This window comes from Arthrobacter sp. NPDC080073 (genome assembly GCF_040686575.1).
GTDB lineage: Bacteria > Actinomycetota > Actinomycetes > Actinomycetales > Micrococcaceae > Arthrobacter.
The window spans coordinates 57,672-107,082 of record NZ_JBFBKR010000016.1; the positions used below are offsets into that span (position 1 = coordinate 57,672).

Sequence of the window (49,411 nt, forward strand, 5' to 3'; positions counted from 1 at the left end):
GGAGTCCCGGTGCAACCGCACGCAAAACCCTCGCATTCAGACAATCCTTCGGACTCAAGGAGTCCATCGCCGGACGCAGCAGCCACCAAGACTCCCCCGTCGTCGGACATCAAGCGCTGGCGTCAGTATTTGGCGGACGAGCGGGCCGAGGCCGCCGTGTACCGCCAACTGGCGCAGCGCCGCGACGGCGAGGAACGCGAAATCCTTTTGGCCCTGGCCGAGGCCGAGGGTCGCCATGAGGCACATTGGCTCAGACTCCTCGGCGAACATGCCGGTATGCCGAAGGCGGCCTCTGTCCGAAGCCGAATGCTCGGCTTCCTGGCCCGGAACTTCGGATCAGTGTTCGTCCTCGCCCTCGCCCAACGGGCTGAAGGCCGCTCGCCTTACGCGAAGGATCCGGCAGCGACCCGCGCCATGGCGGCCGACGAACAGATCCACGAAGAAGTGGTCCGCGGCCTGGCGACGCGCGGCCGCAACAGGTTGTCCGGGACCTTCCGCGCAGCTGTATTCGGCGCCAACGATGGCCTAGTCAGCAACCTTTCCCTCGTGATGGGCATGGCCGCCACCGGCGTTCCCGCCACCGTGGTCCTGTTCAGCGGCATCGCCGGCCTGCTCGCGGGCGCGCTCTCCATGGGTGCCGGCGAGTATGTCTCGGTCCGCTCCCAGCTCGAGCTCCTCAAGGCCACGCGCCCCACCCAGGCAACGCTGACCGCGGCACCGGCCCTGGACATCGAGCACAATGAGCTCGTCCTCGTGTATCTGGCCCGGGGTATGTCCCGCGAAGCCGCCGAACACCGGGCCGCGGAGCGCATAGGCCTCTACGCCTGCGATTGCGATCCCAGCCTTTCGCTCCACCCCGAAGTGGAAGAAACCGTCAACGAGCACGAGGCCGTGGGCTCCGCCTGGGGCGCCGCGATCTCGAGCTTCTGCTTCTTCGCTTCGGGCGCCATCGTGCCCATCCTGCCGTTCATCTTCGGCATGACGGGCTTCGCGGCGCTTGCCGTGGCCGGTACGCTGGTGGGCATCGCGCTTCTGTCGACGGGCGCCGTCGTCGGCTTGCTGTCCGGAACCTCGCCGCTGACCCGCGGCCTCCGGCAACTCGCGATCGGTCTCGGTGCGGCTGCGGCCACGTATGGACTCGGACTCGTCTTCGGCGCTGTCATCGGTTAGTAGCGCCGGCGCAACGGGGCGCCGGTGAGGGACTTGGGGGAAGACTTGCATTCAAACTACGGGTACGACGGCGGCCCGCCGCCCAAGCGCGTCGGTACCGTTCTTGCCCTGTTCCGAAACCTGATGGTGGTGGCGGCTGTCGCTGCCGTAGCCGTATTTGTCAGTGGATTCCTCCGGGGCGACCCCGGCATCACCGGTTTGCTTCCGAACCTGGCTCCTTCCGCCCACGCCACGGCAAGCAGCCCCGGGCAGGACGCGGCTTCCGGTCAAGGTCAACGAAAGGCGGCCCGTGCGCCGGATACCCCGCCGCCTGGCCTGGAAGAAGCCGGACACCCGCTCGGCTCCCCCGCCAAGCCTGCCGTAGCCAGCAACTCCTATAAGTTCCTGGCCACCAACGCCGACGGGACGCCGGTGGGCTATTCTCCGTGCCGGCCATTGCACTATGTGGTCAACGCAGCCCTCGCCCCGGCCGGATCCGAAGGGCTCATCGCCGACGCCATCGCCAAGATCGCCGCCGCCACAGGCCTCAAATTCGTCGACGACGGCACCACCACGGAAAACCCCTCCGAGAAGCGCAAGCCATACCAGCCCGCGCTCTACGGCGATCGTTGGGCACCCCTCCTGATTTCCTGGACCACTCCCGAAGCCGCTCCGGCGTTGAGCGGAACCGTCATCGGCACCGGCGGCAGCACCATGTACAGCTTCGGCACCGGAGCTAAGAGCTATGTCTCGGGAAGCCTGGACCTGGACGCCCCGCAAATCACGGAGCTGCTGGGCGTCTCCGGCGGCGCCCATTACGTCTCCGCGGTGATTCAACACGAACTTGGCCACGTGGTGGGCCTTGACCACGTGGAAGATCCAATCCAGCTCATGTACCCGGAGATCGGTGCCCCCGATGGTTTGGCGGCCGGAGACCTGAACGGACTCTTCAAACTCCACACCGCCCCGTGCCGGAGCGACCTGTAGCCCAGTTCAGGCCCTCCCCTCCCCGTGGCCCACGCTTGACCCCGCCCACCCACCACTGGACATGCCCACCCTTCAGCCTGCCCACCCCCGCGGGACATGCCCACCCTTGACCCTTCCCACCCCCACGGGACATGCCCACCCTTCAGCCCCAGCAGTGGACATATGAGTGCTATGTCCACTGCTCCTGGCCAAGGCTGAGCATGCTCAACGGGCTATGAGTGTTATGTCCACTCCTCCTGGCCAAGGCGGGGCATGCTCAAGGGGAATCGGCGCGGAGCGCTGGACATGTCCCTACCTTGCAGTGGTTTCCAGCAGACGGGCGGGCTTGAAACTGGCTCCTGCGCCCGGGTAGGACGGGACGTCGATCCGGGCGTGGCTGTGGATTTCGTTGACGGTGGCCTTGGTGTGTTCGGCGATCCGTTCCAAGGTGGTCACCCACATTCCGTCCATGGCTTTGACGCGTTCGATCAGCTGTTCCAAGGCGACGGCCTTGGATGGACGGCCGGAGATGAACGGGTGGTTGGTCAAGACGAAGCAACTGCCTTGGGCGTGATGCGCCTCGGCTTCCAATGTCCACATCTCCAAGACCTTGGAAGGACTCTCGATGACGCCACTTCCTGTTACTCCCGGGTAGAACGCGTATTGCTCCCAATCGTCCAGCGCCCAATCCACGGGGATCTCCACGATGTCCCGTGAATCGCTGTCCCTTGAATCGATGTCCCGTGAATCGATCTCCAGTGAATCGTCTGGGGCAACCGCCATGCGGTAGGGGGCATCGCCGTCGAGCAGGCTTGAATCGTAGAGGAAACCACGGTCCGCGAGCAGCGCCGGCGAATGCCAGTTCAGCTCCCACCACGGTGCCCTGTAGCCGACCGGCCTGGCCCCGGCTACCTTCGCGAGGGCTTCGAGCCCGCGGTCCAGGTAGCTGGCCTCGGTGGCGGCGTCGATTCCCTGCATGGGTTCGTGCAGGTAACCGTGGTGGGCCACTTCATGTCCGCCGTCGACGATCCGCCGCACCACGTCCGGGTAGCTTTCCGCTGTGAAACCCGGGATAAAGAAGGTCCCCTGGATCTCTTGGCGCTCGAGGATCTTCAGGAGCCGCGGAACAGCGACCCTCGGGCCGTAGGACTGGTGGCTCATGAGTGACATGCGCCGGGTACTGGTGGGATCGTGCGCGATGGTGCAGGATTCGGCGTCGACGTCGAACGTGAAGGATGCCGCGGCCTTGAAATTTTCCGGCCACGTGACCGAGTGTGCCTCGTCAGGAAAAGCGTTGGTGGTCATCGGGGTTCCTCTCAGTCGTTGACCAGATTGGCGGCGGCGTCTCCCGCAAGGGGCTGCGCCCGCCCGTCGGCGGAAGGCACTGCATCGGCGGAAGGCACTGCGACGGCGGAAGGCACTGCGGCTGCGGAAGCCAGCGGAAGGTATCGGGCATGAACCCGCGGGCCGAGTGCGCCGTAAACTGCCGCGGCAACAAGTCCGCCTGCCAGCCAGGACAAGTCGATCCCGCCCATGGCCGTGGCGAGGGGGCCTTGCATGATCGGCAGGACGCCGTACATGAACAGCCACGTGGCAAAGATGCCCACCAGGAGCGCGGTGATCCCGGCCCAGTTGAACGCCGGTAGCCGGCGGGTGCCCACGCGGTCGAAGAGCCGGTCCACTGCCGCGGGGCTACGCTTGTCCACCCAGAAGTAATGCACCAGCATAATGCCGCCCCACGCGGCGACCCACGCCACGAGGCCGCCGAGCCAAGTGCTCAGGGTCGAGGCGAAGTCCGACTGCAGGATGAAGAACACGACGCCGACCAGCGCCAGGATCCCGACGAAGAGGTTCAAGGAACGGCGCTTGGCCTTGATGTCCAAAGCCTGGGCAGCCACCGAGAAGGTGTAGATGTTCAGGATGTTCGTCGCGATGGGACCGTGCAGGACCAGGAAGAGCACCGGGACCGCAAGGACGCCGAAGTTGTCGACGATGAGGTGGCCGGGGTCGGCCGTGCCGCTCTTCGTTGCAAGGCTGGCGCCGAGGATGCCGAGCCACACCACGGGGAGGAACTGGCCGAAAACCGAGGCGAGGTAAACCTTATGCCTGGGGACGGACTTGCTGACGAAGCGTGAATAGTCCGCCGCGTAGGTGAACCAGGTGATCCCCCAGCCGATGCCGATGACTGTCATCACGGTGGTCATGGCAGCGATTCGTGCGCCGCCTTCAAGGACAGCACCGGGAGGGCCCGCGTAGCCCCAATCGATGTTCATGCCGAACCAGGCCACGGCGGACATGGCGATCAGCACCACGATGGTGGGCGGGACGGTCCACTTCTCGAAAGCCGCGATGGCCTTGTAGCCGAACCAGGCGATGGTGACCTGGGTGGACATGATCAGGAAGGCCACGAGGATCTTGGGGCCTACGTTGGGCTGCTCCGGATCGACCATGCCGAGCTTGCCGAGGAGTGCCATCACCAGGTCCAGGATGATCCAGGTGTTGACTGCGCACCAACCGATTCCGAGGAGTGCCTGGATGGCGCTCGGGAGATAGTTGCCGCGGCGGCCGAAGACGGCCCGGGCAAGGACCATGCCGGTGGCACCGGTCCGTTGCCCCAGGAGGACAAACAGTCCAAAGAGTGCCATGCCGATGAGGTTTCCCACTACCAGGACGGTGACGGTATCGGCAAAGCCCAGTCCAAGCTGGACGCCGAGGGCACCGAGGACCCAGTTGATGGGGGCAAGGTTTGCGCCTGCCCAGATCCAGAATTGGCCCGCTACGCTGCGGGTACGCGCCGATTCGGGAATGGACTGCAGGTTCTGTTCGACGTCGGTCTGCGCCGTTGCAGCCCCAGGCGTCGCAGTGGATAAGTTCTCGTGCATTTGGGGGATCCTCCGTGTAGGAAAGGGACTCCTTCAATGTATGTGCCCCAGATCACAGCAACAAGATACGATGTGTATGATAGATCCTAGAAATTAGTTACGGAGTGTCATGCCTCTGCTTCTTTCCGACGTTTTCGAACACGAAAGCCTGAAGGCCGCTGAACCAGTCCTGCGGACCGATGTGCCCGAGGCCCTCTCACGGCAGCTCCGCTGGGTCCACTCGAGCGAAGTGCTGGACATCGCGCCGCTGCTGCGGGGCGGCGAGCTGCTTCTAAGCGGCGGTCAGGCTCTCGCCACCGCTTCGGACGAGCGGCGCGTTGATTACGTCCGCCAACTCGTTGCCCGCGGCATCACAGCTTTGGCCATCGAAACGGGCCCCGAGCTGCCCGCGATACCGGAGTCCATGCTCGACGCCGGCCAAGCGGCAGGGCTGCCCATCATCGAGTTGTGCAAAGTGGCCCCCTTCGTCGGCATCATGCAGGCGATTAACTCGCTGCTGGTCAGCGAATCGGTGGCGCAATTGCAGTTCGGCGACGAAACGAGCCATGCCATGGCGGCGGAGCTCGCGCACGGAGGCGGACTGGATCAGCTCCTCGCCGTTCTGGCCAGCCGGACGGGTGCCGGCGCAAGGCTCGTCTCGCCGTCGGGCATCACTTTGGGAAGCGCAACGGCCGCTGCCCAGCCCGGTCCCAGCACCGCCACAACAGTCGATGTGCCCGTTCGCGGCGTTCTGGCGGCCCGCCTGGAGTTGGAAGTGCCCGACGACGGCGACGCCAACCTTGCGCGGGTGGCCGGCGAGCGGTGCGTCGATATCCTCGGCTTGGCGTTGCTGCAACGCATGCCACCTGGCCTGAAGGAACTTGCCGGCATCGAGCTCATGCGGGCCGTCAGTTCGGGAACCCAGTCATGGCGACTCCAGCAATTGGGACCAGCCTCAGGGTTCCCGGCCAGCGGTCCGGTAGCCGCCGTCGTGGTGCGTTCCCCGGCGGCGGGACAGCTCCGGACGCAACTCGACGGCATCCTGCATGACGAGGTTCCGCAAAGCGCGAGTTATGCGGACAACGCCGAATTGATCGCCTTGGCCGCGCTCCCCCACCCCACGGCAGTGGCTTCGCGCATCGCGCTCATCCAAGCGCTTCAGGCTTTGGAGGTCCCCGACGGATCGGTCATGGCCGTGGGTCCGCTGGCGCAGGGAATCGGCGAGGCGCCTTGGTCGCTGGCAGAGGCGCGCCGGACGCTTGAGCTCCTCCCAGGGTCGGGAACCGGCCCGGGCGTGGCGGACGCCGAGGACTTCGCGGTCGAGCGTTTAGCGGAAGGAAGCCTCGACGCGGCAACCCGCGAGGGATTTGTGCGGCGGCAGCTCGGCGCCGTAGTCGAGCATGACGAGCAGCGGCGCTCGGAACTGATGCGGACCCTGGCCGTATGGCTGGATATGGGATGCAACACGGCCCAAGCGGCGCGGGAACTGCACCTGGAAAGGCAGTCGATGCACCACCGGCTCCAGCGGATTTTTGAGCTGTGCGGCGGCGACCCGCGGGGAACGGGCCGGCTGGCCGCGCTTCACTTGGCAACCCGCCTGGCCCGGCTCTAGTCCGCTTACTTCTACTGGGTGCCCAGGTACCACGCTGTCTGCCAGCGGTAAAGGAACGCGCCCATGGCGTCACGGTTGACCGCACTCAAGGGCCGGAACGTCCCGTCGCCGTAACCCGTGCTGACCTTGGCCGCGGCGAGCCAGGTGATCTCGTTGTAGAAAGGCGAGTTCGGGGTGATGTCGTTGAACGGTGACGCTCCCGGGGCGGTCCAACTGGGTGATCCGCTGAAGCGGTAGAGGAAGGCTGCCATGGCATCCCGGTTGATGTTGTCACCCGGGCGGAAGCTTCGGTGCCCGTTGTTGGGGTCCACCCAGCCCGTGGTGATGCCGTAGTACGCCAGCCACGTGACTTCCTTGTAGAACGCGGAATTGGGCGCCATGTCCACGAATGGTGAGTTTGCGGGCGGCGTCCAGGAGGGCGAGCCGGCCTGGCGATAGAGGAAGGCGGCCATGGCGTCCCGGTGCACGGCGAGAGTCGCCCCGTAGCTTCCGTCCGGATAGCCTGTGGTGATGCCCTGGTTCGCGAGCCACTGGATCTCGCGGTAGAACGCGCTGTTCGTGGGGACGTCGGAGAAACGCTGAGTACACTGCGGGGATCCGAGAGCGACCTTGGCGAGGGCATATCGCGCCGCGTCGATCGCGCCATCTGCGACACCCATGACGAAATATTCCGGGTGCGTGGAACACACTTGGGGAATGGAGCCAGTAGGCACCGTCGCGATCGCCTTGCTTCCGTCGGCGCTGTAGTTCACCTGGGCATTAATACTGGTCCCGGGAGAGCCTGACTTCCAGAAGTAACCGTAGGGGAAGGCGTTCGTCCAGGTCTTGTCCGGGCCGGAGGTGAAATACCCCGGTACGCTGCGGAAGATCAGCTTGTCCGTGTAGGAAGCCAGCGAGGTGGTGGAGTCCTTCTGGATGAAGAAGGTCAGCGGCAGGGCCTGCGGAAGGCCAAGGTCCATCGAAACGGTCGATGAGCCGGCCGGCCCTCCGGCCGTCAACCCGCTCTGGACGAAGATCCCGCCGTTTCCCGGCGCGATGGGCGTCCCCAGGACCGCTACGACAAACCCGGAATAGGCCTGGGCCGGGACGGAGGTGTTGGCACAGTTCCACGTGGCGTCGTGACAGTACTGCATGGATCCCGGTGTCAGGCCCGCCAAGCCCTGCGGGATCGGGATAGACACGTGGAGGGTTGAGGAATCGGCCACGGCGGTGCCGGACAGAAGCGGCGTTGCCGTGTTGTCCTCAGTGTTGTAAACCCGGTACTGGAGCGTGCTGTTCACGCTCTTGCCGAGCACAGCGGAAGCGTCCGACGGGAGTTTCACGTCAAGGCTCGTCGCCGACGACGGAATCTGCACCGGCGGGTTATTGGCATAGATCTGCGCCCACGCAGGCGTTGGATCGATGGTGATTACTGGATCAACGGCATGGGCAGGGACAGCTACTCCTGCGACTGCTGTGACGGCAAAAAAGCAAGCGGCTATTATGCCGCCTTGTCGACGGACCACGAATGTACGCGCCTTTCAAAATGGCGAGTACCTCGCCCCCCAATGTTTTGCCGGCTGACCGGCAAGTGCAACCATATGCGAGGACGGCCCGGCCCGCAATGGGTCGGGCCGCCACGCCTTACTTCAGCACCACGGTCCTGCTGCCTTGCAGGATCACGCGCCCTTCGCAGTGCCAGCGGACAGCGTTGCTGAGTGCTTTGCACTCGGTATCGCGCCCGGCTGCCACCAGGTCGTCCGGACCGAAGGTGTGGTCCACTTCCACCACTTGCTGGGCGATGATCGGCCCCTCGTCCAACTCGCCGTTGACGTAGTGCGCAGTGGCACCCACGGTCTTGACGCCCCGCGCGTAGGCCTGGTGGTACGGCTTGGCACCTTTGAAGCTGGGGAGGAACGAGTGGTGGATGTTGATTGCCCGGCCATCGAGCTTGCGGGCAAGATCGTCGCTGAGGACCTGCATGTAGCGGGCCAGGACCACGAGCTCGACGTCCAGGCGATCGATGAGATCGAGGAGCTGTCCTTCGGCCGCCGCCTTGGTGTCCGGCGTGACGGGCACGTGGAAGAACGGAATGCCGTGCCATTCGACCGTCCGCCTGTGGTCAGGGTGGTTGGAGACGACCCCCACAATGTCGATGGGCAGTTCCCCGATGCGGGCCCGGAACAGGAGGTCGTTGAGGCAGTGCTCGAACTTGGAGACCATGATCAGGACCCTCCGCTTGGCACCGTGGCGCTGGAGCTGCCAGCGCATGCCGAACTTTTCGGCAACGGGCGCGAAGGATTCCCGCAGCGAGTCGATGGTCGACTGATCCCCATCCGATGCGAAGTGGATCCGCATGAAGAAATGGTGATCCAGTTGGGAGTCGAATTGCTTGTTGTCGATGATGTCGCAGCCGTGTTCCAGGAGGAATCCGGAAACGGCGTGCACAATCCCCCGCGTTTCCGGGCAATCGAGCGTCAAGACATGCTCAACGGTGGTAGCCGGCGCGGCCGACTCGGCGGTTTCATTTTGTGTGACAGTCATGGCTAGCACTCCACTACGTTGACGGCGAGGCCTCCGCGGGAGGTCTCCTTGTACTTGCTTTTCATGTCCGCTCCTGTCTCTCGCATGGTTTTGATGGCTTTATCAAGGGACACTTTGTGGCTGCCGTCGCCGTGCAGGGCAAGGCGGGCGGCGTTGATGGCCTTCACGCTGGCGATGGCGTTGCGTTCGATGCACGGAATCTGCACCAGCCCGCCTACGGGATCGCACGTGAGGCCGAGATTGTGCTCGATACCCACTTCTGCGGCATTTTCCACTTGCTCGGGAGTGCCGCCGAGGACCTCGCACAGACCGGCGGCGGCCATCGAACACGCGGAGCCCACCTCACCCTGGCAGCCCACTTCGGCACCGGAAATGGACGCGTTGATCTTGAACAGGATCCCGACGGCGGCCGCCGCGAGCAGGAAGCGGACCACGCCGTCGTCATCTGCTCCCTGCACGAATTTCGTGTAATAGTGCAGCACCGCCGGCACAATGCCGGCCGCACCGTTGGTGGGTGCCGTGACGATGCGGCCGCCCGCGGCGTTTTCCTCGTTCACGGCGAGCGCGAACAGGTTCACCCATTCCATGGCGAGCAGCGGGTCTGCCGAGCTTGAACCCTGCAGACCGGCGTCGGTGGCGGCGAGGGTCTTGAACAACGACGGCGCCCGTCGCCTCACGTTCAAGCCTCCCGGCAGGATTCCTTCCGCAGCGCAGCCGTTGTCCACGCATTCGCGCATGACCGCCCAGATCTGCAGGAGCCGCTCGCGAAGTTCGGTCTCGCTGCGCCACACAAGCTCGTTGGCGAGCATGACATCGGAGATGGACATGTCCTCCCGTGCGCAGATCGCCAGGAGCTCGTCCGCGGTACTGAAGGGATAAGGCAGAACGGTGTCGTCAGCAACGACTTTGTCGCTGCCGGACGCATCACCGTCCACCACGAAACCGCCGCCTATCGAGTAGTAGCTGCGCTCCCGCAGCACTTTCCCGGCGTGGTCCAGGGCCCGGAAGGTCATCCCGTTAGGGTGGGCAGGCAGGGATTTGCGCCGGTGCAGGACCACGTCTTCGTCCCAGTTGAAGTCCACACGGTGGTGTCCGGCTATCCGCAATTCAGCGTCCAGGGCAGCCGCGGCGACCTGGTCGTCGGCGGTGGAAGTGTCCACCGTTTCCGGCGATTGGCCTTGGAGTCCCAGCACCACGGCTTTGTCCGAGCCGTGGCCGCGGCCGGTGGCGCCCAGCGAGCCGAAAAGCTCTGCCTGGACGCGCACCGTTGCCGCGAGTTGCCCGGAGGATTCCAGGCCGTCGGTGAACTGTTTTGCCGCCCGCATCGGGCCGACCGTGTGCGAGGACGACGGCCCGATGCCAATGGAAAACAGGTCAAGCACGCTCAGTGCCATCAGGGCACCTCAGGAGAGGCGTATTCCCTCATGCCGTCAAGCAGCCAGCGGCCCAGGAAGTCGGCGAACGAAGCCCGTGGGAAGATCCGGAAGCTGTCCTCGCCGGTCTTCAACAGCAGCGCCGGGATGTTGCCGATTTCCGTGGCCAGGGCGGTTCCCGTGCGGAAGGCGCGGGGGTGCAGGTCCAGGGAGCAGCCCTTTTCCAGGACGTCGCGGGCCCGGATGCCGGACAGCTCGAAAGTGGTTCGGTTGGCGGACAAGTCCACCACCTGGCCCGGGTCCTCGCCCAGGGCCTCCACCAGTGCGCGGACCAGGTCTCCGCCCAGGGAATCGTGCGCCTCTTCGGGTGCGACCACCAGGAATTCGTCCGGGCCCAACCACAAGGTGGTGGCCCTTTCACTCCCGGTGATCTCACCGCATGCGGCCGGCAGGCCGCCGGTCACGGACGCGAGGCGGGCTCCGGCGTCGGACGTCCGGTCAACCCGGATCCCCATCATCGTCTGGAACGGGATTTCCTTCAACGCGACGGTTCCGGCCACGGAGCCGGACTCGAAGGTCGGTGCCAGGTGCGATGCCGGGCTGCGGCGTGCCGCACGCAGCGTCTCGGGGTTTGCGGGGGTTGCTGTTTCAGCCATCTTTACGGGTCCCTTCAGCGTCGAAAAGTACGGTTTCTCCCACAACGACGTCCAGCAACTGGTCGCCGACCGAGGCCACCAGGGTCTCGCCGATCCGGTTGCGGCCGTTGGTGATCAGTGCCAGGCCGAAGGACCGGCCCAAAGCGGCACTGTGGTAGCTCGAGGTCACGAAGCCCTGCATCGGCACGGGGCCGTAAGCCGGGTTGACCGGGATCCCCTTTTCCACGAGCTGGGTGCCTTCCGGAAGGCGGAACGAACCGTCAGCCGGGAGGACGCTGACCAAGTGCTTGCGGTCCGTGCGGACCGCGTCCTCGCGGCTGTAAGAACGTTTGCCAATGAAGTCCTTTGCCTTGGAAACGATCCATTCCATCCCGGCGTCCTGCGGGGTGACGGTGCCGTCCGTGTCCTGCCCGACGATCGGGTAGCCCTTCTCGGCACGCAGCACGTGCATGGTCTCGGTGCCGTACGGAGTGATGTTGAACTCGGCCCCTGCCGCAGCAACGGCTTCCCAGGTGTTGAGCCCGTACCAGGACGGAACATTGATTTCGTAGGCAAGCTCACCCGAGAACGAAATCCGGCAAACCCGTGCCTGGACTCCGGAGGCCAGCGTGGTCTCGCGGAACGTCATGAACGGGAACGCTTCGGCGTCCAGCCCGCCGTCGGCCGCCAGTTGCGGAGCGACTTTGGCGATCACCGCACGGGATTTGGGCCCGACGACGGCAATCGTCGTCCACTGTTCAGTCACCGACGTGCACACCACGTCGAGTTCCGGCCACTCGGTCTGGTGCCACTCCTCGAGCCAGTCAAGGACCTTGGCGGCGCCGCCGGTGGTGGTGGTCATGAAGTAGCGGCCCTCGTCGAGGCGCAGGGTCACGCCGTCGTCGAAGATCATGCCGTCCGGGGTGCACATGACCCCGTAGCGGGCAGAGCCTGGGGCGAGCTTCTTGAACGCGTTGGTGTAGATGCGGTTCAGGAATTCACCGGCATCCTTGCCACGGATCTCGATCTTGCCGAGGGTGGTGGCGTCCATGAAGCCCACCGTTTCGCGGACTGCGGCACATTCTCGGAGCACTGCGGCGTCCATGTCCTCGCCCGCTTGCGGGTAGTACCACGGGCGCTTCCACTGGCCGACGTCCTCGAAGAGCGCTCCCTGGGCAACATGCCAGGGGTGGATGGAGGTGACGCGGGCGGGATCGAACAGCTCGCCGCGCTGGCGTCCCGCCAAGGCCGCGAAGGCCACCGGCGTGAACGGCGCCCGGTAGGTCGTGGTTCCGATGTCACCGATACTGCAACTGCCTGCGGCGCCCGCCTCGCCGGCCTGCTTGAGGGCCGCGGCGATCACGCCGATGGCGTTGACGCCGGACGTCTTGCCCTGGTCGTTGGCGGTGCTGATGGAGGTGTACCGCTTGATGTGTTCCACCGAGCGCATGCCGGCCCCGGTGGAACGGAGCACGTCGGCCACGGACTGGTCGCGCTGGAAGTCAACGAAGTGGTGGTGCCACTCCCCCGCGTTTCCGCTCTGTCCGGGCACGAGCCACAACTGGCGTGTGGGGGCGGAGGCTACCGGCGCCTTGATCTCGGCGGGCACCGTCTCGGAGCTGAACCCGGCGGCGATGGCAGCCGCGGCACCGGCGGATACGCCTTCGCCCAGGCAGTCCGCGAGCCCGTAACTTCCGCGTCCGGCGCCGACCACGTGCTGGTCCTTGACGACGGAACTCGGCACGAAGCCGGCCAGGTCATCGTCCCAACGCAACTTACCCTGGCGCTGGCTGTGGAGGTGGACCACGGGACTCCAGCCACCGGAGACCGCCAGCAGATCGCAAGCGAGCCGTTCGACGCCCGAGGTGACTTCGCCGTCGTCGTTAAGGCTGCGGATGGTGACGCCGTCGATCCGGCCGTTCTCCCCCGCGCCGGAGGTATCGGCGACGGCGCTGCCGACGAGGACGCGGATGCCGCTTTCGACGGCGGCTGCCGCTGTGTCGCTGAGCTTCGGGCGGGCATCGACGACAGCGGCGACCTTGACACCAGCGGCCAGCAGATCCGCGGCCAGCAGGTAGGCCGAATCGTTCGTGGTGCCGATGACTACCCGGCGCCCGGCAGCGACGGCGTACCGGTTGAGGTAGCTCCGGACAGCGGAGGCCAACATGATGCCGGGCCGGTCGTTGTTCTCGAAGACGAGCGGACGCTCATGGGCGCCGGGCGCCAGGACCACCTGCTTGGCACGGATGTGCCAAATACGCTGGCGGGAGACGCCGTCCGCCGCCGGGCTGCCGAGGTGGTCCGTACGGTTCTGGGCCGCGATCACATAGTTCGCGTCGTAGGAGCCGAACGCCGTAGTGCGGTTGAGAACAGTACATTCGGGCGCGGAAACGAGCTCGGCCTCCACGTCGGCGATCCATTCCAGTGCCGGCTTGCCCTCGATGACTTCGGCGAGATCCGGTGCAGTGGAACCGGAAAGCAGCGAGCCGCCGAGCTCGGGCTGGTCATCGATCAGGATGACCCGGGCGCCGGTGCGGACCGCCTCACGGGCTGCCGCGAGGCCGGAAACGCCGCCGCCAACCACCAGGACGTCGGTGTGGACGTATTTCTTGTCGTACTCGGCGCGGTCCTCGTTGGGGTCCAGCTTGCCGAGGCCGTTCAGGAACTCGACGCTGAGCCCGTCCACAAGGGACACGGTGGTCGCGGGAAGCATCGACTCGGCAACGTGGCCCGGGAAACGGGCGGCCACCTTGACCAGGGCGTTGGATTCTTCCACGCCGGCGGACATGATGCCGCGGGCCCGATCCTCATAGAGCGAGTTGCCGACGCTGATGCGGCCGTTGGCCAGCAGTGCCGAGGCAACAGTGTCTCCGGGGTGCCCGGTGTATTCCTGGCCGTCCACGGTGAACCGCCAGGAGATGCTGCGGTCGATGCGGCCGCCGGTGGCGAGGCGGGCGTTCTGCGGGGTCACTTCGTGGCTCCTTCCTGGGAGATAGCGTCTTGCTGTGCGCTTGTCAGCTCAGGGCGCGGTTCGCCCATTTTGTAGATGGCCTGGATGTCGTAGCTGACGGTGTCACGGAGCATGTTGAACCATTGGCGGCAACCCGTGCTGTGGACCCAGCGTTCGGCGAAGGCGCCTTTGGTGTTGTCGCGGTAGAACAAGTACTCGGCCCACTGCCGGTCCGTCAGCGCGTCCGGATTTTCCGGATAGGGCACGTGGGCCTGGCCGCCGTAGTGGAATTCTGTTTCGTCTCGTGGCCCGCAATTGGGGCAGCTGATGAGCAGCATGGTTGGTCTCCTAAAGGGCTGCGGCTAGTGGGCGACGGCGGCGGCGCCGTGTTCGTCGATCAGGGCACCGGTCTCGAAGCGTTCCAGCGAAAAAGGCTTGTTGAGCTCGTGCGGCGTACCCGTGGCGATGGTGTGGGCGAAGGTCAGGCCGGCAGCGGGCGTGCCCTTGAAGCCACCCGTTCCCCAACCACAGTTGACGAACATGTTCTCCACCGGGGTGGTGCCGATGATCGGCGAGGCATCCATGGTGGTGTCCACGATTCCGCCCCAGGTCCGGAGCACGTGGGCCCTGGCGAAGATCGGGAAAAGTTCGACGGCGGCGGCCATCTGGTGCTCGATCACGTGGAACGAGCCGCGCTGGCCATAGCCGTTGTAGGAGTCGACCCCGGCGCCCATGACCAGTTCGCCCTTGTGGGCCTGGGAAACGTAGACGTGCACGTGGTTGGACATGACCACCGTGGGGTGGACGGGCTCATGCAGTTCGGACACCAACGCCTGGAGGGGGTGGGACTGGATCGGGAGGCGGAAGCCGGCCATTTCGGCGAGGACGGAGCTGTGGCCGGCCGCCGCGAGGCCGACCTTTTCGGTGTGGATGGTTCCTTGGTTGGTCTTGACGCCCACCACGCGGTTGCCGTCCTTGAGGAAGCCCGTCACTTCGCAGTTCTGGATGATGTCCACGCCGAGTTCATCGCACTTCCGGGCGAAGGCCCAGGCGACGTGGTCGTGCTTCGCGATGCCGGCACGGGGCTGGTACGTGGCGCCCATGACCGGGTAGCGGATGTTGTCGCTGATGTTCAGGATGGGGCAGAGTTCCTTGACTTGCTGCGGGTCCAGCCATTCGGCGTCGACCCCGTTGAGCTTGTTCGCCCCGACGCGGCGGACGCTTTCGCGGACGTCGCCCAGGGTGTGGGCGAGGTTCATGACGCCGCGCTGGCTGAAGAGGAAATCGTATTCGAGTTCCTCGGGCAGGATCTCCCAGAGCTTGAGGGCGTGCTCGTAGATGGCAGCGCTCTCGTCCCAAAGGTAGTTGGAGCGAATGATGGTGGTGTTCCTGGCCATGTTGCCGCCGGCCAGCCAGCCCTTTTCCAGGACGGCGATGTTGGTCATTCCGTGATTCTTTGCCAGGAAGTATGCGGTGGCGAGGCCGTGGCCGCCACCGCCCACGATCACTGCGTCGTAGGAAGCTTTGGGCTCCGGGTTACGCCACAGGAAGTCCGGGTGCTCGGGGAGTTGGTCTGCGCTCACTGGGCTGCTCCAATCATTTCTGCTTCAAGTTCGGTGGCCGCGGCGTCGTTGCCGCTGGCGGCCTGGGAAAGATGCGGGTAAAGCGGGAATTGTTCGGCGAGCGCGGTGACCCTGGCACGGAGTTCGACGGCGGCGTGGTCGCCCAGGGTGCCGCTGCTTGCCGCGGCGATGAGCGCCGTCGCGATGATGTCCGCGACTTCCGCGAATTCCTGGGCGCCGAAGCCGCGGGCGGCGAGTGCCGGGGTACCGATCCGGAGGCCTGAGGAAACCATCGGAGGCCGGGGGTCGAACGGGACGGCGTTGCGGTTCACGGTGATGCCGACGCGGTGCAGGGTGTCTTCGGCCTGCTGTCCGTCGAGGTCCGAGTGGCGCAGGTCGACGAGGACCAGGTGGACGTCGGTGCCACCGTTGACCACCGAGATCCCTGCTGCGGCCACGTCTTCCTTCAGGAGCCGTTCGGCAAGGAGCTTGGCCCCTTCCAGCACCCGCACTTGGCGTTCCTGGAATTCGGGTTCTGCCGCCATTTTGAAGGCCACGGCCTTGGCGGCTATCACGTGCTCCAGCGGGCCGCCTTGCTGGCCGGGGAACACCGCGCTGTTGATCTTGCGTGCGTATTGTTCCTTCGAGAGGATCACCCCGCCGCGCGGACCGCCGAGGGTCTTGTGGGTGGTGGTGGTCACGACGTCGGCATACGGCACGGGGTTGGGGTGCAGTCCCGCTGCGACGAGGCCGGCGAAGTGGGCCATGTCCACCATGAGGTAGGCTCCCACGAGGTCGGCGATGCGGCGGAATTCGGCGAAATCCAAGTGGCGCGAGTACGCGGACCAGCCGGCAACGATCAGCTTCGGGCGGTGTTCCAGGGCCAGGGCTTCGACTTCCGCCATGTCCACCCGGAGGTCGGATTGGCTGACGTGGTACGGGATGACGTTGTACAGCTTGCCGGAGAAGTTGATGCGCATGCCGTGGGTCAAGTGGCCACCGTGTGCGAGGTCGAGGCCCATGATGGTGTCCCCCGGCTCGAGGAGCGCGAACATGGCTGCCGCGTTGGCCTGGGCTCCGGAGTGCGGCTGGACATTTGCGGCTTCGGCGCCGAAGAGAGCCTTGACCCGGTCGATGGCCAGCTGCTCGATGACGTCCACGTGCTCGCAGCCGCCGTAGTAGCGCTTGCCCGGGTAGCCTTCCGCGTACTTGTTGGTCAGGACCGAGCCCTGTGCCTGCATGACGGCTGCAGGGGCGAAGTTTTCGGAGGCGATCATTTCCAGCGTTGACTGCTGGCGGATGAGTTCCTGGGCGATCGCCTGTTCAACCTCCGGGTCCGCCTGGGCGAGCGGGCGGATCAGCGGTTCAACCATCATGTTCTCCTTTTGAGATACTTATATTTACTGACTAATCAGCAACTGATATATTAGAACTGTTGCCATAGTATGTTGGAGATCACACAACCGTCAACAGCCCGGCAGCAACTGATCCGCCAGACTTGGAATTGTGGCAAACGGGAGAGGGCACATGAGCACTGCATTGGAAGCACTGGACACGGGCACGCAGGGAACTTCCTTGGCGGAAAACGCCTACCTGCTCCTGCGCGACCGGCTCATCATGCTGGACATCAAACCCGGAGACCCCATCAACGACGGGCAGATTGCCACGGAACTCGGCATCGGCCGGACTCCCGTGCGCGAGGCCATCAAGCGGCTCGAAAGCGACCACCTCGTCGTGTCGTATCCCCGCCGCGGAACCTTCGCCACCGGCGTCGACATCACCCAATTGGCGGACGTCTCCGAAATCCGGGAGCTGCTTGAGCCCTTGGCGTCACGGCGGGCTGCCCGCATGGCCAGCCCCAGGCTCCGGGAAGAACTCCGTGAGGTGGCCGCAGCCATCAGCGGCCTGGAAGCACACGACGCCGGCCAACAGGAACTCATGCGGTACGACATCCAGGTGCACCGGCTCATCTACAAGGCCGCGGCCAATCCGCACCTCGAGGACGTACTGATCCGTTACGACAACCTGGCAACCCGCATCTGGTGCCACATGCTGGACAAGATGCCTTCCGTGACAGGCCACGTCGCAGAGCACGCTGAACTGCTCACCGCTATCGCCGACGGCGATGAGGACCGCGCGGCAGCGCTCGCCCTGCACCACGTGGTGAGTTTCGAAGAGACGATCCGCAAGGTGCTCTAGGTTCGGCGCATGCTTCGCGGGATACCGCTGCCCTAGCCGTTTCTCTTCCAGTGCTTCGGCCACTTCACGTTCAAAAGCAGCAGTCCCAACAGAAGTCCGTCAACCGTCATTACTCCGGCCATGAAGTAAGCCCAACCGATGATCATGGTTCGCTCACTACCAGTCGGCAGCCCGAGCTGTGGGGGTGCATCAGAACACACATACCAATCTCCTGACCCGGATCCCCCCAGTCACTCGATAGTCCATCAAGTGTGGCACGACGGCGCCCAAGAAGGAACGGCTTAGGCGATCGACGGCGGGAGCTACACTTTCGAGACCTCGCCACTGTGGGGGCCAACGGTTCCTGCCTCGAAGCGGTGTCAGCCCGGCGCGAGGACGCAGAACTCGTTGCCCTCCGTGTCGGCGAGGCATACCCATGGCACATCGCCTTGGCCGACGTCGGCGTCCGTGGCACCCAGCGCCCGCAGCCTCGCCACCTCCGCCGCTTGATCATCGCCGGGGTATGGCCGCAGATCGAGATGGACACGGCCGGACACGGCATTCGGGACGGGTGCGCGGACGAATTCCAGATACGGCCCCACGCCCTTGGCCGAGCGCAGCCTCGCAAGATCGTCGGTCACCTCGTGCAGGGTCCAGTCCATCGCCCCGCTCCAGAACCGGGCCATGGCCCGCGGATCCGCACAGTCGACCACCACCGCGGCGATGGGCCCGGTGTCCCGGTAGATCGGCCGAGGCTCCAGCACGCAGAACAGGTTGCCTTCGGGGTCGGCCAGGACCGTCCATGGCACATCGCCTTGGCCAATGTCGGCTGGCGTCGCGCCGAGCTTCACCGCGCGCGCCACAAGCTCCGCTTGATGGGCCGCGGAGGTGGTGGCGAGATCGAGATGGGCGCGGTACCTGACCGTCTCGGGGTCCGGGACCGTGACGACATCCACGCACACGGCGGCAGGGTCCGGCCCGGTGAGGCCCACGGGTTCGACATTGGTCACACCGGGTCCTTCGCTGGAAACACCCCACCCGAGCACTTCCGCCCAAAACCGGCCGAGAGCCGAGTCGTCCCGGGCCTTGAAATTCACTTGAACGAGTCGCAGTGCCATACCGCCCGATCCTATCTCCGCCAAGAACGGACGGTCGGCAGCATCCCAGGACACGGAGCCCAGAGAGGCTGCGCATTTGACCCGGTTTGAGACGATGAACCACATGGACGCTGATGCAAGCCTTGCCAACGACGCCGATACCGATCCCGCCAGCGCGCACCACGCCGGTGTGCAGTCCGTGGACCGGGCCATCACTGTGCTCGAAATCATCGCCCGCAACGGGGACGCCGGCGTGAGTGAGATCGCGGAGGAAATGGGCGTCCACAAGTCCACGGCGTCGCGGCTGCTGAGCGCCTTGGACGCCCGTGGCATGGTGCAGCAGAATCACGAGCGCGGAAAATACCAACTCGGGTTCAACATCCTGCGCTTGGCCAGTGCCATTCCAGCCCGTCTCAGCTTGGTCAGGGAGGCCCGGGAAGATCTCGAAGCCTTGGCCGAGAAGTTCGCTGAGACTGCCAACCTGGCCGTGCTGCGGTCAAATTTCGCGGTCAATGTGGACCAGGCCATCGGCCCCAACACGCTTGGCACGCAGGACTGGATCGGTGGGCTCACTCCGCTCCACGCCACGTCCAGCGGAAAGGTCATGCTTGCCGCCCTGGCGCCTGAGACTCGTGACCGCGTTCTCAGGGAAGCCGGCCAGGCGCGCTACACGCCACGGACCATCACTGACCGCGACGAGTTGGAGCGGCAAATGCCGGTCATTGCGGAGGCCGGGTACGCCGCCACGTATGAAGAACTCGAACGCGGACTCAACGCCATCGCCGTTCCGATCCGCAACCACAGCGGCACTGTGATCGGAGCCATCAGCCTTTCCGGCCCTGCCTTCCGTTTCGAGCCGGAAAAAATACCCGGCCTGCTCGATGCGCTCAAGCAGGCCGGGTATTCAATCAGCGTCAAGATGGGTTACACCGCTGCCAGCGGCGCCTAGGGTCCGTCAAACCTCGCGATCGCGCGCTGCCTAAGCGATGTTTTCCTCTTCGGCTTTGATCGTGGTGTCCCCGCCATGGCCAGTCCGGACCACGGTTTCCGGCGGAAGCGTCAGAAGTCGTTCGCGGATCGAGGCCAGGATGGTCGGGTGGTCGCTGAACGATCGGCCCGTCGCGCCCGGACCGCCGTTGAAGAGGGTGTCGCCCGTGAAGACCGTTCCTTCGCTTTCCAGGTAGAAGCACGTGGAACCCGGTGAGTGGCCCGGCGTGTGGATGGCCTGCAGGGCCGTGCCCGCCACGTCGAAGATGTCGCCGTCTGCAATGTGACGGTCCGGCCGGGCATCCGGATACACCTGCTCCCACAGAACCATGTCCGCGGAGTGCAGATGGATCGGCGCGTTCACGGACTTCGCCACGTCGAGCGCTGCCCCGATGTGGTCGTTGTGCGCATGGGTGAGCAGGATGGCGCGCACCTTCCGCCCGCGGACCTGCTCGATGATCGCCGTTGCATCGTGCGGCGAATCGATGATCACGCACTCGTCGTCGTTGCCGACAATCCAGACGTTGTTCTCAACGTCCCATGTGCCGCCGTCGAGCGAAAACGTGCCCGAGGTGACGAGGTTTTCGATGGTGACGCTCATGCGATCTCCACTACCGAACGGAGCACTTTGCCTTCGTGCATCTTCGCGAACGCCTCTTCCACTTGGTCGATGGTGATCCGTTCGGACACGAACGCGTCCAGGTCAAGGTTGCCTTGCTTGTAGTGCGCCACCAGCATCGGGAAGTCGCGGGAGGGCAGGCAGTCCCCGTACCAGGAGGACTTCAGGGAACCGCCGCGGCCGAAGACGTCCAGCAGGGGCAGTTCGAGCAGCATGCCCGGCGTCGGTACGCCGACCAGTACCACGCGGCCGGCGAGGTCGCGCGCGTAGAAGGCCTGCTTGTAGGTCTCCGGGCGTCCGACGGCGTCGATCACCACATCGGCACCGTTGCCGCCGGTCAGCGCCCGGATGGCCTCGATGGGGTCTTCCTTGCTGGAGTTGACACCGTGCGTGGCGCCCAGGGACATGGCCATCTCGACTTTGTTGGCGTCGATGTCCACGGCGATGATCGTCGTGGCGCCGGCAAGCTTTGCCCCGGCGATGGCAGCGATGCCGACGCCGCCGCAGCCAATGACGGCCACGGACTCGCCCCGCTTGACCTCACCGGTGTTGATGGCGGCGCCGATTCCTGCCATCACACCGCAACCGAGCAGCCCGACGGCGGCGGGATCGACGTCGTCGTCCACTTTGGTGCATTGCCCGGCGGCCACGAGGGTCTTCTCGGCGAAGGCGCCGATCCCGAGGGCCGGTGCAAGTTCCGTGCCGTCCTCCAGGGTCATCTTCTGGGTGGCATTGTGCGTGTTGAAGCAGTACTGCGGCTGGCCCTTGGCGCATGCCCGGCATTCCCCGCACACGGCACGCCAGTTCAGGATCACACGGTCCCCTGGCGCCACTTCGGTAACGTCCGGCCCTACGGCACTGACCACTCCTGTGGCCTCGTGGCCGAGCAGGATGGGGAAATCATCGGTGATGCCGCCCTGCTTGTAGTGCAGGTCGGTGTGGCAGACGCCGCAGGTGAGGATGTCCACCAGCGCCTCGCCCGGACCGGGGTCCGGCACCAGGATGGTCTCCACCGAGACCGGAGCGTTCTTTTCCTTGGCGATGACCGCCCTTACTTTGTAAACCATTGGCTGGGTTCCTTTTCCTGAGTTCCCGGTTGCTCGTTACATCGACGGACGTTCCTCAGGCTAGCTGTCGGCGGGAACGTCAGCGATCTTGCTGGTGACCCAGCTGTGGAACGCCTCAATGTGGTGCTCGCTCGGTACCAGCACGCCGCCCTTGGCATAGATCTTGGAACCCATTGCTGGCTGGCAGCGTTCGCAGGCATCGAAGTCCTGCTCGTTGACCCGGTGGAAGAGCTCCACCGAAGCGCTCACGTCCTTGCCGGATTCCACCACGCTGGGCAGGTACAGCCAATCGCATTCAACGATCGTGTGGTCCGCCGCCAGCGGGAACATGCGGTGGATGATGACATGGTCCGGAACCAGATTGACGAAGACATTCGGCTTGATGGTCACCGCGTAGTACCGGCGGTCCTGGTCATCGCCCACTCCCGGAATTCGATCGAGGCCCTCGGAACCGTCGATCGTGAAGCCCTTGATGTCCTCACCGAACTCGGCGCCGTGGCCCACAAAATACTGCGCCGCCAGGCCGTCGGCGAACTCGGGCAGGACTTCGGTGAGTTCGGGGTGGATCGTGGCGCAGTGGTAGCACTCCATGAAGTTTTCGATGATGAGCTTCCAGTTGGCCTTGACGTCGTACTTGATGCGCCGGCCAAGGCTCAGGTTCGCGATGTCGTAGTCGTCAACCGCCCGCAGGTCTCCGAGGCGCTCCTCGATCGCACCCATGACGTCTTCCTCGAACGACGGTGGCTCATCGGCCAGGCAGACCCACACGTAGCCCATGTATTCGCGGACGTGGACCTTGACCAGTCCATATTCGTTGCGGTCGATATCCGGCATCTTGGTGAGGTTGGGGGCCGCGATGAGCTTTCCCTCGAGGTCGTAGGTCCAGGCGTGGTACGGGCACTGGAACGAGCGGTTGGCTTCGCCGGACTCCTCCATGCACAGCTTCACGCCGCGGTGCCGGCAGATGTTGTAGAACGCGCGGATTTCCCCCTTGCGGGTGCGGTTGATGAGTACGCTCTCGCGGCCGATCTGCACCGTCTTGAACGAACCGGCCTTTTCCAGGTCTGCGGTCCGCACTGCACAGAACCACATTTGTTCAAAGATGTGCTCTTGCTCGGCGCGGAAGATGTCTTCACTGACATACGTGTGGCCGGGGAGAGTGGGGATCAGGCTGGGGGAAACAACTTCAGTGGTCATGCTGACTCCTATTCAGTGATGAACGTGGTTGAGGCTTGGGAATGTTCAAGGGGTTGCCAGGACCGGCGGGGCATTGCGGGCGTTGAGTTGCCGGCGCCAACGGGTGAACAGGCGCGGCTGGTTCACACCGAGGACGCCCACCGGTTCCTCGCCCCGGTAGTACACGGCCAGGAAGCTGTGGTTCTCGAGCTGCCCTGCCTCGATCTCGACGCGCTCTGCGTCCCTCGCATGGCCGGCGAACTGGAGCGTCACTCCGTACTGGTCGGACCAGAAGTAAGGCAAGTTGAGAGGTTGGGGTGCGGCGGAGTGATCCAAGAGTCCGGCCACGGCGAGGGCGGCACGTTCCTGGGCGCCGCTCCAATGCTCCACGCGATGGTGCCGCCCGCTGCGTGCGTCGAACCAGGCCGCGCAGTCCCCCACGGCAACGACGCCGGGAACGTTGGTCCGTCCCATCGCATCGCACATGACGCCGTCGTCGAGCTCGACGCCCGAACCGGCCAGCCACCCGACATTGGGGACCGCACCGATTCCGAGGAGTACGACGTCGGCGGAACGGTACTGTCCGTCGCTGAGCCGGACGCCGGTCACATTTCCTTCGTAGCTGTAATACGAGTCGATTCCCGTGTCACAAATCAGCTCCACTCCATTGATCCCATGGAGCGTGGCCATGACGGCAGCCATCTCCGGACCGAGCGGAGCGCTAAGCGGCACTTCGCTCTTGCAGATGATGGTTACGTCCATTCCCAGGCCCTTGGCCGTTGATGCGACTTCCGCGCCGATAAAGCCGGCGCCCACAACCAGCAGGCGGCCGCCCGCAACGAGCTCCGGCGCGAGATCCTGGGCATCCTGGAGAGTCCGCAACGTAAAGACATTGGCCAGGCCTGCAAGTTCGGGCAGGGTGCGGGCTGAGGCTCCCGTGGCAATCACGACGCCGTCAGCCACCACAGTGCTCCCGTCGCCTAGCGTGATGGTCCTGGTGGCGGCATCAAAGCTTCGTGCCGGGGAGCCAAGCAGCCATTCGGCCTGGAGCGGGTCATCTGAATCCGCCTCCTCAGCTTCCAACATGACGTGCTTGATACCGATCTTTCCTGCCAGGAACTCCTTGGACAGGGGCGGGCGGTCATAGGGCCGCTGGTGCTCATCGCCAATGATGAGCAGCCGGCCGGAAAAGCCCTGCGCCCGGGCAGCGCGGGCTGCGGAAAGACCCGCCAATGATGCACCCACGATCGCCAATGTCTCCATGGCTTCCTCCTCGCCGAGCCGTTCGAAAGGGTATTGCGCCATACGCAACAAACTTCATTATGCGAAACAGCGTGACCGACTTCACATCGCGTGTCAAGGAATCTGCGAAGGAAATTCAACCCCTTGACAAGGCGCTGTGAGGTCCATCACTCTGTTGCGTATTGTGATCAGCGTTGATCATGAGACAACCGCCCCACAGGTTCGACCAGCCCGGTGAAAGAAGGTTCGTGAGATGCACAGTGCTTGCCCGCTTAGCTCGTTAGCTCCGGGGGACGCGATTCGACTTGAGACGTCTCCGCCCATTGCCGTGTTTCACACCGAAGAGGGCGAACTTTTCGCCCTCGACGACACCTGTACCCACCAGGACGCCTCACTCGCCGACGGCTGGGTAGAGGACTGCTGGGTAGAGTGCCCGCTCCATGCTTCAAAATTCAACCTCCGCACCGGAGCCGCCGACGCGCCTCCCGCTAAATTGCCCATCAGGGTCCACGAAGTCCTGGTGGTGGATGGCCAGATCATGGTCAAAGAATCCGAGGACGCCCCCAACCTTCCCCCTGGGTTGACCGTCGACGGCCACGTCTAGGGTCCGGCAGGCCACAACTCCCACACCACTTACTCCAGGAGCAACACGCATGTCCACATCACCCCGCGTCGTCATCATCGGAGCCGGAATCGTCGGCGCCAATCTTGCGGATGAGCTGTCCACCCGCGGCTGGACCAACATCACCGTGGTCGAGCAGGGCCCGTTGACGTTGGCGGGCGGCTCAACCTCGCACGCCCCCGGCCTCGTGTTCCAGACCAATGCCTCCAAGACCATGACCCAATTCGCGTCCTACACCGTGGACAAGCTGCTCTCGCTCAGCGATTCGGGCGTCTCTTGCTTCAACCAGGTGGGCGGCCTCGAGGTGGCCACCACTCCGCAGCGCCTGGAGGACCTCAAGCGCAAGCTGGGCTACGCGGCGTCGTGGGGCGTGGAAGGCCGGCTCATCGATCCGGACGAGTGCGCCAAGCACTACCCGCTGCTCGACCAGGAAAAGGTGCTCGGCGGACTCTACGTCCCCTCCGACGGCTTGGCTTCCGCAGCCCGCGCCGTCGGCCTGCTCATCGCCAAGGCGAGCGCCGCAGGAGTCACGTTCCGCGGTTCCACTCCCGTCACCGGGATTGAACAGGCCGGAGGCAAGGTCACCGGCGTCGAAACGCCCGACGGCGTGATCCCGGCAGACATCGTGGTTTCCTGCGCCGGGTTCTGGGGACCGAGGATCGGCGCCATGGTGGGCATGTCCGTGCCCCTCCTCCCCCTGGCCCACCAGTACGTCAAGACCACCTCCGTGCCCGAGCTCGTGGGCCGGAACGATGCCTCGCGGCTGCTTGACCCCGGCAACGGCGCCTGGATGCCCATCCTCCGCCACCAGGACAAGGACCTCTACTTCCGCGAGCACGGGGACCGGATGGGCATCGGCTCCTACGCCCACAAGCCGATGCCCGTGGACCTACGGGAGCTGCCCGAGGTTGCCGCCGCTGACATGTCCGAGCACCGGATGCCCTCCCGCCTGCCGTTCACGGAAGAAGACTTCCTACCGTGCTGGGAGGACTCCAAGGAACTCCTCCCGGCACTCGCCGGCGCCCGGATTGCCGATGGCTTCAACGGGATCTTCTCGTTCACCCCCGACGGCGGTCCCCTCGTCGGCGAGTCCAAGGACGTTGACGGCTTCTTCGTGGCCGAGGCCGTCTGGGTGACGCACTCCGCCGGCGTGGCCCGTGCCCTGGCGGAGCGCCTCATCGAGGGCCAGTCCCGGATTCCGCTCCACGAATGCGAGGTCTCCCGCTTCGAAGAAATCCAGACTGCGGAGAGCTACGTCAGCGAAACCTCGCAGCAGAACTTCGTGGAGATCTACGACGTCCTGCACCCCCTTCAGCCGAGGGTCTCCCCCCGTGAGCTGCGCGTCAGCCCGTTCAACGCCCGGCAGAAGGAGCTCGGGGCGTTTTTCCTCGAAGCCCACGGCTGGGAGCGCCCGCACTGGTTCGAAGCCAACCGGGGTTTGCTCGACGAGCTCCCCGAAGAATGGCATGCACCGGAGCGCGAGCCATGGGCCGCCATGTTCCACTCCCCCATTTCCGCCGCCGAAGCGTGGAAGACGCGCACCGCCGTCGCGCTCTATGACATGACGCCGCTCAAGCGGCTGGAGGTTTCCGGGCCGGGCGCCGTAACCCTCTTGCAGCGCCTCAGCGCCGGGAAAGTCGACAAGAAGCCGGGCGCGGTGACGTACTGCCTGCTCCTCAACGACGACGGCGGCATCCGCAGCGACATTACGGTGGCCCGGCTGGATGAGACCACGTTCCAGGTGGGCGCGAACGGCAACATCGACTTCGACTACTTCACCACCGAAGCACGCAAGCAGACCGCCGGGGATGTCAGCCAGTGGGTCCAGGTCCGCGACATCACCGGTTCCACGTGTTGCGTGGGGCTTTGGGGGCCGCTGGCCCGCGAAGTCATCGCCAAGGTGAGCGACGACGATTTCAGCAACGACGGATTGAAGTACTTCCGCACCAAGAAGGTCCGGATCGGCGGGATCCCTGTCACCGCGATGCGGCTTTCCTACGTCGGCGAGTTGGGCTGGGAGCTGTACACGACGGCGGAAAACGGCCAAAGGCTCTGGGACCTGCTGTTCGAGGGCGGCCAGGAGCAGGGGATCATTGCGGCCGGCCGCGGTGCGTTCAACAGCCTGCGCCTCGAGAAGGGCTACCGGCTGTGGGGTACCGACATGACCCCGGAGCACGAGCCCTTCCAGGCCGGTCTTGGCTTCTCCGTCGGCAAGGACAAGGAAGGATACATCGGCGCGGAGGCCCTCAAAGCCCGCCGCGAACTGCCCGTCAACCACCGCCTGCGTTGCCTGACGGTCGACGACGGAACATCCGTGGTGTTGGGCAAGGAACCCGTCTATTTCCGCGGAGAGCCTTCCGGCTACGTCACGAGCGCCGCCTACGGCTACACCGTCCGGAAGCCCATCGCCTACGCTTGGCTGCCCGCCGAGGCGGGCGAGGGTGACGCCGTCGAGATCGAATACTTCGGCAAGCGGATCCCGGCGACCATCTCCGCCGATCCCCTCGTGGATCCAAACATGGAAAAGCTGCGGGGCTGACGCCCCCTGGCTACCGGACACAGCAATGGGGATCACTTCAAAGGAGTTCAACTAATGGCCAACGAAAAGTTTGACTACGTCATTGTGGGTGGGGGCAGCGCCGGATCGGTGCTGGCGGACAGGCTGAGCGCAGACCGCACCAAGACCGTCCTGGTCTTGGAGGCCGGCCGGAGCGACTACCCCTGGGACCTGTTCATCCAGATGCCCGCGGCGCTCACGTTCCCCAGCGGGAACAGGTTCTACGACTGGCGCTACAAATCCGACCCCGAGCCGCACATGCACGGACGGCGGATCGCGCACACCCGCGGCAAGGTCCTGGGAGGCTCCAGTTCCATCAACGGCATGATCTTCCAGCGCGGCAACCCTTTGGACTACGAACGCTGGGGAGCCGACGCCGGGATGGAGACCTGGGACTTCGCGCACTGTCTCCCGTACTTCAACCGCATGGAGACCGCCCTCGCCGCGGATCCCGGCGATGAGCTGCGGGGACACAACGGACCGCTGGTCCTTGAACGCGGTCCGGCGCGCAATCCCCTCTTCCAAGCCTTCTTCCGCGCCGCCCAACAAGCCGGATTCGCGCGGACCGACGATGTCAACGGGTACCGGCAGGAGGGCTTCGGTCCCTTCGACCGCAATGTGCACAAGGGCCAGCGGCTCTCCGCCTCCCGCGCCTACTTGCGGCCGCATCTCGACCGGCCCAACCTCACCGTGCGGACCCGGGCACTCGTATCCAAGATCAACTTCGACGAGACTGGAACTTCCGGCGTCAGGGCCACGGGCGTCAGCTACCGACGCAATGGCAAGCAGCACAGCGTGGACGCCCAGGAAGTCATCCTGTGCGGAGGAGCCATCAACACCCCGCAGCTCCTGCAGTTGTCCGGCGTCGGGGACTCCACCCACCTCAAGTCCCTCGGCATCAAACCCGTGGTTGACCTCCCCGGCGTCGGCGAAAACCTGCAGGACCATCTGGAGGTCTACATCCAGCATGCCTGCACACAGCCGGTGTCCATGCAGCCCAGCCTGAGCCTGTGGCGCTATCCGTGGATCGGCCTGCAGTGGCTGTTCGGGCGCAAGGGGCCCGCAGCCACCAACCACTTTGAAGGCGGCGGTTTTGTGCGCTCCAACGAGGACGTTGCCTACCCCAACCTGATGTTCCACTTCCTGCCGGTGGCCGTCCGCTACGACGGCCAGAAGGCCGATGCCAAGCATGGCTACCAAGTGCACATCGGGCCCATGTATTCCGACGCCCGTGGCAGCCTGAAGATCACCTCCACGGATCCAACCGTGCACCCGTCCATGAAGTTCAACTACCTTTCCACGGACCAGGACCGGCGCGAGTGGGTCGAAGCCATCCGGATTTCCCGGAGCATCCTCGAACAACCTGCCATGGCGCCTTTCAATGGCGGTGAGCTCTCACCCGGTCCAGCCGTCCAGACAGACGAGGAAATCCTCGACTGGGTAGCCCGCGACGCCGAAACCGCCCTCCACCCTTCCTGCACCGCCAAGATGGGCCCGGCCACGGATCCGATGGCCGTCGTGGACCCGCTCAGCATGAGGGTGCATGGCACCTCGGGCCTGCGGGTGGCTGACGCTTCGGCAATGCCCTATGTGACCAACGGCAACATCTACGCCCCGGTCATGATGCTGGCCGAGAAAGCTGCGGACTTGATCCAGGGCCGCGAACCCCTCGCTCCGATCGCCGCCGAGTTCTACCGGCACGGCGCGCTTCCGGATGCAGACGGGCCGGTTCCGGACAGCCTGCCCGAGGCCACTTCGGCAAGGAACTAAGGAGCAGCATGAACAGCCCACAACTTTCACAGATCCACACAGTGCGGGGCAGCTACGTCGACGGCGGATGGCAGCAGTCCAGCGGAGGCACCCGGAGCATCAGCTGCCCGGCGGACGGCACGCACGTTGCCGACGTCGCGGAGTGCACCCAGGCCGACGCCGAGGCCGCCGTGGCGAGTGCGCGGAAGGCGTTCGACGACGGCCGCTGGCCGGGCACGCCCGAGCTGGAACGCGGCGCCATCCTGCTCCGTGTGGCCGGGCTGCTGCAGCGGGACAAAGCCGGCTATGCCGCGGCCGAAGCCCTCGACACCGGCAAGCGCCTGGTCGAAGCCGAATACGACATCGACGACGTCATAGCCTGCTTCCGCTACTACGGCAGCGTGGCAGGCACGGATGCGGGCCGCGTGATCGATACCGGCCGGCCCGGCGCCATCAGCCGGGTCGTCCATGCACCCGTCGGCGTCTGCGGGCTCATCACGCCGTGGAACTACCCCCTCCTGCAAGCTTCGTGGAAGGTCGCACCTGCACTCCTGGCCGGCAACACTTTTGTCCTCAAGCCCAGTGAGCTGACCCCCTCCACGTCGATCCTGCTCATGGACACCCTGCGGGAAGCCGGGGTGCCCGACGGCGTCGCGAACCTCGTGACCGGTACGGGACCGGAAGTGGGGGCGGTGCTTAGCTCGGATCCCCGGGTCGATCTGGTCTCCTTCACGGGCGGGCTGGAAACGGGCAAGCGGATCATGGTGGCCGCGGCGCAGACGGTCAAGCGAGTGGCCCTCGAGCTCGGCGGCAAGAACCCGAACGTTGTGTTCGCCGACGCAGACCGGGAAGCCGCCATCGACAACGCCTTGACAGCCGTCTTCCTTAATTCCGGCCAGGTTTGCTCGGCCGGGGCCCGGCTCATCGTCGAAGAGTCCATTCACGAGGAGTTCGTGGCCGAAGTGGTGCGCCGTGCACGCCAGATCCGGCTGGGCGGCCCCTTCGACCAGGAAGCACAGACAGGTCCGCTGATCTCCACGGCCCACCGGGACAAGGTCCACGCCTACGTACAGGCCGGGGTCGCGGAAGGAGCCCGGCTGCTGTGCGGTGGCTTCATTCCGGACAGCCCGGAACTGGCCGATGGCAGTTTCTACCCGCCCACCGTGCTGGACGGGTGCACCACCTCGATGCGCGTGGTGCAGGAGGAATCCTTCGGCCCCGTCATGACAGTGGAAACGTTCACCACCGAGGAGGAGGCCATCCGGATTGCCAACGACACCGTCTACGGGCTGGCCGGGGCTGTGTGGACGGAAGACGCCTCGAAGGCCCAGCGGGTCTCCGAAGCGCTGCGCCACGGGACGGTCTGGATCAACGACTACCACCCGTACGTTCCGCAAGCCGAATGGGGCGGCTTCGGACAGTCCGGCAATGGCCGCGAATTGGGGCTCGCAGGCTTGGCCGAATACCGAGAAACAAAACACATCTGGCAAAACATCAGCCCCGGGCCCAGCCACTGGTTCGAGCCGCCACAGGCAGGAGTACAGCAATGAACAGTCCTGACATATCAGTGCGCAACCTCTGGAAAGTCTTCGGACCCGGAGGTGAAAAGATCCCCAAGGATCCCGAACTCTCGGCTTTGAGTTCCGCCGAATTGCTCGAACGCACCGGGTGCAATGCCGCAGTGCGCGACATGAACTTCGACGTCGCGAAGGGCGAGGTGTTCGTCGTCATGGGCCTGTCCGGATCAGGAAAGTCCACCCTGATCCGGTGCCTCACCCGGCTGATCGAACCGACGTCGGGGAGCGTCCTGGTGGACGGCAAGGACGTGATGCAGGCAGGAACCGGCGAGCTCCGGGAGCTGCGTCGGCGGAAAATGTCCATGGTCTTCCAGCATTTCGGCCTCCTGCCGCACCGCACCGTCCTGGACAACGTGTCCTACGGGCTGCAGATCCGTGGCGCCGCCAAGAACGAGCGCTACGCCAGGTCCCGCGAAATCATCGAGCTCGTAGGCCTCAAAGGTTACGAACAGCATTTCCCCGATCAGCTCTCCGGCGGAATGCAACAGCGAGTCGGACTGGGCCGCGCCTTGGCAGGCGATCCGGACACCATCCTCTTCGACGAGCCGTTCTCTGCCCTGGACCCGCTCATCCGGCGCGATATGCAGGCGGAAGTCATCCGGCTGCACAAAGAAATGGGCAAGACGATGGTTTTCGTCACCCACGACCTTTCCGAAGCGCTCAAACTCGGGGACCGCATCCTGATCATGCGGAACGGAGAGACGGTCCAATGCGGAACCGGCGATGACCTCGTCGGATCGCCTGCGGACAAGTACATTGCCGACTTCGTCTCCGAAGTGCCCCGCGCGGATGTCCTGACGCTCAAGTGGATCACCGATCCCGTAGCACTGGGCACTCCCGGGGATGCTCCCGTCCTGAGCGCAGGCACGATCATCCGCGACGCCATTCCCACCGTCATGAACTCATTGTGTCCTGTGCTGGTGGAAGACGCCGGCAAGATCACCGGCCAGATCGACCGCGACAGCATCCTGTCGGTCATCCGCAGCACGGAAGTTGCGGCGTGATGTCCACGCTCGTCCGCGATCGCGCCCCGGTTCAGACCGGCCTCGTTCCCGTCCGCGCACCGCGCAAACGGCTCAGCCGGCGCACCCTGCTTCTGGGCGGGGCCGCCGTCGTCTGGCTCGTCGGATTCCTGTTCCTCCACGGCACATCCACCCTGACGCTGCCTGCGTCAGAGCTGACTGACCTCCACCGCTCACTCAACCAATTCAATGCCTGGGTGGCAGCGAACCGTGCGGACAATCCCGTCTTCCAGTACGTTTTCACCCCCCTCCGGGCCGCCGTCGACGCGGTCGCAAACCTGTTCATCGGTATTTTCGCCGCCAGCTCCACCGGGCTTCGCCTGCCGGAAATCGGCTGGCTGGGAACCGTCGGGCTGCTCAGCTGGATCGCCTTCGCCGTGGGCAACGCCCGGGTGGCTTTGCTGACAGCAGCCGTCTTCGTGTTCTTCGGCCTTCAGGGGCTCTTCACCGAAGCGGCCTACACCTTCGCCCTCGTCATCACTGCCGTGCTGTTCACGCTGCTGATAGGCATCCCGCTCGGAGTCCTGGCCGGAGTCTATGGCCGGGTTGCCAAGGTGATCACTCCGGTCCTGGACTTCATGCAGACCCTGCCCACCTTCGTTTACCTGGCACCGCTGGCCCTCATCTTCCTGATCGGCCCCGCCTCCGCCGTGATCGCCACCGTGATCTATGCGGCACCTCCGGTCATCCGACTGACGGCGCACGGGATCCGATGCATCCCGGAAAACACCCGGGAAGCCTCCGACTCCTTGGGAACCACCGGCTGGCAGCGGCTCGTCACCCTGCAACTACCCCTCGCTCGGCGCACCATCGTGATGGGGATCAACCAAAGCACCATGGCTGCCCTGTCCATGGTCACCATCGCGGCGCTGATCGCAGCGCCCGGGCTCGGACAAGTGGTCATCCGCGCCCTGCAGTCCCTCGACGTCGGTACGGCGGTCAACGCCGGACTGTCGATCGTCCTTCTGGCCATTGTGCTGGACCGCGTGACCACAGCCGCGAGCCGCCGGGCCGAACCCGGAGCAAACCGCAAACGCCGGATATCGCGGCGAATGCGGTACATTTTGCTGGCCATCAGCTTGCTCGTGGTGCTCGCCATGGTCCAGCTGTCCCGCACGATGCTCTGGGCCGCTGCCTTCCCGAAGGATCTCAACATTGGCCCGGCCATTGTCAGCGGAGTGAGCTCCGCGAGCGAATGGCTGCAGACCAACCTCTTCCTCTTTACGGTGTCCTTCCGCGAGGCAGTCACCAACGGAATCCTCAACCCGTTCCAGTCGCTCCTGACAGAGACGCCTTTCTATCTCCTCGTCGCCGCGATCGTCGTGGCGGCTTTTGCCCTCGGCGGCTGGAAGCTGGCGGCCGTCACGGCATCGTGCTTGGCTGTCATCATCTATTTGGGCCTGTGGAGCGATGCCATGGTCACCCTGGCAGGCACCCTCGTTGCCACGGCAGTGGTCATGGTCCTGGGCGTCATCTTCGGCGTCGCCATGGGCAGGTCCAACAAAGTGGACCAGCTCATGCGGCCCATGCTTGACGCGGGACAAACCATGCCTGCTTTCGTCTACCTGGTTCCGTTCCTGGGCCTCTTCGGCGCTACACGGTTCACCGCCATCATCGCCGGCATCATCTACGCCGCGCCCGTGGCCATCAAGATCACGGCCGACGGCATCGCAGCAATTTCCCCCACCGTCATGGAAGCCGCCGTATCCAGCGGCTCGACTCCCTGGCAGGTCATCACCAAGGTCCAACTGCCCATGGCCCGGCAATCCCTGGCCCTCGCCGCCAACCAAGGCCTCATCTACGTCCTCGCCATGGTGGTAGTCGGAGCACTGGTCGGAGCAGGCGGCCTCGGGTACGACGTCGTCGCCGGCTTTGTCCAAAGTTCACTCTTCGGCAAGGGCCTCGCCGCAGGCCTCGCCATCGTTTTCCTCGGCATCCTGCTGGACCGCATGACGCAGGCTGCCGCAGCGAACCCCGTCCGAAAAGTACCTTCGGCAAAATCACCCGCCCACTAACGGCCCTGACACTCACGCTCTGCCCCCAACAAGGAGACCCCACTATGAGTAAAGCTGGACTGCTGTTGAAACGAACAATACCCACGCTCGCCGGAACCGTGGCTGCCGCCCTGTTGCTCGCCGGCTGCGGCGGCGCAACAGTCAATCAGGCGGCCGCGGCCGGTGCTTCGAGCACCCCCTGCGGAACCGTCAACGTAGCCCTGAACGCATGGGTGGGCTACACGGCAAATGCGGCTGTTTACAGCTACGTTGCCCAAAACAAGCTCGGTTGCACCGTAGTCCAGAAGGACCTGTCGGAACAGATCTCCTGGCAGGGCTTCGGTTCGGGCGAAGTCGACGTCATTCTTGAGAACTGGGGTCACGCGGACCTCGCGAAGCAGTACATCACGGACCAGAAGGTAGCGGTGGACGCCGGTCCCACGGGCAATGAAGGGCACATCGGCTGGTACGTACCACCATGGATGGTCCAGAAGTACCCGGACATCCTGGACAGCAAGAACCTGAACAAATACGCGTCCATCCTTGCCACGTCCGAATCGGGCGGCAAGGGCCAGGTCTTGGACGGCGACCCGGCGTTCGTGACCAACGATGAAGCCCTCGTCAAGAACCTGGGCCTCGACTACAAGGTGGTCTTCTCCGGTTCGGAAGCCGCACTGATCCAGTCGTTCCGTTCGGCCGAGAAGAACAAGACGCCGCTCCTGGGGTATTTCTATGAACCGCAATGGTTCCTTTCCGAGGTCCCGCTCAAGAAGGTCAGCCTGCCCGCCTACACTCCGGGCTGCGATGCCGACGCCGAAAAGGTGGCCTGCGACTACCCCGATTACAAACTGAACAAAGTGATGGCCAAGAAGTTTGCGGACAGCGGCTCCCCCGCCGCGAAACTGCTCAAGGCCTTCTCCTGGACCAACGCGGACCAGAACTCCGTGGCAACGGACATCCAGGGCGGCATGAAGCCCGACGCCGCTGCCAAGAAATGGGTGGATGCCCACCCCGACGTAGTGGCTGCCTGGCTCAAATAGTCCCTTAACGCTTGCTTTGAAGCTCCCCGGATCCTTGGATCCGGGGAGCTTCTTTTTTGCATTCCGGGACTCGGATCTACTCACCTGCCGCAACAGAGTTGCATTAGGTGCACAGCGCACCCCCTGCCGGCACCCACCCTTCCCCAACTAGCTCGCATTAGTTGTCGTTTAGAGGGTCGAATACGACATCTAATGCTAGTCAGTTGGGCGGAAGCCACAGACCCTTGACGGTGATGCACAACACATCTATGCTGGTGCAACAGCGTTGCGTTGAATGCAACCCCAAATTACTTGGTGGATTCATGAAAAACGAAACATCCCCCGTGGCAGCAATCCCGGGAAGCGCTCATTCCGGATCCAAAGGCGGATCCGGCGAGCTTCCCGAAGCAACAGCCACCCCGGGCGGCCCGTCAAAGCCCGCCAACAACCACGCGGTCAGCAAGGACACCCGCCGCCGCGTCATCACTGCAAGCTTCATCGGCAACTTCGTCGAATGGTTCGACTACGCCGTTTACGGCTATCTTGCCGGGATCATCTCGACCGTCTTCTTCCCTGCATCGGACCGGCAGACCGCCTTGCTCGCCACGTTCGGCGTCTTTGCCGTTTCCTTCTTCGTCCGTCCCCTGGGCGGATTCATCTGGGGCCACATCGGCGACCGGCTCGGACGCAAACAGGCGCTCTCCCTGTCGATCGTGCTCATGTCCGTTGCAACGTTCTGCATCGCCCTGATCCCCGGCTACAACACCATCGGCGTCATGGCGCCGGTCCTCCTGCTGCTCGTCCGCGTTGTCCAGGGCTTCTCGGCAGCAGGCGAATACGCAGGGGCCTCAGCCTTCCTGGTGGAATACGCGCCGGCCAATCGGCGCGGACTCTATGCCGCCGTCGTACCTGCCAGTACAGCGGCGGGGCTGCTGCTCGGTTCCCTGCTGGCGGCACTGCTCAGCTCGGTGCTGAGCGCCGAGCAGCTCGGCGAATGGGGCTGGCGCCTGCCCTTCCTCCTGGCCGCCCCGATGGGCCTGATCGGCCGCTATATCCGCACGAAGCTCGAGGACACCCCGGCATTCCGCGAAATGGCCGCGAAAGACACCGCGGTCAAGGCTCCGGCGTTAGCGATGTTCAAGACCTACCGCAAGCAGTTGATCATCGCGACGGGCGCAGTGCTGCTCAACGCCGTCGGCTTCTACGTGATCCTCAGCTACATGCCGACGTACCTCTCCGAGGAGCTTCACTTCGGTGCGGCCGAATCGTTCCTGGCCACGACCATTGCCCTCCTCAGCTACATCGGATTCATCTTCCTGACCGGGATCGCGTCGGATAGGTTCGGCCGCAAGCGCATGCTCATCACGGCTTCCGTACTGTTCGTGGTGCTGACCGTTCCGGCGTTCATGCTCCTCGACACCGGCAACTTCCTAGTCATTGTCCTGGTCCAGATCCTGCTGGGCGGCATGCTCACGCTCAACGACGGCACCCTCCCCAGCTTCCTTGCCGAGCTCTTCCCCACGAGGGTCCGCTACAGCGGCTTCGCCGTCAGCTTCAATCTTTCCAACGCTTTGTTCGGCGGCACCGCCCCGTTCATGGCAACCCTCCTCATCGGCCTGACCCACAACCAGCTGGCTCCCGGCTGGTACCTCGTGGCGGCCGCCGTCATCTCCCTCATCGCGGTCCTCTTCGCTGTGGAAACTTCCAAGAAGCCCCTGCAGCAGGACTGAAAACAACCACCCATTGAAAGGAACACCACCCATGACCATCACCGAGAATGAAGCCGTAAGCGACGTCACCAAACTCGAGCGCCTCAAGGTCCTCAACAACGGAGAGAAGGTCTCCCTGACCTTCTCCGACGCAGAGTTTGAGCGGCGCGTTGCCGGCCTTCGCCGGATCATGGCCGAAAAGGAACTGGACGCCGTCGTCCTGACCAGCTACCACTCCATCAAGTACTACTCCGACTTCCTGTTCACCTACTTCGGCCGTTCCTACGCCATGGTGGTCACCGCCGACGACACCGTCACGGTCACCGCCAACATCGACGCCGGAATGCCTTGGCGACGCAGCTATGGAGAGAACCTGGTCTACACGGACTGGCGCCGGGACAACTACATCTTCGGCATCCAGGAAGTACTGCGCACCCGCGGGATCAACGTCCGTCGCCTGGGTGTTGAGGACGATTCCCTTCCACTGGACAACCGCAACAAGATCCAGGCCGCCTTCTCCGGCGCAACGCTTGTGGACGTTGCCCAGGCCGCGATGCGCCAGCGCATGATCAAGTCGGCCGAGGAGATCGAGGTCATCAAGCACGGCGCCCGGATCGGCGACCTGGGCGGCGAGGCGATCCGCAATGCCATCACGGCCGGAATCACCGAGTACGAGGTGGCCCTCATCGGCACCGAAGCCATGGTCCACGAGATCGCCCGGACGTTCCCCGACTCCGAGATCCGCGATACCTGGGTGTGGTTCCAGTCCGGCATCAACACCGATGGCGCCCACAACTGGGCAACCACCCGCAAGATCCAGGAACACGACATCCTGTCGCTGAACTGCTTCCCCATGACCTCGGGCTACTACACGGCCCTGGAACGCACCCTGTTCTACGGCGAACCCGATACACGCTCCCTGGAACTGTGGAACATCAACGTGGACGTGCACAAGCGCGGACTGGAACTCATCAAGCCCGGCGCCGTCTGCAAGGACATCGCCGCGGAACTCAACGAGATCTACGTGTCGCATGGACTGCTCGCAAACCGAACCTTCGGCTACGGACACTCCTTCGGGGTCCTCTCGCACTACTACGGCCGCGAAGCCGGACTGGAGCTGCGCGAAGACATCGACACCGTCCTGGAGCCGGGCATGGTGGTTTCCATGGAACCGATGATCACGGTCCTCGACGGCCAGCCGGGTGCCGGCGGATACAGGGAACACGACATCCTGGTAGTCGGTGAAGACGGTGCCGAGAACATCACCAAGTTCCCGTTCGGCCCGGAGTACAACATCATCGGCGCCTAACACCCACCCCCATGGACATGCCCAGCCTTGCGCCCGAGCAGTGGACATATGACTCATATGCTCATTGCCCTAGGCCAAGGCTGGGCATGTCCCCATTAAAAGAGCCATATAGTGACCATCATGACCCCAGCAGAACCGCGTGCAATCACGAGTGACACCCCGGCCAACGGCGATTCCAAAGGCGCTTCGGTACTCGAGAACGCCATTGCCGTGCTCCGCAGCTTTACCGCCGAGGAACCTCTTCTGGGTGTCACCGAGATCGCCGGCAGGATCGGCTTGCACAAAAGCACCGTGTCCCGGATCCTGGCAACCTTCGAACAGGAACACTTGGTGGAGCGCGACCCTGAGTCCCGACGCTTCCGGCTGGGCCTGGGGATGATCGCCCTTGCCGGTCCGCTCCTTGCCGAACTGGAAGAGCGTCGGGTGGCCTACCCCGTGCTGCGCGAACTCAGCGAGCGGACCGGCGAGACGAGCGCGCTCATGGTATGGAACGGGAACGAATCCATGTGCGTGGAGCAAATCGCCAGCCGTCACCAGGTCAAGCATCTCGCTCCCCTGGGTGCCCGCTACAACGAGGCCCTCAGCTCTTCGGTACAGGTCTTCCTTGCCGCCGAAGACGCCGACCGCGTGCGCAAACTCCTGCGGAGCGGCTCCATCACCTTGCCCGGGCTCGACGAGGAAGCACTCGAGGCCTACCTGCTCCGGCTCGAGGAATCCGTGAAGCGTGGCTGGGCCTTCAATTTCGGCGAAACGTCTATCGAAGAAGTCGGCGTCTCTTCGCCGGTCTTCGACCACCGCGGAGACATCGTGGCCTCCGTCCTGATCCCCGCGCCCAAGTTCCGTGTCTCGCAGGACACCCTCGCCAGCCTCGGCGAGGCATGCCAAGACGCAGCCCGCAAAATCACCACGCGCCTGGGCGGCCGCGCCCCGCACTAGCCCGATGTCACCTTTCGCCACACACGGGACATGTCCATCTCTGGACTCCAGAAAGGGACATGCCCACTCGTCGTCCACGGGACATGCCCAGCCCCAAGCCCCGGCAACGGACATAACCCTCTCAATCCACGGGACATGTCCAGCCCCAAGCCCAAGCAACGGACATAACCCCCTCAATCCAAGGGACATGTCCAGCCTTGGAGCCCAGAAATGGGCATATTAGCAATATGTCCAGTGCTCCGAGCCAAGGCAGGGCATGTCCACCGCGAAACCTTAGTCCGCGACGACGGCGAGCGCTTCCTCGACGCTGTCCACCAGGAAGATCCGCCGCTCCATCACTTTCCCTGCGGCGAGGCTCTGCAACATAGGCCACGCGGGATACTTGTTCTCCCAATGGTCGCGCCCTACGAGCACCATGGGCGTGACGGTTTCCGGGGCGCCGTAGAAGTTCTCGCACGCGTCCATGAAGATTTCCTGCACGGTGCCGGCGGAGCCCGGAAGGAACACGATCCCGCCGTTGCATAGCTCCAGCAAGATCGCTTCGCGCATGGAATTGGCGAAATACTTGGCGATGTGGGTGGCGAAGAGGTTGGGTGGCTCATGCCCGTAAAACCAGGTGGGAATGCCCAGCGACGTCGTCCCGCTCGGATAGTGCCCGACGACGGCGGCCGCCGCCCGCGCCCAGGCCGTCACCGAGGGACGGAAACCCGGCACCGACGCGAGCGATTGCAGCGCGACGGCGAAGTCGGCGTCGCGCAGGCCGCTTAGGTAGGCACCCAAATTGGCGGCTTCCATGGCACCCGGTCCTCCCCCGGTGGCCACCGTGAAGCCGGACAGGGCCAAGAGCCGACCCAGGAGCGCCGCGTCGTCGAAGTCCGTCGTTCCGCGTTGCGCAGCGTGCCCGCCCATGACGCCTACGATCGTGTTCCCCGCGAAGTCCCCGTTGCCCAGGAGCTCGTCCAGGGCGGCCCCGATGGCGTGGTCGTGCAGGGCGGCGGCAAGGGTGGCGTCCAGGCTTGTCCGCTGCCCCGGCATGATGCTCCATTGGTAGACCTGGGCGTCGAGCGTGGCTTCGTATTCCGTGGAGTCAATGTCCTCGTACAGTTCGGCGGCGCTGTAGAGCCTGCCCCGGTACGGGTTGAACGGCACGCCGCGCAGCTTGGGAAAGATGAGTGCGCCCCGGCTCCGCAGCGAGTCCTCCACGCCGTCGTCGAAGGTACAGCCCAGGAAGATGGCGCCTTGGGGATCCAACCTCTGCAGGTCCGCGCGTCGGCCTCGCAGGTCCAGCGACTGGGCGTGCCATCCGTGCATCGTTGCGGCACCGGAGCTCAGAAGCCGGTCGAAATGGGCCACGCTCTCAATGTCGAGCGTGCGGGGACTGGGAGTCAGTGCGCGGGACGGATTCATGGCATCAGCGTAAGCCCGCGGTTCCCGTTGCGCAGGAGCGGACCGGCCAGTGCATCATGGAGCATGCAGACTTCCGAACAGCAAAGCAGCCTAAGGCCCCGGATCGGCATTCCTGTCCGCCTCAGCAGCTCCGAAAGCGCGGATCCTCGCGTGGGGGAAGCGAACGAACTCTTCGACTTCATCGTCGAACTAGTGCGCGACGCCGGTGCGGAGCCTGTACTGCTGGACGCCTCCTTCACTGACGAAGCGGGTCCGCTGGCCGCCGAGCTCCGCTCCCTCAACGGGGTTCTGCTGCCCGGCGGCGGAGACCTGGATCCGCGACTCTACGGTGAAGAAGCGACTGAAGCGTGCTGCGACGTCAACCCTGACCAGGATCGCCTGGACCTCGCGGTCGCCCGTGGATCGCTCGACGCCGGTTTGCCCACCCTCGGCATCTGCCGCGGCCACCAACTCCTCAACGTGGTCTACGGCGGGACGCTCATCCAGGACATGCACCCATCGTTGGTGGAGCACAGCGGCCTGACCCCGGCGGAAGGTGAGCTCAGCGCCTGGGCGTGGCACGACGTCGAACTTTCACCGGACTCCAAGGTGGCTGGGCTCTATGGCTCACGGACCTCGGTGCGGATTGCTTCGGGACATCACCAGGCCGTGGCCCGGGTAGGCGATGGCTTAGTGGTGACGGCGGTCGCGGACGACGGGACCGTGGAAGCCCTCGAGGATCCACAAAGATGGGTCGCATCTGTGCAGTGGCACCCCGAGGCCTCCCAGCTACCCGACGAAGAACGGCTCGCCCCGTTCAAGGCTTTCGTGGAGGTCTGCAGGGCGCTGCGTCCCGTGGGGTGATCGGGCGGCCTATATCGGGCGGCCTTTATCGGGACGCCAAAGGCAATTTCCCGCGCCGGTGAACCCGACCGGCTTGGAATTCGTCTCATCATTGTGGCAGGCACATTGCGGCCAACGGATACGAGAAGCGGGGAACCAAGCATGAAGAAGAGCCCCAAGACCCTGATGGTCATCGCTGCGGCGGCCGCCCTGGTCGCCGTGAGCGGTTGCGGCTCGTCCGGTACCGGCGGCTATGGAGCATCATCGAGCCCACCTTCGGCCGCGTCCTCCGGCGCTCCGCAATCCCCATCGCTCACTATCACCATCAAGGACTTCGGCTATCAAGGACCCGTCTCGGTCAGCCCGGGCGCCAAAATCACCGTGAAGAACGAGGACACCCAGGCCCACACGGTCACCTCGGACGATGGCAAGGCCTTCGACGCCGCGGTCGACGGCGGGGGCGGAACAACGCAGTTCACGGCGCCCACCGCGCCGGGCAGCTACCCCTACCACTGCACCTACCACTCCAACATGCACGGAACCCTGGTCGTGAAATGAGCACGGTGAAATGAGCACCCGTGAAGCGGCCCGCCGCAAGCCGATGAACCGCAGGCCCAAGGACATCCTGCTGCGACTGCTTGTGGCGGCAGCCCTCGTCATCGATGCGGTGGTGCATTTCGATCTTGCCGCCGGCTACCAGTTGGGTGCTCCCGGCGGAATCGGGGAAGGCAACTTGTTCCGTCTCGAGGCCGCGGCCGCAATCCTCGTCGGCTTGTATGTCCTCGTGCGAGGCAGTCGGCCGGCCTACGCCGCAGCGGTGGTGATCGCTGGAAGCGCGTTCGTTGCGGTCCTCCTCTACCGATATGTGGATATACCTGCCATAGGTCCGATCCCTTCCATGTACGAGCCCGTATGGTTTTTCGAGAAGTCCCTCAGCGCAGTCGCCGAGGGACTGGGCGCTGTCCTTGCGGCTGTCGGCTACGTCCGGCAACGCGGCGGCGCCCGCCGACGCGGCCGCTGAAGGCGCCCGACGCCGAAAGACCCCGCTGAAGGCTCCCGACGCCGAAAGCCGGGCCCACCGCTGGGCACATGGTTCTGATGTCTGGACATGTCCCGCCAATGGTCCAAACAAAGCGCCTGAACGGCACGATAAACACCCCTGCGGCACCCTTGACCCGCAGAAAGCTCCTGCTATCATCAATAAAGCAGTATGTCCTATCAAGCGAACATGAGCGGACATGCACGCAACTTCCGGGACAGTCCCGGAATGCGAGGGAGCATGCAATGGCGAATCAACTTGGCCTCACAATCGACCGTTCTTCCCCTGTGCCTTTGTACCACCAGGTGGTCCAGGGCATCGAGGCCGCGATCCACAGCGGAGTGCTGGAGCCCGGCAGCCGTTTGGACAACGAAATCGACCTCGCCGCCCAGCTCAACCTGTCCCGGCCCACCATGCGCAAGGCCATGGACGAACTCGTCCGATCGGGCCTGCTCGTCCGGAAGCGCGGCGTCGGCACACAGGTAGTGTCGAGTCAGGTCCGCCGGCCCCTCGAGCTCTCCAGCCTCTACGATGACCTGACCAACAACGGCAAGAAGCCCACAACGCAGGTCCTCAGCTTCTCGCACATGGAAGCCGACGCAGCCACGCTGACCGCCCTCCAGCTTCCGGCCGGTTCAAAGGTCTATCACTTCACCCGCCTGCGCAAAGTGGGCGGTAAGCCGCTGGCGCTCATGGAGAACTGGGTCCGCGACGACATCACCACCATGGACGAGTCCATGCTCCAGGCGGAGGGCCTCTACGCCATCCTCCGCCGCGGCGGAGTCAACTTCCGCCTCGCCTCGCAGCGGATCGGCGCCATGATCGCCAACGACTACCAGGCACCGCTCTTGGAGGCGGAGGTCGGCTCGGCTTTGGTCACCATGGAGCGCACCGCCGTCGACGACACCGGGCGCATGGTCGAGACCGGCCACCACGTGTACCGGGCCGATTCCTACAGCTTTGAAATGACACTCGTACAGCGCTAACGCAAGGACATAACTTCATGGCCAACTGGGTCTATCCACTGGGAACCGCCAACGACGGCGATTGGGACATCTCGCTCGGAACCTCCGATTCCGCGTTGACTGTGGACGGTTGGGCGCACACGGGCCTCAAGGTCGCCACGCTAGCCGCGGGCGCCGCCGTCGAGCTCCCCGCCGCAGCTGAAGAGCGGATCATTGTGCCGCTCAACGGCGCCTTTACGGTGACGGTCGACGACGTCGAGTATCCCCTTGCGGGGCGGGCGTCGGTTTTCCATGGCCCCAGCGATGTCCTGTATTCCGGCACGAATGCTGCAGTCACCATCAGTTCGCCCGACGGCGGCCGCGTCGCCGTCGCCACTGCCCCGGCCAACGCATCGCACCCCACCAGGCTAGTCACCGCCGCAGAAACCCCGGTGGAGCTGCGCGGAGCGGGCAATTGCTCGCGCCAGGTCCACAACTTCGGCACTCCCGCCGCCCTCGAGGCGGACCGGTTCATCGTCTGCGAAGTGCTCACCCCCGCGGGCAACTGGTCTTCCTATCCCCCGCACAAGCATGACGAGGAAAAGGACGGCGAGACACAGCTCGAGGAGATCTACTACTTCGAGACCCGGGTGGCCGAAGGCTCCGGTGCCCCTGCTGACGCCGATGCCATCGGCTACCAGCGCGTCTACGCTTCCGATGACCGTCCGATCGATGTGGCCGCGGAGGTTCGGACGGGCGACGTCGTACTCGTTCCCTATGGCTGGCACGGCCCCGCCATGGCCGCTCCCGGCTACGACTTGTACTACCTGAACGTCATGGCCGGCCCGGGACCCGTGCGTGAATGGCTCATCAGCGACGACCCCCACCACGGGTGGGTGCGGCAGAGCTGGGACGGCCAGGACATCGACCCCCGCCTGCCGTTCGGCGCGTAAGGTTCCCACAGGCGCGTAAGGTTCCCACACACCCAACCAATCCCCACCGCCACCCTCGCCTCGCAAGCTCGGCCAGGGAACCCTGGCGGCGTGGGCCCAAGCAGTTGTTGTCGTTCTGGGCCGTCAAAACGACAACAACTGCGAGCCAGTTGGGGCCTGTAATCGCCTAACCGGCCTACGCCGTAGCGAGGGCCACCTTGACCGGGACCCCGCTTGCCAGCGACTCCTGCGCGGCATCCGCCACGCGGGATGCCGCGACGGCGTCCTCCGGGGTGCACGGGTTCTCCCGTTGGCCCAGGACCAGCTCAACGAAGGCCGCCATTTCCGAGCGGTAGGCCTGGTCGAAGCGCTCGGCGAAGGTTTTGTGGGGTTCTCCGGACGGGAAGGAGATCCCGGCTTCGGCTGATTCCATGGCTGTCTTGTCGTCCAGGCCAACCATGAGGGAACGCTTCGAGCCCTGGATTTCGAGGCGCACGTCGTGCCCTGCCCCGTTGTAACGGGTTGCCGACACTGTGCCGACCGTCCCGTCGTCGAAGGTGATCAACGCAAGCGCGGTGTCCACATCGCCCACTTCGCCAATGGCGGGATCTCCGTTGTTGGAACCTTTGGCGTAGACCTCCACGATCTCGCGGCCGGTCAGCCAGCGCAGGATGTCGAAATCGTGGACCGAGCAATCGCGGAACAGTCCGCCGGACGTTGCCAGGAACTCCACGGGCGGCGGCGCCATGTCGCAGGTCACGGCGCGCAGCGAGTGGATCCAGCCAAGCTCGCCGGCCTGGTAGGCGCGCTTGGCCTCGAGATAGCCGGCATCGAAGCGGCGCTGGTGGCCGATCTGCACCACTGCGTCGTTGGCACGGATATGTTCCAGGACCGGCAACGAATCGGCCACATTCATGGCCACCGGCTTCTCGCAGAACACCGGGATGCCGGCGTCCACTCCCGCGCGGATAAATTCCGGGTGCGTGCCGGTTCCCGTCGCGATGACCAGCCCATCCACTCCGGAGGCGATCAAAGCCTCTACCGACGGCAGGAATTGAGCGCCGAGACCGGCTGCCACCTTGCTGGCGTGGTCTTCGGCGACGTCCGTGAGCCGCAACTCCACGTTGATGCCCTGCGCATTCAGTTCCCTGTTGAGGGCTGCGATGTTGTTCGCGTGCATCACGCCGATCCGCCCTACTCCAACCAGCCCGAGAACCACGTCCTTCATCGTGCTACCTCCGTTGAAAAAGCCGCGCTGTTCCGGGACTCTCCGGCCTCAAGCGTGAACGCCTGCCGGAACGCCTCAAGCGCCTCCATGTCGTCTCCGCTGGCCCATGCCTCCATGCCGATGGTCCCTTCATAGCCGGCAGCCGCGAGTGCCCGGGCCACAGCCGGGTAGTTGATCTCGCCGGTGCCGGGCTCGCAGCGGCCGGGGACGTCCGCCACCTGGATCTCGCCGATGTGCGGCAACGCGGTGCGGACCAGCTCAATGAGGTTCCCCTCCCCCAATTGTGCGTGGTACAGGTCCAGCATCATTTTCACGTTCGGGTGTCCGGCCGCCTCCACCAGCGCCAGGGTGTCCTTGGCCCGGGCCAGCGGGATACCCGGGTGGTCCAGCACGGTGTTGAGATTTTCCAGGCAGAACGTCACTCCGTGTTTTTCCCCGAGCGCGCCGAGGCGCTCCAAGGTCCGTGCACCCGTGATCCACATGCTGCCGTTGGACCGGTAGGCGGGACGGGCTGCTTTGCCGTCGATCAGCTCCGCCGAGTGAACCACCATGCGGCTGACGCCAAGTTCCAAAGCGGTCGGAATCAGTGTCTCAGCTGTCCTCACAACGTCATCGGCGGTGTCGGCGTCAACCAGGCTCCCGGAGGTGTACCCGGTCATGGAAGAAAAGACCGCGCCGCTCGCCTTGAGTGCAGCAATGTCCTTGCTCCTTGAGTCCCAGAGCTCGACGTCGAATCCGGCCTCATGGATCCTACGTACACGTTCAGTGAACGGCAGCTCCGTGAAGACCATTTCGGCACAAACGGCCAGCCGCATCAGACACCGGCCTTGCTGTTGCTCGAGACGGCGCCCTTGCTCGACACCGCGGGTACCGCCACCGGGGCGCCTTGCTGGACCGACTCGATGCAGGCCAAAGCCATCGCGAGGGCGCGGCGCGCGTCGGCGGCTCCCGGGGTCAGGGTGAAAGCGCCCGACGGCGGTTGCGTGCCGTCGCGGCGCGCGCGGACTGCAGCCGCGAAGTCCACGAGTTCATCGGTGTAGGCATCGCGGAACAGCTCGACGTTGAGTCTGGGAGTTTCGGCGGAAAGGCCCTCTGCCGTGTACCTCAGGGCGGCCGTTTCCGTGGGCCGTCCGGCCTGAACCATGCCCTTGGAGCCGAAGACTTCGCCCCTGACGTCGTAGCCGTAAAGTGCGCTGAAGTTTGCTTCCGCCACCGCCAGGGCGCCATTGCTGTAACGGATGGTGACCACGGCGGTGTCCAGGAAACCCTGGTCACGCAGGCCTGGTTCCACTAAGGCGTCCGCGACGGCGTACACCTCGATCGGCTCGGCTCCTTCGTTGAACCAGTTCAGGGTATCGAAATCGTGGATGAGCGTTTCCAGGAAAATCGTCCAGGCCGGGATCCTGGCTGCATGCCCGATGCTCCCGGTGCCCGGGTCCCTCGTCAACGAGCGCAAGAGCTGCGGCTTTCCCACAATTCCTTCGGCCAGGTCCTTCTTGGCGGCCTGGAAGTCGCTGGCGTAGCGGCGGTTGAAACCGATCTGAAAATGCACCCCTGCCGCTTCGACGGCGCCTAGCGCGGCGTCGAGCTCTTCGAGGCTCTGCGCGGCAGGCTTCTCGCAAAACACGTGCTTGCCGGCGGCCGCGGCCTGGGCGATCAGGGAAGCGTGGAAGCGTGCCGGGCTGGCAATGATCACGGCGTCGATGTCCGGATCGGCCATGATGTCCGTGGCATCCGCGGTGACCTTGGCCGCGCCAAGCCGGGCAGCCACGGACGTCGCAGAGTCCACGTTGGGGTCAGCGACCGCGGTAAGGACCGCACCGGGAACCCTGCGGGCTATGCTTTCGCCGTGGAACGCTCCCATCCAACCGGAGCCTATGAGGCCAAGCCGCACAGGCGTGGGAAGTCCAGCTGAATGCTGTTCGATGTAGGCCATGGGGCCGTCCTTTCGATAGTCAGTACAACAATTGCTCAGGCGGGCGCATCGCCTTCGCCCGGGAATTCAATGCCCGCTTGGCGGCGGATCTCATCGGCAACTTCCATCGTCCGGATGGAGGAGGCCAGTGGCCGTTGTTGGGTTTCCGCCTCACCGGCGGCGATGGCGCGGGCCACCGCTGCGGCTTCGAAGTGCAAGCCTTCCAAATGCCCGGCGGCAGCCTCGTTGTGGCGAAGCCGCGTGCCGTCCGGGAACCGTATCTCGAAGCCGCCGGGCATGTTGAAGGGGCCATCGATGGTCAACGTCGCCTCGGATCCGACGATCGTTGCCGCGGTGGGGGTGAAATTATGCAGGTGCGTATTCATCACGGCTTGGCTTCCGCCCGGGAATTCCATGATGGCGGAGAGCTGGGCGTTGACACCGGATTCGTGGGGCTGGCCGAAAGCGCTCAGGCGTTCCGGTGCACCCAGGACTTCTGTGATGAGGGCCAGCGGATAGGTGCCAAGGTCCAGCAAAGGGCCACCGGCCAGAGCGGGGTCGAAGATGCGGTGGCTGCGTTCGAAGTGCTCGCCGTATTCCGCCAGGACCGTTGTCACGGTACCCAGCATCCCGGCGTCGAGCACTTGCCGGATCACGTCGAACTTCGGAAGGAAGAAGCTCCACATGGCCTCGGCGGCGAAGACGCCGGCTGCCTTGGCCCGATCGGCGATGTCCCGGGCCTGCGCCGCGTTCAGGCCGATCGGTTTCTCGATCAGGACGTGTTTGCCGGCGTCGATCGCGAGCACGGCAGCCCCGTGGTGGACGTTGTGTGGCGTGCACACGTACACGATGTCTATGTCCGGAGCCGCGGCCAGCTCTTCGTAGCTCCCGTAGGCGGTGGGCACGCCGAAAGCGTCCGCGAACGCCTTCGACCGGTCCAAGGAGCGGGAGCCGACGGCGGCAATCACTTGCGTTGAATGGGCCTGCACCGACTCGGTGAAGCGTTCGGCGATCCACCCCGGGCCCATGATCCCCCAGCGCAACGCGGGAGCGTCGCGGGAATCCGGCACACGGGACACCGGAAGACCGGAGGACTCCGGCAGGCCGGATGAAACCATCAATAGACCACCTTCGTGTAGGCCCCGTCGCTGTGGAGCGAACGGATCATGGCTTGTGCGAGCTGCGACGCGCGCAGCCCGTCCTCACCAGTGGCGAGGGGCGCAGGCTCGCCCTTTTCGAGAGCTGAAATCCAAGCCTGGAGTTGCAAGCGGTAAGCGTCGGCGAAGCGTGGCCGCCAGTCGGCAGGGATTTCGGAACTGCGCCTCCCCTCCTGCCGGACGTCGAGGGCGGCAGGTTCCGGGAGTGCCGCGGTGCCGAACTCCGACACGACCTCGCACCGGGTGGTGTAGCCGTACTGCGCGTTGAGGAAGAGTTCCAGGGTGGCCAGGGTGCCGTTGGCCGCCCGGAGGAGCATGAAGGCTGGATCACGCAGGTCACCGGTACTGTGCCGGGAACTCCGCCCCGCTTGCCAGGACACCTCAGTGATGGGCGAGTCCAGCAGCCACGGGATGATGTCGAGCTCGTGGATGGCGGAATTGGTGATGGCGGATTCCGAGCTCGCGCCCGGTCCCGCGGTTACGGTCCGGCTTGTGCAGTGGACCTGCAAAGGCTCGCCTTGCGTGCGTGCCCGGGTGGCTTCGCGCAGGGCGACATAGCCGGGATCGAAACGCCTCATGAAGCCCATCGACAGCAGCCGGGCGCCCGTTGCGGCCAGGAGGTCGGCTTCGGCCTCCACTACTTCGCGGCTTTCCAGGAGCGTAGGCGCCAGCGGCTTTTCGCACAGCACCGGCGTCATCGCTTCAAAGCATTCGAGCACCAGTCCGGCATGGGTGGAGTCATGTGAAGCGACGACGACGGCGTCGACATCGCTGGAGTTGATCAGCTCGGAAGGATCCGTGGTGATCCGGGCGGACGGCGGCGCCGCGGCTGCCGCTCGTCCGGCGTCGAGGTCTGCCACGAAGGTGACTTCGGCCCCGCTGATGGTGGTGGAGAGGTTCCTGATGTGGTCTGCGCCCATAACACCGGCGCCGATAACGCCAACCCGGATCGGCATGCTGTCTTCCCGTCTACTACTTCGTGCACATTCCTGCGGTGGCATGGCGGGCGGGGGCCCATCCGGTTTTCCGGCGGACCCCCGTCTCCGTCTGCGCTGTCTCCCGGCGCTAGGCGTGCCGCGGGCTGCTTTCCCTTGAATCGCCAGCAGCGCCAGCGCCGTCAGCAACTTCAGCGACTTCGGTTACCCCGGCGACTTCGGCTTGGACTTCCTTGAGGGCTTCGGTGTGTCCGCCGAGTTGTTCGAGTTCGTGGGCGAGTTCGGCCAGTTCCGCGCCGCCGGCCATCTGGGCGGTGAGTTCGTCCAGGGTGATGTCCTTCTTGTCGTAGTAGCCGATCGACTTGCCGCGCTTGAGCAGCAGGAACCGGTCCCCGACGGGGAAGGCGTGGTGCGGGTTGTGGGTGATGAAGATGACGCCCAGCCCGCGGTCGCGGGCCTGCAGGATGTAGCGGAGCACGACGCCGGACTGCTTGACGCCCAGCGCGGCCGTGGGTTCGTCCAGGATCAGCACCTTCGCCCC

Annotated in this window: 41 protein-coding genes and 1 pseudogene; 20 read left to right on the top strand and 22 right to left on the bottom strand. The window is 64.8% G+C overall.

Annotation, left to right across the window (positions count from 1 at the left end; genetic code table 11):
* Nucleotides 1-9 precede the first annotated feature (9 nt).
* A complete protein-coding gene (locus tag AB0O52_RS17015; RefSeq protein ID WP_364539821.1) occupies nt 10-1,170 on the top strand; it encodes a VIT1/CCC1 transporter family protein in 1,161 nt (386 codons plus the stop codon).
* 123 nt (nt 1,171-1,293) lie between these two features.
* Nucleotides 1,294-2,136 carry a matrixin family metalloprotease gene (locus AB0O52_RS17020; protein ID WP_364539933.1) on the top strand — a complete coding sequence of 281 codons (843 nt, stop codon included), beginning with the start codon at nt 1,294-1,296 and terminating at the stop codon, nt 2,134-2,136.
* 291 nt (nt 2,137-2,427) lie between these two features.
* Here the strand turns inward: AB0O52_RS17020 and AB0O52_RS17025 are convergent, their stop codons facing one another.
* Complete coding sequence (locus AB0O52_RS17025) at nt 2,428-3,420, bottom strand: polysaccharide deacetylase (protein WP_364539824.1); 993 nt, start codon at nt 3,418-3,420, stop codon at nt 2,428-2,430.
* Nucleotides 3,421-3,431: 11 nt separating this feature from the next.
* Nucleotides 3,432-4,997, bottom strand: coding sequence for a cytosine permease (locus tag AB0O52_RS17030; RefSeq protein WP_364539827.1), 1,566 nt, complete (start codon nt 4,995-4,997; stop codon nt 3,432-3,434).
* Nucleotides 4,998-5,106: 109 nt separating this feature from the next.
* Here AB0O52_RS17030 and AB0O52_RS17035 point away from each other — a divergent pair, with 109 nt between their 5' ends.
* The gene (locus AB0O52_RS17035) at nt 5,107-6,588 is read left to right on the top strand and encodes a PucR family transcriptional regulator ligand-binding domain-containing protein (RefSeq protein WP_364539830.1); all 1,482 of its coding nucleotides are present in this window, start codon (nt 5,107-5,109) and stop codon (nt 6,586-6,588) included.
* A gap of 11 nt (nt 6,589-6,599) precedes the next feature.
* On the opposite strand, the gene AB0O52_RS17040 is transcribed toward AB0O52_RS17035, so the two are convergent.
* From AB0O52_RS17040 to glyA, 8 genes are all read right to left on the bottom strand, one after another.
* Nucleotides 6,600-8,093, bottom strand: a complete 1,494-nt coding sequence (locus AB0O52_RS17040; protein WP_364539833.1) for an S-layer homology domain-containing protein — start codon at nt 8,091-8,093, stop codon at nt 6,600-6,602.
* Between the two features lie 118 nt (nt 8,094-8,211).
* Nucleotides 8,212-9,111, bottom strand: coding sequence for a formyltetrahydrofolate deformylase (gene purU, locus AB0O52_RS17045; RefSeq protein WP_364539836.1), 900 nt, complete (start codon nt 9,109-9,111; stop codon nt 8,212-8,214).
* Nucleotides 9,112-9,113: 2 nt separating this feature from the next.
* A complete protein-coding gene (locus tag AB0O52_RS17050; RefSeq protein ID WP_364539839.1) occupies nt 9,114-10,505 on the bottom strand; it encodes an L-serine ammonia-lyase in 1,392 nt (463 codons plus the stop codon).
* On the bottom strand, nt 10,505-11,140 hold the full coding sequence (locus tag AB0O52_RS17055; protein ID WP_364539842.1) for a sarcosine oxidase subunit gamma family protein: 636 nt from the start codon (nt 11,138-11,140) through the stop codon (nt 10,505-10,507). Before AB0O52_RS17055 ends, AB0O52_RS17050 begins: the two co-directional genes overlap by 1 nt.
* Nucleotides 11,133-14,090: an FAD-dependent oxidoreductase gene (locus tag AB0O52_RS17060; protein WP_364539845.1), complete on the bottom strand. Its 2,958-nt coding sequence runs from the start codon at nt 14,088-14,090 to the stop codon at nt 11,133-11,135. The genes AB0O52_RS17055 and AB0O52_RS17060 overlap by 8 nt, the downstream gene beginning before the upstream one ends.
* On the bottom strand, nt 14,087-14,407 hold the full coding sequence (locus AB0O52_RS17065; RefSeq protein WP_364539848.1) for a sarcosine oxidase subunit delta: 321 nt from the start codon (nt 14,405-14,407) through the stop codon (nt 14,087-14,089). Before AB0O52_RS17065 ends, AB0O52_RS17060 begins: the two co-directional genes overlap by 4 nt.
* Before the next feature lie 24 nt (nt 14,408-14,431).
* Complete coding sequence (locus AB0O52_RS17070) at nt 14,432-15,652, bottom strand: sarcosine oxidase subunit beta family protein (RefSeq protein WP_364539851.1); 1,221 nt, start codon at nt 15,650-15,652, stop codon at nt 14,432-14,434.
* Nucleotides 15,649-17,004: a serine hydroxymethyltransferase gene (gene glyA / locus AB0O52_RS17075; protein WP_364539854.1), complete on the bottom strand. Its 1,356-nt coding sequence runs from the start codon at nt 17,002-17,004 to the stop codon at nt 15,649-15,651. Before glyA ends, AB0O52_RS17070 begins: the two co-directional genes overlap by 4 nt.
* A 154-nt stretch (nt 17,005-17,158) precedes the next feature.
* Here glyA and AB0O52_RS17080 point away from each other — a divergent pair, with 154 nt between their 5' ends.
* Entirely contained in the window at nt 17,159-17,830 is a 672-nt protein-coding gene (locus AB0O52_RS17080; RefSeq protein WP_364539857.1) for a GntR family transcriptional regulator, read from the top strand.
* 359 nt (nt 17,831-18,189) lie between these two features.
* Here the strand turns inward: AB0O52_RS17080 and AB0O52_RS17085 are convergent, their stop codons facing one another.
* A complete protein-coding gene (locus tag AB0O52_RS17085; protein ID WP_364539860.1) occupies nt 18,190-18,927 on the bottom strand; it encodes a VOC family protein in 738 nt (245 codons plus the stop codon).
* A gap of 103 nt (nt 18,928-19,030) precedes the next feature.
* Here AB0O52_RS17085 and AB0O52_RS17090 point away from each other — a divergent pair, with 103 nt between their 5' ends.
* Nucleotides 19,031-19,855: an IclR family transcriptional regulator gene (locus AB0O52_RS17090; protein ID WP_364539863.1), complete on the top strand. Its 825-nt coding sequence runs from the start codon at nt 19,031-19,033 to the stop codon at nt 19,853-19,855.
* A gap of 30 nt (nt 19,856-19,885) precedes the next feature.
* Here AB0O52_RS17090 and AB0O52_RS17095 read toward each other — a convergent pair whose 3' ends face one another.
* From AB0O52_RS17095 to AB0O52_RS17110, 4 genes are read right to left on the bottom strand one after another with little or no spacing between them, the layout of a single operon-like run.
* Nucleotides 19,886-20,494 (bottom strand): MBL fold metallo-hydrolase, encoded by a 609-nt coding sequence (locus AB0O52_RS17095; protein WP_364539866.1) that lies wholly within the window; start codon nt 20,492-20,494, stop codon nt 19,886-19,888.
* On the bottom strand, nt 20,491-21,579 hold the full coding sequence (locus AB0O52_RS17100) for an S-(hydroxymethyl)mycothiol dehydrogenase (RefSeq protein WP_364539869.1): 1,089 nt from the start codon (nt 21,577-21,579) through the stop codon (nt 20,491-20,493). Before AB0O52_RS17100 ends, AB0O52_RS17095 begins: the two co-directional genes overlap by 4 nt.
* A gap of 60 nt (nt 21,580-21,639) precedes the next feature.
* The gene (locus AB0O52_RS17105) at nt 21,640-22,776 is read right to left on the bottom strand and encodes an aromatic ring-hydroxylating dioxygenase subunit alpha (protein ID WP_364539872.1); all 1,137 of its coding nucleotides are present in this window, start codon (nt 22,774-22,776) and stop codon (nt 21,640-21,642) included.
* A 45-nt stretch (nt 22,777-22,821) separates the two neighbouring features.
* Nucleotides 22,822-24,060 (bottom strand): FAD-dependent oxidoreductase, encoded by a 1,239-nt coding sequence (locus tag AB0O52_RS17110; protein WP_364539873.1) that lies wholly within the window; start codon nt 24,058-24,060, stop codon nt 22,822-22,824.
* A gap of 190 nt (nt 24,061-24,250) precedes the next feature.
* Between AB0O52_RS17110 and AB0O52_RS17115 the strand changes: the two genes are divergently transcribed.
* From AB0O52_RS17115 to AB0O52_RS17160, 10 genes are all read left to right on the top strand, one after another.
* Nucleotides 24,251-24,601: a bifunctional 3-phenylpropionate/cinnamic acid dioxygenase ferredoxin subunit gene (locus AB0O52_RS17115; RefSeq protein ID WP_078106204.1), complete on the top strand. Its 351-nt coding sequence runs from the start codon at nt 24,251-24,253 to the stop codon at nt 24,599-24,601.
* Nucleotides 24,602-24,650: 49 nt separating this feature from the next.
* Entirely contained in the window at nt 24,651-27,158 is a 2,508-nt protein-coding gene (locus AB0O52_RS17120; RefSeq protein WP_364539877.1) for an FAD-dependent oxidoreductase, read from the top strand.
* Between the two features lie 54 nt (nt 27,159-27,212).
* Nucleotides 27,213-28,946, top strand: a complete 1,734-nt coding sequence (gene betA, locus AB0O52_RS17125; protein ID WP_364539880.1) for a choline dehydrogenase — start codon at nt 27,213-27,215, stop codon at nt 28,944-28,946.
* 8 nt (nt 28,947-28,954) lie between these two features.
* Nucleotides 28,955-30,475 carry an aldehyde dehydrogenase family protein gene (locus tag AB0O52_RS17130; protein ID WP_364539883.1) on the top strand — a complete coding sequence of 507 codons (1,521 nt, stop codon included), beginning with the start codon at nt 28,955-28,957 and terminating at the stop codon, nt 30,473-30,475.
* Nucleotides 30,472-31,506, top strand: a complete 1,035-nt coding sequence (locus AB0O52_RS17135) for a glycine betaine/L-proline ABC transporter ATP-binding protein (RefSeq protein ID WP_364539885.1) — start codon at nt 30,472-30,474, stop codon at nt 31,504-31,506. Before AB0O52_RS17130 ends, AB0O52_RS17135 begins: the two co-directional genes overlap by 4 nt.
* Nucleotides 31,506-33,539 (top strand): ABC transporter permease subunit, encoded by a 2,034-nt coding sequence (locus tag AB0O52_RS17140; protein WP_364539887.1) that lies wholly within the window; start codon nt 31,506-31,508, stop codon nt 33,537-33,539. Before AB0O52_RS17135 ends, AB0O52_RS17140 begins: the two co-directional genes overlap by 1 nt.
* 44 nt (nt 33,540-33,583) lie before the next feature.
* Nucleotides 33,584-34,558: an ABC transporter substrate-binding protein gene (locus AB0O52_RS17145; RefSeq protein WP_364539890.1), complete on the top strand. Its 975-nt coding sequence runs from the start codon at nt 33,584-33,586 to the stop codon at nt 34,556-34,558.
* A gap of 302 nt (nt 34,559-34,860) precedes the next feature.
* Nucleotides 34,861-36,267: an MFS transporter gene (locus tag AB0O52_RS17150; protein ID WP_364539893.1), complete on the top strand. Its 1,407-nt coding sequence runs from the start codon at nt 34,861-34,863 to the stop codon at nt 36,265-36,267.
* A gap of 31 nt (nt 36,268-36,298) precedes the next feature.
* Nucleotides 36,299-37,555 carry an aminopeptidase P family protein gene (locus AB0O52_RS17155; RefSeq protein WP_364539895.1) on the top strand — a complete coding sequence of 419 codons (1,257 nt, stop codon included), beginning with the start codon at nt 36,299-36,301 and terminating at the stop codon, nt 37,553-37,555.
* A gap of 120 nt (nt 37,556-37,675) precedes the next feature.
* A complete protein-coding gene (locus AB0O52_RS17160) occupies nt 37,676-38,491 on the top strand; it encodes an IclR family transcriptional regulator (RefSeq protein ID WP_364539898.1) in 816 nt (271 codons plus the stop codon).
* A gap of 273 nt (nt 38,492-38,764) precedes the next feature.
* Here AB0O52_RS17160 and AB0O52_RS17165 read toward each other — a convergent pair whose 3' ends face one another.
* Nucleotides 38,765-39,898 (bottom strand): Rossmann fold nucleotide-binding protein, encoded by a 1,134-nt coding sequence (locus AB0O52_RS17165; protein ID WP_364539901.1) that lies wholly within the window; start codon nt 39,896-39,898, stop codon nt 38,765-38,767.
* A 63-nt stretch (nt 39,899-39,961) separates the two neighbouring features.
* Here AB0O52_RS17165 and AB0O52_RS17170 point away from each other — a divergent pair, with 63 nt between their 5' ends.
* The 5 genes from AB0O52_RS17170 (at nt 39,962) to iolB (ending at nt 43,656) form a co-directional block, all read left to right on the top strand.
* On the top strand, nt 39,962-40,741 hold the full coding sequence (locus tag AB0O52_RS17170; RefSeq protein WP_364539904.1) for a type 1 glutamine amidotransferase: 780 nt from the start codon (nt 39,962-39,964) through the stop codon (nt 40,739-40,741).
* A 141-nt stretch (nt 40,742-40,882) separates the two neighbouring features.
* Nucleotides 40,883-41,278, top strand: coding sequence for a cupredoxin domain-containing protein (locus tag AB0O52_RS17175; RefSeq protein ID WP_364539907.1), 396 nt, complete (start codon nt 40,883-40,885; stop codon nt 41,276-41,278).
* Nucleotides 41,279-41,288: 10 nt separating this feature from the next.
* Complete coding sequence (locus AB0O52_RS17180) at nt 41,289-41,741, top strand: hypothetical protein (protein ID WP_364539910.1); 453 nt, start codon at nt 41,289-41,291, stop codon at nt 41,739-41,741.
* Nucleotides 41,742-42,004: 263 nt separating this feature from the next.
* Nucleotides 42,005-42,745: a GntR family transcriptional regulator gene (locus tag AB0O52_RS17185; RefSeq protein WP_234753199.1), complete on the top strand. Its 741-nt coding sequence runs from the start codon at nt 42,005-42,007 to the stop codon at nt 42,743-42,745.
* Nucleotides 42,746-42,762: 17 nt separating this feature from the next.
* Entirely contained in the window at nt 42,763-43,656 is an 894-nt protein-coding gene (gene iolB, locus AB0O52_RS17190; RefSeq protein ID WP_364539913.1) for a 5-deoxy-glucuronate isomerase, read from the top strand.
* A 175-nt stretch (nt 43,657-43,831) separates the two neighbouring features.
* On the opposite strand, the gene AB0O52_RS17195 is transcribed toward iolB, so the two are convergent.
* The 6 genes and pseudogenes from AB0O52_RS17195 to AB0O52_RS17220 form a co-directional block, all read right to left on the bottom strand.
* Nucleotides 43,832-44,863, bottom strand: a complete 1,032-nt coding sequence (locus AB0O52_RS17195) for a Gfo/Idh/MocA family oxidoreductase (RefSeq protein ID WP_364539916.1) — start codon at nt 44,861-44,863, stop codon at nt 43,832-43,834.
* Nucleotides 44,860-45,678, bottom strand: a complete 819-nt coding sequence (locus AB0O52_RS17200; protein WP_364539919.1) for a TIM barrel protein — start codon at nt 45,676-45,678, stop codon at nt 44,860-44,862. The genes AB0O52_RS17195 and AB0O52_RS17200 overlap by 4 nt, the downstream gene beginning before the upstream one ends.
* Entirely contained in the window at nt 45,678-46,799 is a 1,122-nt protein-coding gene (locus tag AB0O52_RS17205) for a Gfo/Idh/MocA family oxidoreductase (protein WP_364539922.1), read from the bottom strand. Before AB0O52_RS17205 ends, AB0O52_RS17200 begins: the two co-directional genes overlap by 1 nt.
* Nucleotides 46,800-46,834: 35 nt before the next feature.
* Entirely contained in the window at nt 46,835-47,896 is a 1,062-nt protein-coding gene (locus tag AB0O52_RS17210) for a Gfo/Idh/MocA family oxidoreductase (RefSeq protein ID WP_364539925.1), read from the bottom strand.
* Entirely contained in the window at nt 47,896-48,891 is a 996-nt protein-coding gene (locus tag AB0O52_RS17215) for a Gfo/Idh/MocA family oxidoreductase (protein ID WP_364539927.1), read from the bottom strand. Before AB0O52_RS17215 ends, AB0O52_RS17210 begins: the two co-directional genes overlap by 1 nt.
* Before the next feature lie 109 nt (nt 48,892-49,000).
* A pseudogene (locus AB0O52_RS17220) lies at nt 49,001-49,411 on the bottom strand (sugar ABC transporter ATP-binding protein); the annotation flags it as partial.

Coding starts and splice junctions, on each gene's coding strand:
- glyA (WP_364539854.1), bottom strand. CDS start 17,004: ATGGTTGAACCGCTGATCCGCCCGCTCGCCCAGGCGGACCCGGAGGTT.
- AB0O52_RS17135 (WP_364539885.1), top strand. CDS start 30,472: ATGAACAGTCCTGACATATCAGTGCGCAACCTCTGGAAAGTCTTCGGA.
- AB0O52_RS17155 (WP_364539895.1), top strand. CDS start 36,299: ATGACCATCACCGAGAATGAAGCCGTAAGCGACGTCACCAAACTCGAG.
- purU (WP_364539836.1), bottom strand. CDS start 9,111: ATGACTGTCACACAAAATGAAACCGCCGAGTCGGCCGCGCCGGCTACC.
- AB0O52_RS17130 (WP_364539883.1), top strand. CDS start 28,955: ATGAACAGCCCACAACTTTCACAGATCCACACAGTGCGGGGCAGCTAC.
- AB0O52_RS17120 (WP_364539877.1), top strand. CDS start 24,651: ATGTCCACATCACCCCGCGTCGTCATCATCGGAGCCGGAATCGTCGGC.
- AB0O52_RS17110 (WP_364539873.1), bottom strand. CDS start 24,060: ATGGCGCAATACCCTTTCGAACGGCTCGGCGAGGAGGAAGCCATGGAG.
- AB0O52_RS17215 (WP_364539927.1), bottom strand. CDS start 48,891: ATGCCGATCCGGGTTGGCGTTATCGGCGCCGGTGTTATGGGCGCAGAC.
- AB0O52_RS17105 (WP_364539872.1), bottom strand. CDS start 22,776: ATGACCACTGAAGTTGTTTCCCCCAGCCTGATCCCCACTCTCCCCGGC.
- AB0O52_RS17065 (WP_364539848.1), bottom strand. CDS start 14,407: ATGCTGCTCATCAGCTGCCCCAATTGCGGGCCACGAGACGAAACAGAA.
- AB0O52_RS17035 (WP_364539830.1), top strand. CDS start 5,107: ATGCCTCTGCTTCTTTCCGACGTTTTCGAACACGAAAGCCTGAAGGCC.
- AB0O52_RS17205 (WP_364539922.1), bottom strand. CDS start 46,799: ATGGCCTACATCGAACAGCATTCAGCTGGACTTCCCACGCCTGTGCGG.
- AB0O52_RS17170 (WP_364539904.1), top strand. CDS start 39,962: ATGCAGACTTCCGAACAGCAAAGCAGCCTAAGGCCCCGGATCGGCATT.
- AB0O52_RS17055 (WP_364539842.1), bottom strand. CDS start 11,140: ATGGCTGAAACAGCAACCCCCGCAAACCCCGAGACGCTGCGTGCGGCA.
- AB0O52_RS17100 (WP_364539869.1), bottom strand. CDS start 21,579: ATGGTTTACAAAGTAAGGGCGGTCATCGCCAAGGAAAAGAACGCTCCG.
- AB0O52_RS17175 (WP_364539907.1), top strand. CDS start 40,883: ATGAAGAAGAGCCCCAAGACCCTGATGGTCATCGCTGCGGCGGCCGCC.
- AB0O52_RS17030 (WP_364539827.1), bottom strand. CDS start 4,997: ATGCACGAGAACTTATCCACTGCGACGCCTGGGGCTGCAACGGCGCAG.
- AB0O52_RS17210 (WP_364539925.1), bottom strand. CDS start 47,896: ATGGTTTCATCCGGCCTGCCGGAGTCCTCCGGTCTTCCGGTGTCCCGT.
- AB0O52_RS17200 (WP_364539919.1), bottom strand. CDS start 45,678: ATGCGGCTGGCCGTTTGTGCCGAAATGGTCTTCACGGAGCTGCCGTTC.
- iolB (WP_364539913.1), top strand. CDS start 42,763: ATGGCCAACTGGGTCTATCCACTGGGAACCGCCAACGACGGCGATTGG.
- AB0O52_RS17025 (WP_364539824.1), bottom strand. CDS start 3,420: ATGACCACCAACGCTTTTCCTGACGAGGCACACTCGGTCACGTGGCCG.
- AB0O52_RS17145 (WP_364539890.1), top strand. CDS start 33,584: ATGAGTAAAGCTGGACTGCTGTTGAAACGAACAATACCCACGCTCGCC.
- AB0O52_RS17090 (WP_364539863.1), top strand. CDS start 19,031: ATGGACGCTGATGCAAGCCTTGCCAACGACGCCGATACCGATCCCGCC.
- AB0O52_RS17080 (WP_364539857.1), top strand. CDS start 17,159: ATGAGCACTGCATTGGAAGCACTGGACACGGGCACGCAGGGAACTTCC.
- AB0O52_RS17165 (WP_364539901.1), bottom strand. CDS start 39,898: ATGAATCCGTCCCGCGCACTGACTCCCAGTCCCCGCACGCTCGACATT.
- AB0O52_RS17180 (WP_364539910.1), top strand. CDS start 41,289: ATGAGCACCCGTGAAGCGGCCCGCCGCAAGCCGATGAACCGCAGGCCC.
- betA (WP_364539880.1), top strand. CDS start 27,213: ATGGCCAACGAAAAGTTTGACTACGTCATTGTGGGTGGGGGCAGCGCC.
- AB0O52_RS17020 (WP_364539933.1), top strand. CDS start 1,294: ATGGTGGTGGCGGCTGTCGCTGCCGTAGCCGTATTTGTCAGTGGATTC.
- AB0O52_RS17160 (WP_364539898.1), top strand. CDS start 37,676: ATGACCCCAGCAGAACCGCGTGCAATCACGAGTGACACCCCGGCCAAC.
- AB0O52_RS17150 (WP_364539893.1), top strand. CDS start 34,861: ATGAAAAACGAAACATCCCCCGTGGCAGCAATCCCGGGAAGCGCTCAT.
- AB0O52_RS17095 (WP_364539866.1), bottom strand. CDS start 20,494: ATGAGCGTCACCATCGAAAACCTCGTCACCTCGGGCACGTTTTCGCTC.
- AB0O52_RS17115 (WP_078106204.1), top strand. CDS start 24,251: ATGCACAGTGCTTGCCCGCTTAGCTCGTTAGCTCCGGGGGACGCGATT.
- AB0O52_RS17140 (WP_364539887.1), top strand. CDS start 31,506: ATGTCCACGCTCGTCCGCGATCGCGCCCCGGTTCAGACCGGCCTCGTT.
- AB0O52_RS17085 (WP_364539860.1), bottom strand. CDS start 18,927: ATGGCACTGCGACTCGTTCAAGTGAATTTCAAGGCCCGGGACGACTCG.
- AB0O52_RS17185 (WP_234753199.1), top strand. CDS start 42,005: ATGGCGAATCAACTTGGCCTCACAATCGACCGTTCTTCCCCTGTGCCT.
- AB0O52_RS17195 (WP_364539916.1), bottom strand. CDS start 44,863: ATGAAGGACGTGGTTCTCGGGCTGGTTGGAGTAGGGCGGATCGGCGTG.
- AB0O52_RS17050 (WP_364539839.1), bottom strand. CDS start 10,505: ATGGCACTGAGCGTGCTTGACCTGTTTTCCATTGGCATCGGGCCGTCG.